A 57,441-nucleotide genomic window follows, 5' to 3' on the forward strand; every position below is an offset into this window, starting at 1 on the left:
CGCTTTAGCATTTACTATGATGTGGCTACCAATGTGGGCTGATTAATATATATACTACAAAGATCAACAGCCCCTAGTTGAGGCTAATTATTATTTTAATAATGCTTAAATACAAAAAAGGCTCGTAAAAACGAGCCTTTAAAAATTATTCCAATCTAAATTGGTTTAATTTGTACTTATACGTTGAACAGGAAGTTCATTACATCGCCATCTTTAACAATGTACTCTTTACCTTCTTGACGCATTTTACCTGCTTCTTTTGCGCCACTCTCACCTTTAAAGGCAACGAAGTCGTCAAAAGCGATAGTTTGCGCACGAATAAAGCCACGCTCGAAGTCTGTATGGATTTTACCTGCGGCTTGCGGTGCTGTTGCACCTACAGGGATTGTCCATGCACGTACTTCTTTTACGCCAGCTGTAAAGTATGTTTGTAATTGCAGTAATTCATAACCACCACGAATAACAAGGTTAAGACCCGGCTCTTCTAAACCAAGATCAGCCATAAATTCAAGCTTGTCTTCTTCATCTAGTTCAGAAAGCTCAGATTCAATAGCGGCACATACGGGTACTACAATAGCATCTTCTGCTGCGGCAATAGCACGTACGCGGTCAAGGTAAGGGTTATTTTCAAAGCCATCTTCTGCAACGTTAGCAATATACATAGTTGGTTTGATAGTTAAGAAGTTAACAGAGCTGATAGCTGCTTTTTCTTCTTTAGTTAAATCTAAAGAACGTAAAGTTAAGCCTTCATCAAGATGCACTTTTACTTTTTCAAGTACGGCATTTTGCTCTTTAGCGTCTTTATCGCCACCTTTTGCTTTTTTCGCGTTACGGAAAAGAGCTTTTTCAGCACTATCCATATCAGAAAGTACTAACTCGGTGTTAATTACGTCAATATCGTCTGCAGGGTCAATTGTACCCGCTACGTGAATGATGTTTTCGTCTTCAAAACAGCGAACTACGTGACCAATAGCATCAGTTTCGCGAATGTTAGCTAAAAACTGATTACCAAGACCTTCACCTTTAGATGCGCCTTTTACTAAACCTGCAATATCCACAAATTCCATACTTGTTGTAAGGATGCGTTGCGGATTTACAATTTTAGCGAGCTCGTCTAAGCGAGGATCTGGCACAGGCACCACACCTGTATTAGGCTCTATGGTACAAAAAGGAAAGTTAGCGGCTTCAATACCCGCTTTGGTTAATGCATTGAAAAGCGTTGATTTACCCACGTTAGGCAAGCCAACGATGCCACATTTAAAACCCATAGTAAGATACCTTAGTTTAGAATTCGTTTAAACGGTGTACTTGGACCCAAGTTACTAGGGTTTAAACGAATGTAGTCTGTTTTGTGCTTTTAACACACCATCTTTTGCAAGTATTTCCATACAACGAACTGCTTCATCAACAGCGGCATCCATTTTTTCTTGATCGTCTTTGGCTGCTTTACCAAGCACCCAACCGGTGACCATTTCACGATGCCCTGGATGACCTACACCTATACGTAAACGCATAAAGTCTTTTTGATTTGCCATTTTTGCAATAATGTCTTTTAAACCATTATGACCGCCATGCCCGCCGCCTTTTTTTAATTTGGCAACGCCTGGGTCTAAATCCAACTCATCATGGGCAACTAAAATGTCTTCCACTGGGATTTTGAAAAAATTAGCTAAACTACTGACCGCTTTACCACTTAAATTCATGTAAGTAGTGGGGATCAATAATTTGAATTCTTGGCCTTGAATGATCACTTTACCTGTAAGGCCGTGATATTTAGGATCGTATTTTAGAGTGCAGTTGTAGCGTGCAGCGATTTGCTCGATGAACCAAGCACCTGCATTGTGGCGTGTGTTTGCGTATTCGGGGCCTGGATTAGCCAGGCCCACAAGCATTTGAATAGAATTCAAGGTTGCGAGACCTTAAATATTATTCTGCAGCGTCTGAAGCGTCGTCTTCAGTTGGAGCTGCTTTGTTTGCTTTGATAGTCAGGATAGACTGATCATGGCCTTCGCCTTTACCTAAATCTACAGAGCTAACGCCTTTAGGGAAAGTAAGGTCAGAAATATGAACCGAATCGCCAACTACAAAGTTAGACACATCAACTTCGATAAATTCTGGAAGTGCTTTTGGAAGACATGAAATTTCAACTTCAGTTAACTGGTGAACAACAGTTGCACCTAGTTTTGTCACGATATCTTCACCGATGAAGTGAAGAGGAACTTTAGTTTGGAATGTATGAGTAGCATCTACACGTTGGAAATCAAGGTGAGTAAGCTTAGGCTTGAATGGGTGACGTTGAATATCTTTTAAGATAGCTTCAACAGACTCGCCGCCTATGTTTAGTGTAATGATGTGAGTGTAAAAACCTTCATCTTCTTGCGCTTTGATCATATCTTTATGAGCAAAAGTAAGAGATAGAGCTTCTTTATCTGCTCCGTAAAGGATTGCAGGTACTTTGTCTTCGCGACGTAGGCGGCGGCTCGCACCAGTACCAGTTTCTACGCGAAGTTCAGCGTTATAAGTGTAAGTTTTGTTAGACATGATGTCTCCAATAATTATAAGTGTAGGGCCTTTGCGACCAAGGACCCCAGCCAAAAGGCGCGCTATCATACCACCGCGTACTTGTAAAATATACATCGCTTACAAAAAAAGCGCCAAAAGGCGCTTTTATATTCAGAAATGTTTGATTTTAGTGTTCGAACATCGCTGAAATAGATTCTTCGTTACTAATACGACGAATAGTCTCTGCTAGCATATCTGCAAGAGTAAGTACTTTAACTATATCAAGCGCTTTAAGTTCTTCAGAAAGAGGTATTGAGTCAGTTACAATCACTTCGTCAATTACTGAATTACGTAAGTTTTCTGCAGCTTTACCAGAAAGAATAGGGTGCGTAGCGTAAGCAAATACACGCTTTGCGCCATGTTCTTTAAGTGCTTCAGCAGCTTTACACAATGTACCACCGGTATCAATCATATCATCTACGATAATACAATCACGACCTTCAACATCACCAATAATATGCATTACTTGAGAAACGTTTGCTTGTGGGCGACGTTTATCAATAATAGCTAAATCGGTATCGTTTAATAGTTTTGCTATAGCACGAGCACGTACAACACCACCAATATCAGGAGATACAACAACAACGTCATCAAAATGACGGGCTTTCATATCTTCAAGTAATACAGGGCTGCCAAATACGTTATCTACTGGTACATCAAAGAAGCCTTGAATTTGCTCAGCGTGTAAATCAACCGTAAGTACACGGTCAACACCTACGCTTGATAGGAAGTCAGCAACAACTTTAGCAGTAATTGGTACACGGGCAGAACGTACACGACGATCTTGACGGGCATAACCGAAATAAGGAATAACGGCAGTAATACGACCTGCAGATGCACGACGTAAAGCATCAACCATAACGATAAGTTCCATTAAGTTATCGTTTGTAGGGGCACAGGTTGATTGCAATATAAAAACATCCGAGCCACGAACATTTTCATTTATTTGAACACTGATCTCACCGTCACTAAAACGGCCTACAACAGCATCGCCTAATTCAATATATAAACGTTTTGCAACTTTTTGAGCTAACTCAGGTGTTGCGTTACCAGCGAAGAGCTTCATGTCAGGCACGGTTGGGTTCCTCAGGCACTGAAATTTTGGACTAACGGGCAATGATAAATACCACTGCGGGTTAACTTATGATTACTTTTACGTTACTTCATTGATCGAATATAGCGGCTAACTCCGTATGAGCAGGGGAGACATTAACGCTTGAGGCGATAAATCCCTGCCAAGTATGGGGGAGGTTAGCAAGTACATCTTGTGCTTGAACTTGACTAGCAAATTCTACAAAACAACATGAACCTGTTCCGGTCATCTTCGACGGGGCGTATTTTAGCAACCACTGGAGGGTTTTTTCAACCTCGGGACAAAGCTTTTTAACTAAAGGCTCACAATCATTAGTCAAAATATGCTGTTTCCAGTCACCTAATATTTTAGGTGTGTCACGTTTTAGCTCAGGATGAGTGAATATTTTAGCGGTACTTACATGTTGATTTGGATGTACTACACAGTACCATTTTTGTTCTAGTTCTACTTGGTGTAATTTTTCGCCAATGCCGTGTGCTATGGCGCTTTGACCATGTATGAACACGGGAACATCTGCTCCTAATTGTAAGCCTAAATGAGCAAGTTCATCCAAACTTAACTGTGTTTTCCAAAGTTTATTGAGCGCTAATAATGTAGTTGCGGCATCTGATGAACCACCTCCAACACCGCCTCCCATTGGTAAGCGTTTAATTAAATTTATTTTTACACCAAGCTCCGTTTTGCTCTTAGTTTGTAATAATAAGGCAGCTTTATAGATGAGGTTGTCTATTAAAGGGATATCTTTAGTATCACCCTCTATTGAAATTGTGGATGTGTGCACTAGTTCAAAACTAAGTTCATCTCCAAAATTCAAAAAAGTAAATAAAGTTTCCAGCTCATGATAGCCATCTTCACGACGCCCGTTAATGTGTAAAAATAAGTTGAGCTTTGCCGGAGCAATTAAAGAAAAAGACGTTTTGGTATTCATATTAATTAAATTGCCAGTCATAGAGTTGAATTTTGATTCTAATGCTTTGGTGTTTGAGCGTTAGTTTGGTTGGAACCCAATAACCTTCAGCTTGCATATATGCACTGTAATCTATTTGCCATTTTTTACCGGTGTTATCAAACCAAAGTACTTGTTTAGCGCGACCGAGTTGATCAACTATTAAGCTTTGATCGTCAATAGTACCTTTTAACCAACTATCGGCATTATTTACAGGTAAAGTAAAACCAGTTAAACGTTTAAGAAGTCGCGCAGCATCAGTATCAAAATACTCTTCACCATCAAATTCTAGCTCAGCACCTTTTTCGGTTTGTTTAAGCGACAAAATGCGCGTACCAATAAAAGTAGTCAGCACTAAATTGTTACTATTTTCCCTTTGTTGCCAATTTAAATTTGCAGATTGGCGCTCATCAGGGCTGATAAAAGCAAGTTTCCCCTCTACTTGCCAAGTTTTTTGAGCCGCAAGGCGAGGTTTCCAATCATCGTAAGTTGTTGTTATTTTGTTTGTTTGTTGCGTGCAACCACCTAAAAATAAAAAAAAGGTAAATAAAATTAAATATTGTCGAATCAAATGTCGTTCCTTACTTTCCATATTCCGCTGATTTTTGGTAAAATTGCCGCCTTTAAAGTAGGGCTCAGCAATATTTGGCAAATATGACCATAATAGCACTTGGTATAAATCACAAAACCGCATCCGTAGACTTACGTGAAAAAGTGGCTTTTTCGCCTGAGCAAATATCAGAGGCGTTGCAACAATTAAGTGGTCACGCTGCGTTTAGTGAAGCGGTGATCGTTTCTACCTGTAATCGAACCGAAATCTATTGTAGCCTTGCTCAGCAAAAATCCCAAACACTGTTGCATTGGTTAGCCAGTTTCCATGGTTTAGATGAACAAGAACTGAGTAGCAATATTTATTGTTACGAAGGTAATGATGCAATAAATCATTTAATGCGTGTTGCCTGTGGTTTGGATTCTTTAGTATTAGGTGAACCACAAATATTAGGGCAAATAAAGCAAGCTTATAATAGTGCTAAAACACATGATGCCATTGGTGTTACGTTTGATCGGTTATTTCAAAAAACTTTTTCGGTTGCAAAAGAAGTCAGAACCGAAACAAACATTGGTGCAAGTGCTGTGTCGGTCGCGTTTGCGGCAGTTAATTTAGCAAAACATATTTATGGCAAGCTTGATCAGACCAATGTGTTATTAATTGGTGCAGGCGAGACGATTGAGCTGGTAGCTAAGCATTTATATCAAAATGAGCCTAAAAAAATAACGGTAGCTAATAGAACAATTGAACGTGCGCGCAGCCTTGCTGATGAAGTGTCGGCAGATGTGATTGCGCTTGCACAGTTGCCAGAGCGTTTACATGAAGCCGATATAGTGATTAGTTCTACAGCCAGTACGCTTCCTATTATAGGTAAGGGTGTGGTTGAACAGGCTCTCAAACAGCGTAGAAATAAACCGATGTTGTTTATAGATATCGCTGTACCACGCGATATAGAAAGCCAAGTAGGCGAGCTCGATGCAGCCTATCTATATTCAGTTGATGACTTACAAACTATTGTAAGCGAAAATATGGCTGCGCGAGAGCAAGCTGCTGAACAAGCACAAATTATTATAATTGAACGCACTAAAGAATTTGCAATGTGGATGCGTTCACTCGATTCGGTAGATTTAATCCGCCATTATCGAAATGATGTACAAACAATAAAGTCTGAATTAGTAGAGAAGGCGGTTAGCCAACTCTCTAGTGGTAAAGATGCAGAAAAAGTAATTTTAGAGTTGGCCAATAAATTAACCAATCGCTTAATGCACGCGCCTACACGTGCTATACAAGATGCAGCGAAAAAAGGTGAAGTGGCGCAGCTAAACCAGTTGAAAAAAATGTTAGGTATTGATCAGGAATAACTGTTAAATGAAAGAGTCTGTTTATAATAAATTAGAAACCTTAGTAGAACGCTACGAAGAAGTACAAGCGCTGCTAAGTGACCCGTCGGTCATTAGTGATCAAAATCGTTTTCGTGGGCTTTCAAAAGAATATTCTGAGCTTGAAGAGATTGTAAAAACGTTTTTAGTTTATAAAGAAACGCAAGATGATTTAGCCAGTGCAGAAGAGATGCTTAAAGATTCGGATCCTGAAATGCGTGAAATGGCGCAAGAAGAATACAAAGAAGCTAAAGCACAAATTCTAGCAATTGAAGATCAAATTCAAGTATTGATGTTGCCAAAAGATCCACGCGATAACAATAACGTGTTTGTTGAAGTACGTGCTGGAACGGGCGGCGATGAAGCGGCGCTTTTTGCCGGCGATTTATTTCGTATGTACAGCCGTTACGCAGAAACTAAAAAATGGAAAGTAGAAGTTGTGAGCACCAATGAAGGTGAGCACGGTGGTTACAAAGAAGTGATTGCGAATATTAGTGGCGAAGGTGTTTACGGGCAATTAAAGTTTGAATCAGGCGTACACCGCGTACAACGTGTGCCAGAAACTGAGTCACAGGGGCGTGTTCATACCTCTGCTTGTACCGTTGCGGTAATGGCAGAAGTACCAGAAGCAGAAGCGATACAAATTAATACTGCAGATTTAAAGGTTGATACATTTCGTGCATCAGGCGCAGGTGGTCAGCACGTTAATAAAACAGACTCTGCTATTCGACTTACACATATACCTACCGGTGTTGTGGTTGAGTGTCAGGATCAACGTTCACAGCATAAAAACCGTGCTAAAGCGATGTCAGTACTTGCAGCTCGACTGCAACAAGCTGAAGATGAAAAACGCCATGAAGCAGAGGCTTCTGAGCGTCGTGATTTAGTAGGTAGTGGTGACCGTTCTGAGCGTATTCGTACTTATAACTATCCTCAAGGTCGTATTACCGATCACCGTATTAACCTGACACTTTATCGTTTAAACGAAGTAGTAGCGGGTGATTTAAGCTGTGTGATCGATCCATTAATGCAAGAGCATCAAGCTGACTTATTAGCGGCTATGGGCGACGAGTAGTCGTGAGCCACACTCTTGAACAAGCAATTGCTGCAGGAGCTAATTTATTAGCTTCAAGCAGCGAAAGTGCTAAATTAGACGCACAAGTTTTGCTTCTACATATTCTTCAAAAACCACGCAGTTACCTTTTTACTTGGCCAGAGCATGAGCTTAACGCTGAGCAGCAACAGCAATTTGAACTGTTTTGTCAAAGGCGTTTAAATGGCGAACCCGTTGCGCATATTACTGGGCAGCGTGAATTTTGGAGTTTATTACTCGAAGTTAATGCAACAACTTTAATACCTCGACCAGATACTGAAACATTGGTAGAGCAAGCACTTGAAATGGCTGTACCTGCTACAGCAAAAGTACTTGATTTAGGCACTGGCACCGGTGCAATTGCCTTAGCGCTTGGAAGTGAAATGCCAAATTGGCAAATTACAGCTGTAGACAGAGTCAGTAATGCAGTAAATTTAGCAATGCGGAATCAACAACGCTTAGGTATTAATAATGTACACGTTAAGCAAAGTGACTGGTTTAGCGCTTTACTAGGCGAAAAATTTAATTTAATTGTAACTAACCCTCCTTATATTAAGCAAGATGATATACACCTTGTTCAGGGGGATGTTAGGTATGAGCCATTATCAGCATTAGTAGCAGACGATGCAGGAATGTCTGATATAAAACAAATAATTACACAATCGCGTGACTATTTGCTATCTAGTGGCTATCTTTTAATAGAACATGGTTTTGAGCAAGGCGAAGCTGTTCGTTATTTTTTTGAAAAAATGGCGTTTGTAAATATTAAAACAGTGAAAGACCTTGGTAACAATGACCGCGTAACACTTGCACAGTGGCCTTAGATAATAACAATTGCCTGCTCGTGCGTTAAATAATGCCATGAAGGAATTTTTATTATGATGGGTGATTTTTTATTTTCAGATGAGCCAGAAGAAGTAGTTAGCGATATAGAACAAGGCACATGGAAAGTATTAATCGTTGATGACGAGCCTGAAGTTCATGCTGTTACAAAGCTAGCATTGAGCGATTTTGAGTTTCAGAATAAGCGTTTAGAGTTTATAAGCGCTTACTCTGGTGCAGAAGCAAAACAGTTAATTGATGAGCATACTGATGCAGCAATTGTACTGCTTGATGTTGTTATGGAAACTGACGATGCAGGCTTGCAAGTTGCTAAATATATTCGTGAAACGGCTCAAAATAATCATATCCGTATTATTTTAAGAACGGGTCAACCAGGACAAGCTCCTGAGCGTCAAGTTATTGTTAATTACGATATTAATGATTATAAATCTAAAACCGAATTGACCGCACAAAAGCTATTTACAGTTATTATGTCGAGCCTTCGTTCATATCGCGATATTATTGCTATTGAACAATCAAGAGAAGGGTTAGAGAAAATAATTAAGGCATCAAGAGATATTTTCTCAGCACATTCAATAGAGAGTTTTATTGAAGGTGTTATGCTGCAGCTATCTTCACTTTTAGGCATTGCTGATCAAGCAATGTATGCAACTACATTAGTTGCTCAAAACCCAGGGATAAATAATAATAAAAAACTAATAGTTTGCTCTGGCACAGGTGATTTTGAACAATGTGAAGGCAAAGAATTAGAAGAAGTACTAAAAGAAGAACAGTTAAGTGCTTGTGAGCAAGCGCTTAACAATAAATCTATTGTGTACAAAGATAATTATCTTTTTGCTTATTGCAGCAGTGAATATAATCATAACTCAATGTTATTTATATCAGGTATTCCAAAAAGCTTAACAGATACGCAGCGTCATTTAATTGAGATTTTTTCACAAAATGTACAACTAGCGTTTGAAAATGTGCAATTACAATCTGAAGTTGAAGCCACGCAGCAGGAGTTAGTTTATAGGTTAAGTGAGGCAGTAGAGCAGCGTTCTACCGAAACGGGTAATCATGTTAAGCGCGTTGCACATATTTGTCATATATTGGCACAAGGGTATGGTTTATCAAAACACGATGCAGATTTAATTCGATTAGCATCACCATTACACGATGTAGGTAAAGTGGGTATTCCTGACGCGGTTTTAAACAAACCAGCAAAGTTAGATGCTCAAGAGTGGGAAATAATGAAGACCCATACTGATAAAGGGTATACTATTTTAAAAGACTCACCGCATGAGATTGTTAGTACGGGTGCAATTATAGCTAAAGAACATCACGAAAAATGGGATGGTTCAGGTTATCCGCAAGGCTTAAAAGGAGAAGATATCAATGTTTTTGGACGAATAGTTGCATTAGCTGATGTATACGATGCACTTCGCCACAAACGCTGTTATAAAGAGCCTTGGACATTACAAAACGTAGTGGATGAAATTAATGAACAGAAAGGCTCTCATTTCGACCCTAAGCTTGTAGAAATATTTAACGATAAGCTTAATGAGTTAGAAGCGGTGCTTACCCGTTTTCCAGATTAATTTTTAAAAACAGAAGTATAGGGGCATATGGATTATTTAGCAGTAAAACACTCACACATGGCAATAGCTTTGTTAAGTGTTATTTTATTTTATGTTCGTGCATTTTCGCGAATGGGTAGTGGCAAAATAGCAAAAAATAAAGCGGTAATGATTGGTAGTCACAGTATAGATACGTTGTTATTAGTGTCTGCACTTACGCTTATATTTATGGCTAAAATAAACCCGTTTGAACAATATTGGCTATTAGAAAAAATAGTATTAGTAGTTATATATATTGGTATTGGGGCTAAAAGCGCCAGACAAACTAAAATGACAGCTAAAGTTGCTTACATTTTAGTTAATACCGCTGTTATTTTGGCTATAGGCTATTTAGCTACGTCTAAATCAGCTTTTTTATTGTAAGTAATATCTGACTATTTGAGTTTTATAATTCTTTTGTAAAGCTCAAATACGACTCCCTCTCAGAAAACATTCAAAAACACCTCTATATTGGTATATAGCTTTAAAGTTAGGTAAACTACGCTTTCGTTTTCTCAAAATGTTGCAGTATTGATGACCACCCTCGGGTTTGATGAACATGATGAATCTTATATTGATGATGCTTATGACGAATTTACGCCGCCGGTTATTTATCGTTGTATAAAAGCAGAGTCTAAATGGGACCCTCAAATAGACTTAACGACAAGTTTTGAAACTTTAACTGACTTTGAGCAGCAAATAGATGCGCTTTGTTTAAAAGCGAGTGATGAGCATGAGTGCCTTGATCAATTGTTAGATACTTTTTACAGTAATTGGTTATTTAGTGCATCTAGCCTAAAAGTACCTGAGCATAAACTAAATAGTTTAAGTTATACGTTAACTATGCGTAGCGGGTCTCCAACTACTTTAGCCATATTACTTTGTCACTTTTTACAACACGCTAAGCTAGATGCCAGTATGAGCCTAAACCAAGGTGAAATTGCTGTGCATGTGGCGATTAGTGATGAGGAAGGGTATGTAATTGAGCCAAGTACTGGTCAACAAAGCTGGTATATCATTCCTGAAAATGCTGATGAAGATGACGGTCAAGAACAAGAGCCATTAGAACTCATTTTTAATGATGAAGTGTATAAACTATTTTTAGCACAACAAAAGTGGTCTTTTATCAGCGAAAGCAAATTTGGTCATGCTTTGACCTGTGTGGAAATGCTTATGGAGTTAATTGGCGACGACCCGTACGAAAGACGCGACAGAGGTTACTTATTAAATCAACTTGATTGTCCTAAAATGGCACGTGATGATTTACAGTTTTTTGTTGATGAATGTCCGGATGATCCCGCTATTGAGATTATTCTGCATCAAATTGAAGAATTAGAAGATAATAATAAAACTCACCATTAAGGTACGTTTACTTTCAAGATTAATTTGAAATGTTGACGTGCCAAAATAATAGGAATAATTATGGTTGAAACCCAAAGTGCATTAATAACTAATGATGCCGTTGTGCTAGGTTTGCTTGCTGTTATTTTAGGATTTATTTTTAAAACCTCAAGCAGTGAACGACCAGCTTTAAAAACATTTTATAAATATGTACCTGCTTTATTGCTGTGTTACTTTTTGCCATCGTTATTGAATACATTTGGGATTGTTGATGGTAACAAATCTAATGTTTATTACGTTGCCTCACGTTATTTATTACCTGCCTGTTTAATACTTCTTACAATTAGTATTGATTTAAGAGCCATTATTAACTTGGGACCCAAAGCACTCATTATGTTTTTAGTAGGCACATTGGGTATTGTTATTGGTGGTCCGTTAGCTATTTTAGTTGTTAGCGCATTTGATCCAAGTATTGTTGGTGGTCATGGTCCTGATGCAGTTTGGCGTGGTATGACCACGGTTGCTGGTAGCTGGATTGGTGGTGGTGCTAATCAAGCATCAATGAAAGAAATGTTTGAAGTGGGTGGCGATATATTCTCGGTAATGATTACTGTTGATGTAATAGTCGCTAATATTTGGATGGCTGTTCTATTATTAATGGCAGCTAATCATAAAAAAATTGATGCAGCTACTGGTGCCGACACCAGCGCAATTGAAGATTTAAAAAAGCGTGTAGAAGCTTATCATGCAGAACATGCGCGAATTCCAACACTTAACGACTACATGATGCTACTTGCAATTGCATTTGGTATTACTGGTTTAGCACACTTTTGTGCTGACTTTTTAGGACCTTACTTTGGCAACACTTATGAGTGGGCAAAAGAATACAGCTTAAACAGTAAATTCTTCTGGCTGATTGTAATATCAACGACAATAGGTATAGGTTTATCGTTTACTAAAGTTAGGCAAATAGAGGCCTTTGGCGCTTCAAAAGTGGCTTCTAGCTTTTTATATATTTTAGTTGCATCGATTGGTTTACACATGAATGTAACCGCTATTTTTAATAACCCTGGGTTATTTTTAGTTGGTGCAATTTGGATGTTAGTTCATGCAAGTATTATGTTAGTAGTGGCGAAACTAATTAAAGCACCATTATTTTATATGGCTGTGGGCTCACAAGCTAATGTAGGTGGTGCTGCATCAGCTCCGGTAGTTGCATCAGCATTTCATCCATCGCTTGCGCCTGTAGGTGTATTACTTGCGGTATTGGGTTATGGCGTAGGTACTTATATGGCCTATATTTGTGGATTAATGATGCAAGCAGTTGCACCATAAGGAATTAAAATGAAAGATCAAATTATTAAGATTAATGAGATTGAGCTGGCAAACAACAAACCATTTGTATTGTTTGGTGGTATTAACGTATTAGAATCTCGTGATTTAGCAATGCGTGTTGCAGAGCATTACGTAGAAGTAACAACTAAATTAAATATTCCTTATGTGTTTAAAGCGTCATTTGATAAAGCAAATCGCTCATCAATTAATTCTTACCGTGGACCAGGAATGGAAGAAGGTTTAAAAATATTTGAAGAGATTAAAAATACTTTTAATATTCCACTTATCACCGATGTACACGAACCATATCAAGCAGCGCCAGTTGCTGAAGTAGTTGATGTAATACAGTTACCTGCTTTTTTAGCACGTCAAACTGATTTAGTTGTAGCAATGGCTAAAACAGGTGCAATTATTAATGTAAAAAAACCACAGTTTTTAGCTCCACGCGAAATGCGCCATATCATTACTAAATTTAATGAAGCGGGTAATAATAATATTGCTTTGTGTGAGCGTGGTTCAAGCTTTGGTTACAACAATCTTGTTGTCGATATGCTAGGTATGGATGACATGAAGGCAATGGCACCTGTTATTTTTGATGCAACACATGCTTTACAACGCCCTGGTGGTCGTACTGATTCAGCAGATGGTCGTCGTGCACAAGCAGCAGAACTTGCTCGAAGTGGTATGGCATTAGGTATTGCAGGTTTATTCATTGAAGCGCACCCTAATCCAAACGAAGCCAAATGTGACGGTCCGTGCGCACTTGCACTTAGTAAATTAGAAGGTTATCTATCGCAAATGAAAGCGGTAGATGATTTAATCAAAAGCTTTGCACCTCTTGATACAAGTGCAAACGACTTATAATTAACTACCTATATACTTAGGTAACAGTAAAAGAGCGACTAAGGTCGCTTTTTTTACGCCTTAAATATACTCTTTCTTAGCATAGGTATATAATTCACCGCATAAGAAAAACTAATTCTAAGCTTGGTTATCATGTCAAGACGAGTACCTCCATTAAACGCACTAAAGGCTTTTGAAGCTGCAGCGCGCCATTTAAGTTTTACAAAAGCTGCCGAAGAGCTTTATGTAACGCAAGCGGCTGTAAGTCATCAAATAAAAACACTTGAAGAGCATTTAGGCTTGAAGCTGTTTTTACGAAAAAACCGCTCGTTATTGTTAACTGAAGAAGGGCAAGGCTACTTTCTCGATATTAAAGAGATTTTTACGCAGTTAATCGATGCGACAGAAAAGCTATTAGCGCGTGGTGCTAAGGGCTCGTTGACTGTAAGCCTAACGCCTAGTTTTGCGATTCAATGGCTTGTGCCACGCTTGAGTTTATTCAATGAATTACATCCAGAGATTGATGTGCGAATAAAAGCACAAGATCAGGATGAAAACTCATTAACTGATGACGTAGATATCGCTATTTATTATGGACGTGGTCATTGGAGTGGTGTGCAAACCTATAAACTGCACACTGAGTATTTAGTGCCATTGTGTAGCCCCATGCTTTTAGGTGGTCCCAAAGCGCTTGATCAGCCAAGTGATTTAATTCATCACACTTTACTGCACGATACCACTCGTAAAAACTGGAAAACATGGATGAAAACAGCTGGTGTGCGTAACGTACAAGTAAACCAAGGACCTATTTTTAGTCACTCATCTATGGTATTGCAAGCTGCAGTTCATGGTCAAGGTGTGGCAATTGGTAATAGTGTTTTAGCTAAACCTGATATAGACGCCGGACGATTAGTTATTCCTTTTAATCACAGTTTAGAAAGTAAAAATGCATATTATTTAGTGCTTCGCGAGTCGCAAACTGAGCTGGGTAAAATAGTGTCGTTTAAAGAATGGATGCTGAGTTTAGTAGAACAAGAGCAAGAGTATTAATATGATTGAATGGTTTAAAAGTAAAACGCAGCCAGCCATAGCCCAGTTTATTTTTGCTCATGGCGCAGGGGCGGGTAGCGACTCCGATTTTATGCAAAACATGGCAACCCTTTTAAGCGAACAAGGTATTGATGTCGGCTTATTTGATTTTGAATACATGCAAATAGCTAAGCAAACTAATAAACGCAGACCACCAGAGCGGGCGCCAAAGTTGTTAAGTTATTATGAGCAAGTACTTAGCCAGGCACAACCAAATTTACCGTTGTTTATTGGCGGTAAATCAATGGGAGGGCGAATGGCGTCAATGCTTGCCTGTTCAACAGAGCATCCTGTTTTAGGCGTACTGGCTTTTGGTTACCCGTTTCATCCTCCGGGCAAACCAGAAAAGCTACGCACAGATCACTTTGCCGATATAGTTTGTCCATTTTTAGTACTGCAAGGTGAGCGAGATACATTTGGTACTCGAGAAGAGCTAGCAACATTGCCTATGCCTAAACAACCTCAATATATATGGTTAACTGATGGTGACCACTCACTTAAGCCTCGTAAAAAAAGCGGTGTTACTGAGCAACAAAACAGAAAAACGGCTGCATTTGGCGCAGTTGAGTTTATTCAAAAGTGTGTGAATTTAAATTTAGAGGGTAACTAATGATTAAATTATTTTTAATGACGGGCAGTATTTTTTGTATGCTTTCGGTCATGCTTGGGGCCTTTGCAGCCCATGGGTTAAAAAGTCGATTATCAGAGTATTCACTAGGCGTTTTTAAAACGGCAGCAGAGTATCAAATGATGCATGGACTTGCGCTTATTGCGGTCGCTGTTTTAATAAAATGGGGCATTAACCTCAGTTGGGCTGGTGGCTTTTTTATAGCAGGCACTGTCCTTTTTAGTGGTAGTTTATATTTGCTCGCGTTAACAGGTATGAAGTGGCTTGGTCCAATAACCCCGTTAGGTGGATTGTGCTTTATAATTGGTTGGATTGTTATTTTAGTGCAAGTTGCACGATTTAAGTTTTAAAGATTTTAAGGGTTAATATGTCTAGTGTTGTGATTTACTGTCGTAGTGGTTTTGAAAACGATGCCGCTGCTGAAATAACGTTTCACGCTGCGGAGCAAGGTTTTGCAGGCTATGTTAAAGCAAAACCAAATACGGGTTACGTTGTTTATGAGTGTTTTGAAGCGCATCACAGCGACGAAATAATCAAAAAAGTTGATTTTAAAGGTATGGTGTTTGCGCGCCAATGGTTTGCCGGTACATTATTAGAAAATATGCCAGTAGAAGACCGAGTTGGCGCAGTTGTAAATGCCGCAAAAGATTTTACATTGTGCTCAGAGCTACGCGTAGAAACCCCTGACACAAACGAAGGTAAAGAGCTTTTAACATTTTGTAAAAAAATCTCAACGCCACTTAAAAAAGCCCTCGAAAAACAAAATACTGTATTGCGAGAACCAAAAGCAAATCGTCCAGTAATGCATGTTATGTTTTTAACAAACAACACCGCGTATGTGGGTTACTCATACAGCTTTAATAACTCTCCATTTTTTATGGGTATTTTACGTCTTCGTATGCCAAGTGACGCACCGAGCCGTTCAACGTTAAAACTAGATGAAGCGTTTAATGTATTTATTCCTGAGCAACAGCGCGAGTCACGTGTTGCAGCTGGTATGCGTAGTGTTGATTTAGGTGCCTGCCCAGGAGGCTGGACTTATCAACTTGTTCGCCGTGGTATGTTTGTAAGTGCGATTGATAATGGGCCTATGAACGACGATTTAATGGAAACAGGGCAGGTTAAACATTTTAGAGCCGATGGCTTTAAATATCGCCCTGAAAAAAGAAATATTACATGGTTAGTGTGCGATATGGTGGAAAAACCAACCAAAGTGACTACGCTAATGATTGATTGGGCGGTAAATGCGTATGCAAAAGAGTTTATATTTAACTTAAAACTCCCTATGAAAAAACGTTTTGATAGTGTTTATGAATGTCTTTCTATGATCAGAAAAGAACTTGAAAAACAAGGTATTAATTACGAGTTGCAAGCTAAGCATTTGTACCATGACCGTGAAGAAATAACCGTTCATTTAAACGTTACCAAAGTACCCCAAAACTTATATAGTTAATAAATAGAAGCTCAAAAGTGGTAAAAAATAATTTGCAAAAATGATTTCGCTTAATTTTTTATCACTCGTATTGAATGGCTGCGGTGGAAGTGGAGAGAGGAAGGTGATTAAGTAGATACTTCAAACTCTCCACAAATAAAGCACCGGATTCAAATAACCCAACCAGAACTACACACCAATAAAAAATAGCATTGCAGCACAAAGTTATACAATTATAACTTTGGATGGTGAAACCTTTTTGGTAATTTATAAATAAGTAGTAATAAGTTATATAACGTAGAAAGCTTGCAAACAATGAGCAATAAACTGATTAGTTACATAAAAGAGAATAAATCAAATACAGCTATAATTGCCGAGCTTAAAATAATTAAAGAGTGGTAATGCCTGAGAGTCAAATTTTGTAAAGTAAGTATTATTTGCAGCCCACTCATTTTGCTTAATGCTTGCGCTGAAAAAGATGCTAATAAGCGGTGGTTAATAGATACGCTTTATTATAATAGGTAAGTAACTAACTGGCTCGGTAAAAATACCATCATGAAAAAACGGTATTATTAAAAATACACTCTGGTTGCTCATGTTATTTATTAAATAAAGCGAATTGGTATAACTAGATTGTATTTAATTATTAACCATAAAAAACCAGCGCAATTTGCGCTGGTTTTTTGTTACTGGGTTAATACTAAGCTTATATTATTAAGCCGCATCTTCCTTTTTAGTTACGCTATTGCGTGCGGCTTTACCTGCTAATAAATCAGCAGGGTCAAAGTCGTCTACGTTAATTACATCTAAACGAGATTGTTCAACTGCAGCTAGTTTATCGGCTTCAGCCTGGCTTAAAATGCCCGCTTCAAGACCCATTTGCGCTACTTTATCAAGCTGGAAGAATGGGAGTTTAAGACCTTTTTCCTTGCATACACGGTCAAATAATGGCTCAACAGCAAGTACGTCTTTAAGCGTTTGCTCTTGACGACCTACAAGGTTGAGTGGCTCATTTGTTAGGTATACGTAGCTTGCTAAACGGTTACGCGTTTCGCTAGGTACTTGTAGTAGCTGTGCAAGTTTATGCTCAAGTTGGTCTGTTGGTTTACGAACCGGGCGACCAAACGGAAATAACAATACTTTTAATACGGCGCGTAGTGGAGCCGAAGGCATGTTATTAATTAAATCAGCAAGTGCACGTTGGCAATGGTAAAGGTGATCTTGGCAACTCCATTTTACTAGAGCAAAATCTTCTTTTTTACGGCCTTCGTCGTTGTAACGCTTAAGCGTTGCAGACACTAAGTACAAGTAACTTAGTAAGTCACCTAAACGCGCTGAAATACGTTCTTTACGTTTTAGTGAACCACCAAATACTGCCATGCTAATATCAGACATAAGAGCAAGTGATGCACTAAAGCGTGACGCTATACGGTAAAACTCAGCTGTTTCATCGTTGTATGGCACACTTGTAAAGCGAGCGCCCGTAAGTGCAAGCCACTTAGTACGTACCAGGTTCGACATGGTAAAACCAATATGACCCATTAGTGCTTTATCAAATACATTAAGCGCTTCTTCGCGGTCTTCAATTTCGCACGCACCAAGCTCGGTAAGTACAAATGGATGACAGCGAATTGCACCTTGACCATAAATAATCATATTACGGGTCAAGATGTTTGCACCTTCAACGGTAATGGCAATAGGTGCACCTTGATAGCCACGACCTAAATAGTTATTTGGCCCAAGCATGATGCCCTTACCGCCAAGTACATCCATTGCATGAATAGTTGCATCACGCATTTGCTCTGTCAGGTGGTATTTAATAATGGCAGAAACAACCGATGGCTTTTCGCCTAAATCAACTGCACCTGTAGACATACTAACCGCCGCATCAGAGCTGTAAGCGTAACCAGCTAATTTAGCTAGTGACTCTTCAACACCTTCCATTTTACCTATAGGTAAGCGGAACTGGCGACGAATTCGGCTATAAGCACCTGTCGCAATAGCAATCATTTTAATGCCACCGGCAGAGTTTGACGGCAATGTAATTGCACGACCAACCGATAAACATTCAACCAGCATACGCCAGCCTTGACCAGCCATATCTGGACCACCAATAATATAATCAAGTGGTACGAAAATGTCTTTACCGCGAGTAGGACCATTTTGAAATGGAACGTTTAGTGGGAAGTGTCTACGACCAATTTCTACTCCAGGAGTATCCGTTGGAATAAGTGCACATGTAATGCCTGGCTCTTTGTTATCGCCAATTAAGCCATCTGGATCTTGTAATTTAAACGCAAGACCAAGTACCGTAGCAACTGGGGCAAGTGTAATGTAACGCTTGTTCCACGTTAAACTAACACCCACAACTTCTTCGCCATTCCATTGCCCTTTACACACCACGCCGTAGTCTGGAATTGAGCTTGCATCAGAGCCCGCTTCTGGCGACGTTAATGCAAAACATGGAATTTCTTGACCGCTCGCTAGGCGCGGTAAGTAATGATCTTTTTGCTCTTTTGTACCATAGTGTTGTAATAATTCACCTGGGCCTAAAGAGTTCGGTACACCAACAATTGACGAAAGTAATGTTGATTTACTTGTTAGTTTTTGAAGTACACATGACTGTGCAAATGCAGAAAACTCTAAACCGCCGTATTCTTTTTTGATGATCATGGCAAAGAATTTATTATCTTTTAGATATTGCCATACATCTTGAGGAAGGTCGGTTAGTTCGTGCGTTGCTTCCCAATCGTCCAACATGCTACAAACTACTTCAACAGGGCCATCAACAAAGGCTTGCTCTTCAATAGTAAGTTTAGGAACTGGGTATTGGTGAAGTTTTTTCCAATCTGGGTTACCGCAAAATAAGTCGGCTTCCCACCACGTTGTACCGGCATCAATAGCTGACTTTTCAGTATCAGACATGCTTGGCGTTACTTTTTTAAACGTAGCAAAAATTGGTTTTATAATATATTGCTGACGAATGCCAGTAACAGAAAGAGGAACCGCGATGATCAAAAAGATCAACCAGCTAATTAAACCAAAAGCACCTGCAAAGGTACCGATTAATAATGTTATAGCTGAAACACCAATTGCTGTGTTCCAACTTGCTCTGTGGTAAACCGCTGTGCAAAGCAGCGCGATTAATACCAGTGTAAATATGAGTGTCATTTTTATTCCTTAATAGAGGTCAGACCACCTCACTTAGAGTAGCGCTAGTAACAGTAATTTTCAAGTACATAAGAGAGTTAAATTGCAGTAGAAAGTAACTTAAATACGATATTTGATTACCTGACAAAGGAACACTTAATAACTACTGTATAGTCAAAGTATTAGGTGCCAGTATTGTTAACGTAAAAATAAATAAATCTAATAGCAAAATGACACTTTTTAAGTAAGTATAACTGTTATAGCGAGCTGCAAATTAGTGTACGCTTAATAAAAAATATAACGCTATTTATTTTAATGTATGGTTTTTAAGGGTTATTTTATTAATGTGTGAATTACTTGGTATGTCAGCGAATGTGCCTACCGATATCTGCTTTAGTTTTTCGGGTCTTTTAGAGCGTGGTGGTAATACAGGTCCTCATAAAGATGGCTGGGGTATTACGTTTTATGAAGGTAAAGGCTGTAGAACGTTTAAAGATCCTGAGCCGAGTTATCAATCTGAAATAGCAAAGCTGGTTAAAGCATACCCAATTAAAAGTGTGTCGGTAATTAGCCATATTCGCCAAGGTAACCGTGGACGAGTGTGCCTTGAAAATACTCACCCTTTTACGCGAGAGTTATGGGGGCGTGAAATCACTTACGCTCATAACGGGCAGCTATCTAATTATCATGATTTAAAACCGCAGTATTATCGACCAGTTGGTAACACCGATAGTGAACTCGCCTTTTGTTGGTTACTTGATAAAATTCGCGAAAAATACCCTAAACGCCCAAGTAATATAGCGTCAGTTTTTAGATACGCCGCTAAGCTTTCGCATACCCTTCGTGAAAAAGGCGTATTTAATATGCTGCTAACCGATGGGGTATTTGTATTAGCGTATTGCACTAATAACCTACATTACATAACTCGCCGCGCACCATTTGGTAAAGCAACGCTTATTGATGCAGATATGGTGGTCGATTTTCAAAAAGAAACCACACCAAACGATGTAGTGACGGTAATAACAACAAGACCTTTGACGAATGATGAGCGTTGGCAAAAAATGGAGCCGGGGGAGTTTGCATTGTTTAAAATGGGTGAGCTGATTTAGCCCACCTATTTTAAATATTAGGACCTGTTTATCTTTCGAGGTTAAATTTGCAGCAGACTGTTTGGTATTTAGGCAAGGCAGAGCCTATGTAGTGTGGTTATTCCCCATAAATAGGCGATAACGTAGCATAAATGTCAAACATGCGCTGTCCGAAGGGTTCTGCCTAGGGGCTATTTACTCTTTGTTGCTCGGTTTTTACTTAGCCCACTAGGTTACAAACCTCGCGCCGCGATTAAATAGCCCCTAGGTTGAACAAATTTCAATCCTGAAAGGTCAACAGGTCCTAGCTTAACTTTGGTTTAATTAAACTTAGTTAGCTTCTTGAGGTTGTTGTGCTGTAGCTGGCGCAACGGCTGTTGGTGATGTAACTGTAAATGAGTTCATTTGAACTTCAAATTGTTCCATTCCTTTTTCGCCTTTCCACATGCGTACAAGCATGTAATCCATTTCGGGTGCAAACCAAGCAAGCGCTTGGCGTTTATCGTTATCGTACAAACGCTTCACTTTAATAGCTTCTACATTACCAATAGGAAGTGAAATCATTTCTTTGCCTACAACTTCAAAGTTGTAGTCGCGGCGATGACCCTTTTTATCAACTAAAGGATACGAAAAGCTCGTTTCACCCTTTTTTAACCCTTCACGGACTTGTACCTGATACGAAATTGCATCTTGAAAATCATCAGTCCATTCGCATTCTAGTGGGTATTCACTATTACTGCTGGTCACTACTTTATTTTCAGAATCAAAATCAATTTTATAATCTTTATCTGGACCAGTACCAGTGCGGATCATACTGTAATGATGCGGAGAAACCTTGCCATCTATAAACGTAAATTTTGATGTTTCTTCACGAGAATCTGAAAAAATCATCCATTCAATATTGCTATGATAAGTAAGCTGGTATGAGTCATCGCTCAACTTTTTGAGTTCGCGTACAGCTTCACCATGATTTTTACCTTTACGCAAAATATCATAGTTGGCTTCATACTGCGTTAGTTCGCCTGCAATAAGGCTTGTAGGAAGTAAAGTGCCTACACATAATAGCAAGGCACTTATTTTTTTATTGTGGGTAGTGCGCGCCGTGTGCAGGAAGTTGTTTTTCGTCAAGAACTGCATAATCTGCTTCCATAGTAAGTCTGTGTTCACTGAACCATTTGACCACCAAAGGATAAATTACATGCTCTTGTTCATGCACGCGCTTTGCTAATGTATCTGCTGTATCGTCCTTGAGTACAGGTATTTGCGCCTGAAGAATAACGGGACCGCCGTCTAGCTCTTCAGTAACGAAATGTACACTTACGCCATGAATGTCATCTTTTGCATCAATTGCTCTTTGGTGGGTATTCAGCCCCTGGTACTTAGGCAACAAAGATGGATGAATGTTCAACATTTTTCCAATATATTTTTGCACTAAGCTAGGAGTAAGAATACGCATAAACCCAGCTAATACAACTAGATTTGGCATAAAAGAGTCGATAACGTTCATTAATTGCGCATCGTACGCTTCGCGCGAGTCAAAATCTTTATGACTCAGCACTTTTGTAGCAATACCTGCTTGTTTTGCACGCTCGAGGCCATAAGCGTCTGCTTTATTACTAATAACAGCCGCTATATGTCCGTTTATCTCGCCACGTTCGCAGGCATCTATGATGGCTTGTAAATTAGAGCCACTACCTGAGATTAAAACTACCAGACGAGTCGGTGCCATTACTTAGCACCACCTACAATTTCAACTTGCTCTTCGCCTGGTGCTGCATCTTGAATTTCACCAAGGTGCCATGCATTTTCGCCCAAGTCTTTTAGCATTGTTAAGCTTTGCTCAAGTTTGTCTGCAGGGACTACTAAAACCATGCCTACACCACAGTTAAATGTACGGTACATTTCGTGTGTAGTAATATTGCCGTTTTCTTGTAACCAATTAAAAATTGGTGGCCACTGCCAGCTATCACCTTTAACTACAGCTTTTGCTGAAGCGGGTAATACGCGTGGAATATTTTCCCAAAAACCGCCGCCAGTAATATGCGAAAGCGCATGTACGTCAACGTTTTTAAATAACTCAAGTAAAGGTTTTACGTAAATACGCGTAGGCTCAAGCAAGGTTTCGCCTAATGTTTTACCTTCAAAGTCAGCGCTTGTATCAGCATTTGACACTTCAAGTACTTTACGAATTAAAGAGAAGCCATTTGAATGAGGACCGCTTGAAGCAAGTGCAATAAGCTGATCGCCTGCCGCTACTTTTGTGCCATCAATAATTTTTGATTTTTCTACAACGCCGGTACAAAAGCCTGCCATGTCGTAGTCTTCACCATCATACATACCTGGCATTTCAGCTGTTTCGCCACCAATTAGGGCACAACCTGAAATTTCACAACCTTTGCCAATACCTGTAACTACGTCAGCTGCTGTGTCTATATCTAGTTTACCAGTTGCATAGTAATCTAGGAAAAACAGGGGTTCAGCACCTTGAACAATTAAGTCGTTTACACACATTGCAACTAAATCAATACCAACAGTATCGTGTTTTTTTAAGTCGATTGCTAAACGTAGTTTAGTACCAACGCCATCTGTGCCTGCAACTAATACTGGTTGCTTGTAGCCTTCAGGAATTTCGCAAAGTGCGCCAAAACCACCAATTCCGCCCATTACTTCAGGACGACGAGTTTTTTTAACTACGCCTTTAATACGCTCAACAAGTGCATTACCAGCGTCGATATCTACGCCCGCGTCTTTATAGCTTAGAGACTGTTTTTGTTCGCTCACAGGTTTTCCTCAAAATAGTTGTTTTGGGTTGCTTAGAAACGCGCGTATTTTACAACAATTGCAAGGTCGCGGCTAGCTCAAATGTAATTTTGAAATAATTAACAAGGACAGTTGTCCGCTGTCTGTTGTTTAAATAAACAAAAAAACGCCAGCAGGCGTTTTTTTAGTAATTAAAGACGTTAAATTAACAGCTATGCTTTTGCGGTTAATATGGCTCGAAGTGGAGCGGGGTAACCTTCAATTGTTTTACTTGTATCGTTTGGATCTAAAAAGTCTATTAACGATTCGTTTTCCATCCAATCGGTTTTGCGTTGTTCTTCAAGCGTGGTAATAGCGCAATCTTTTATTTGCACGTCTTTAAAGCCAACGCGTTCCATCCACAGTTTTAATGCTGCAGTACTTGGAATAAACCAAACGTTGCGCATTTTAGCGTAGCGGTCGGTAGGGACTAATACTGTGTTTTCATCACCTTCAATTACTAGCGTTTCAAGTACGAGTTCGCCGCCGGGGCGAAGCTGGGCTTTTAACTGTGCTAAAAAGTCGATAGGTGAGCGACGATGATAAAGTACGCCCATCGAAAAAACCGTATCAAACGCTTTAAGCTCAGGTAATGCTTCAACGCCTAGTGGTAGTAAATGCACGTTTTCGTCTGGGTTGTAGTGTTTAATTGCTTGAAACTGACATAAAAATAAATCAGACGGATCAATACCCACTACAAACTCTGCGCCTTCACCGCGCATACGCCATAAATGATAACCTGAGCCACAACCAATATCTAATACGGTGCGACCTTTTAATGGCTCAATATGAGGCAGGAGTCTGTCCCACTTCCAATCACTGCGCCACTCTGTGTCTATTTCAATACCGTGCACACTAAATGGACCTTTGCGCCATGGCATCATACGTTTTAATAAATGCATGGTTTGCTTTTGCTCGCCATCACTCATTTCGCCAGCGGCGCCAATTTCTACCTTAGTAGAAATATCAACGTGCGAAGTTGCCACCTCTGGTAAGTTTTTAAGTACTTTTTGCCATTTAGGTAAATCGCCATGGCTTGCCTCTAACTGCCAATGTTTTAACTGGGCTGGCAAGGTTTCTAGCCAATGACTAAGTGGGCTTTGTGCTATTGAGGCGTAAAATTGGTTAAACCATTGAGACATAAGTCACTCTCTTTATTTAATTGCTACCATTGAGCAAAAATTAAAACATTGATACCACACTTGAGTTTGGCTAAAACCAATATCTTGTAGGCGAGTAAAGTGAGCGCTGAGTGTATCTGGGCGCATAACGTTTTCGATGGCGGTACGCTTTTGGCTTATTTCAAGCTCAGAGTAGCCATTGTGACGTTTAAAGTCGTGGTGCAAATCTATTAATAAATTATCGCATAGCTCGTTTTCGGCTTTTACTTTTTCGCTAAGCAGCAATACACCGCCTGGTTTTAAATTAGCGTATATTTTTTCAAGCACGGCTTGGCGCTGAGCATGCGGAATAAACTGTAGTGTAAAGTTCATTGCTACAACTGAGGCGTTTTGAATTTCAAGCTCATTAATGTCACCTAAAGTAACAGTAACGGGGACTTCTGATTTAAAACCCTGTAAATGTACCTTGCAACGCTCAACCATCGCTTGCGAGTTATCTACCGCTATTATATGGCAGTTATCGGTGCGAATATTGCGGCGCATACTTAGCGTTACTGCGCCTAAAGAGCAGCCTAAATCGTAAAGGTTAGAATTACTTTGCGCATATTCACCGGCAAGTTTACCCATTGTACTTACAATGGTTGCATAACCCGGCACCGAGCGCTGGATCATATCGGGGAAAACCTCGACTACATTTTGGTCAAAGCTAAAATCTTTTACTTGTTGCTCAGAGGCATAAATACTGTCTTTTATGGTCACGAAGGCAGTCTCTTTGAAAATAATGGCGCTATTTTAACATTTTATACTAGATAGTCAGTGATAAATTCAGTAGCTTGACTAGAATTATGAATAATAAGTATAAAAGAGAAAATTAAATGAGCAAAAGTAAGGTCATCAGCACAGACGATATATTAGCAACCCTTTGTCATTCAGTGACGGGCGTACTCACATCAGCCAGCGGTAATGGTATTAGTTACTCAGCAATGGTTCAAAAAATAACACGTACATGTATGCGACCAGATATTGGTTGCTTTGTTTTATTCGACGGCGGTTTCACCGGCCTTGTAATAACCAACTTTACTTCGCAAGCGGCGATGGAAATTTACGGCGATTACATGCGCAACATGGGCATGCCAGAGAGTGAAATAGCGCATAGCCATTTATCAGACGACGTATCAAACGTATTAGGCGAGTTGATGAACCAAATTGTGGGCGACTTTACTTCTAAAGTACGCGAGCAATTACATACGTCTATTACACAAAATCAGCCAAAAATGATGGCTATTAACAAGCAAGTGCAAATATCGGTAGATACCACTATGGATCGTCCGCAAGCCCGCCGTGTAACATTCACCACAAGTAAACAAAATATCTTCTATTTAGAATTAGCGATGGATAAAACAGAGTTTATTAAATTACATGACTTTGATATTGCCGAAGCAATAGATCCTGACGACATAATTGCGGATGAGGCTAAAAAGAAAGCTGATAAAGAAAGCGCAAAAGCTAAAGACGTTGAGCAAGATGATACTGATGACGACTTTATGGCAGGCTTAGGGCTGTAACATTTTACGTAGGTTAGGTTGAGTGAAACGAAACCCAACGTTTGCTCAGCTATCAACTCTTCGCTATCAGCTTTTAGCAGGTTGATACGACCTCATAAAAACGCGATTTGATATCGCGTTTTTATTTAATCAATCCTCCAGATATTGCTCTAATGACTATGAAGATTTTACTTCTTTACTTGTATTATTTGTCGTTGAATTACTTTTATTGTTAATAGCAGTTACAGCCTGAATCATTTGAGTAACTTGTTCTACTACTTTAGGCTCGAAATTACTCACCTTAACTTTTGTAAAAGCACTATCGCTATCAAGGTTCCAATTTTCAAAAATAGACTTCATATCATTTTGGCTCACATCATTACCGTAAACTTCTAAATATAGCTTACCGAAGTTAATTGCGTGCATACGGTCACTTCTTTTTAAGGATTCATGCATATATGCGTTACCTACTGTATATGCATGCTTTGCAAATGCGCCAAACAAAGAAACTATTATTAAACCTTTAACCAAAAGAAAGGAGAAAAAGAACCAATCTATGTTCTTTTTTGCAGCAGAATTAAATTCAAAACTACCGTATATTAAAGCCACTAAAGCAGAGACCGTAGCAATTCCTAGAGCAATGCTGCCATGATCGTTCCAAGTCTGTGACTTATCTGCGAAATCTTTTTCTTTTTTTTCTAGAACACTGATTGCAGACTTTACAAATTCAGGCACTTTTATCTCAATTTTATCTTGGACTTGTTTTTGATGTTCTTCTTGTATTTTTCTAATCTTATCTTTGAATTCTTGTTCTTTTTTCAGAAAGTTGTTTTCGATATTTGTATACTTATTTTTTCTTAAGTGAAGCTCTTTTTCAGATTCAGCAATTTGTTGTCTTAAATGTTCTAGTTGAATCGAGTACTGTTCTTCACGAGCCCTTTGTCTAGAATCAAGGTATCTTTCCCTTTCTTCAAGTTCTTTAATCCTATTTAAAGAATCTTCCTCAAGGGAGTTTTCAAATTTTTCGGATAAGTAATATTTATATTCATTACTAAGCAGTTCTTCTTCTTCGGAGAGCTCGAGTAACATACTTCTTTTATCTTCAGGAAGAGTTTTTAAAATCTTATTTCTAACATCCTTGTTTGCGTGCCTAATCGTTTTTAATAGTAAATTTTGGTCAAGGTTAAGTATTATTTTAGATATAGTAATTGGACTTGATAATAAAATTAATTTACTAATTTGTTTAGGCGGTAAATAGTCAAATATTTTAATAATTGCGGCCTGAGGCATCTTTTGGATAGTCTGCGATATACCTTTCTCTTGCATATGCCCAAAAAGAAGGGATAACTCTTTTTTATTGCTTCTATATATAAGCTGCTCAAACTCTTTATCAGAGATATTCATCCATAAATCAACTAATGATTCTCTAGGTATGTTACTAATTCTAATGTTATTTATGTCCATATAAACCGCCTTGTAATTAATTTTTTATTCGTACTATTATGCTTCTTTTTAAAATACCATATCATCATATTTAACTAAAAAAATAAGAGTAAATTACATTTCAAATTTTTCTCATCAAAGCTTTCATAGTTGGAACTAGAAAACTTAATAAAATTTTTTTCGATAAAAAAGAACTACAATCTTAATTCACTTACTTAAAATAATTAAAAGTTATAATACACTTATTTTAAATAAGGATTCTCCCCCATCGCTACTACCACACAAAATATCCTTAAATCTAATTCCAATAGGTGATACTGCGGCTCCATGTGGCAGCAAAGTTGGTAAAAGCCTTTATTATGGTCTTTCTCTTTAAAATGCGCGAGCTCGTGTACCACTAACGCTTTTAGTAGTGGCTCGGGTGCGCGTAGCAAGTCGCTGTTTATCGCTAAATCGTGCTTACGGGTTTTACCTTGCATACGGTAAGTATGTGTACCTAATGCATTGGTGACCATGTCGCCTTGTTTTTTAAATGCAGCGCGACCAAACGGCGGGGCGTTTTTTAAATATTGTTTTTTAAGCTCGGTGGCGTAGTTATAAAGCAGTTTATCGCTGGTAATGGTGTGGGCTCGCGGGTACTTTTTAAGTAAGTAGTCGCATACCTTTTTGTTGTTGATTAGGCTTAATACCTGCTCAACAATGTTTGCAGGGTAGCCGGTAAAGTAACGTGCGTATTCACTCATTTATATTCTCTAATCTTATTATTTAAAAAAGCGCTTGCTGGTGGGCTTCTTTTTCGCCCGTAAAGGGGTTTAATGCTTTGTGATTATAACTTAGGTCCTTACAAAACTGGCGAGCTAATAACGGCGCTTCTCGGTTATCGGCGGTATGAAAGAACACGTAGGGTGTTTTACCTTCATCAAGCCATTGTTTTACTTTGCTCAGCCACGGCTTATAAAAGGGTTTATAGTCGTTTTGCAAATCGGCTATTACAAAGCGCGCCATAGGCTGCGAGCCTGTGGCAATTGCGTGTACTGGTAAATGAGGCTTTTTTTGCTGTGCATCTATTAGCGCCTCAGTTGTTGGTTTAACGGCAAATAGGGCACGCGTATCCATTGATATGCGATTTATATTGTTCGCCATTAATAACTGATTAAGCGCTATTTCCGCTTCACCTTTTTGAAAAAACGCAATATGGCGTACCTCTACACCGTAATTAATCTCTTTTGGTAACAGGCTAATAAATTGGGTGAGTTTTGGTAAATCGTTTGGACCAAAGGCTTTGGGCAATTGCAGCATGATTTGCCCCGTTTTTTCTAAAATAGGGGAGAACAAGTTAAGCCAATCAGTAAGCTCGGTTTGTATATTAGTTAGGTGGAGTTCGTGGCTAAAGCGACGATTAAACTTAAAAGTAAATTTAAAATCGTCGGGTACGCTATTTGCCCAGCGCAATACGGTACTTGGCGAAGGATCAGCGTAAAAGCTGGTATTGCCTTCAACAGAATTAAAATGCTGTGCGTATTGGCTAAGCATATCGGCGTTTTTACATTGGCTTGAAAATAAATTTCCTTTCCACGCGTTGCTCGACCACTGCGGGCATCCAATATATAACATACAAACTAGCGCCTTATTATAAAGTGGCGATAGTGTAGCAAATAACAAAACGAGCTGCTGTAAATTCAGGGGTAAAAGCCTTACACGCCCTAGCATCTTGATACTACTTGGGTATAATGCAGAGCTTAATTTGATTATTTTTAGATTGCTAACGGCTTTATTTGTATTGTGGTGACCTGTTTTTTAAATCACACGCCTTAAAACAAATAACTTTAACCGTTTAAGCCTTTTATCTGACAGGAAAACTATGCGCTCTATATATTGCGGACAGCTAAATAAAACTCACGTAGATCAAGAAGTAGAACTATGTGGCTGGATCAACAAACGACGTGACCTTGGTGGACTTATCTTTGTCGATTTACGCGATAGAGAAGGATTAGTACAAGTTGTATTCGATTCTGACATTGAAGAATTAATGAGTTCAGCTAATACACTTCGCCAAGAATTTTGTGTTCAGTTAAAAGGTGTTGTTCGCGCACGCCCAGATAGCCAAGTAAATAAAGACATGGCAACAGGGGAGATCGAAATTTTAGGTAAAGAGCTTAATATTATTAACCGCTCTGAACCGCTTCCACTTGATTTTAACCAAGTAAACTCAGAAGAGCGTCGTTTAAAGTACCGTTACTTAGATTTACGTCGTTTAGAAATGAGTGATCGTATTAAATTACGTGCTAAAGCAAGCAGCTTTGTTCGTCGCTTTTTAGATGAAAACGGCTTTTTAGACATCGAAACACCTGTGCTTACTAAAGCAACGCCAGAAGGCGCACGCGATTACTTAGTACCGAGCCGTGTTCATAAAGGTAGCTTTTACGCATTACCACAGTCGCCGCAGTTGTTTAAGCAATTGTTGATGATGTCGGGTTTTGACCGTTACTACCAAATTGTTAAATGTTTCCGTGATGAAGATTTACGTGCCGATCGCCAACCAGAATTTACCCAAATAGATATAGAAACCTCGTTCATGAGTTCTGATCAAGTACGTGGTATGACTGAAAAAATGATCCGCGAGATGTGGCAAACACTGCTAAACGTTGATTTAGGCGATTTCCCAATCATGCCTTACAGCGAGGCAATGAGCCTTTACGGTTCTGATAAGCCTGATTTACGTAACCCGATGAAATTAGTTGATATTGCTGATTTAGTGAAAGACGTAGAGTTTAATGTTTTCTCTGGTCCGGCTAACGACGAAAAAGGTCGCGTTGCTGTGTTAACTGTACCGGGTGGCGCTAAGCTTTCTCGTAAACAGCTTGACGATTACACTAAGTTTATTGGTATTTACGGCGCTAAAGGCATGGCGTGGATGAAAGTAAACGACCACACTGCGGGCGCTGAAGGCGTTCAATCACCAGTAGCTAAGTTTTTAAGCGAAGACGTAATTACTAAATTACTTGAGCGTACTAATGCACAGTCTGGCGATATCATTTTATTTGGTGCCGATAAGCGCAACACAGTAAATGAAGCAATGGGCGCACTGCGCGTTAAGATTGGTGTTGATTTAGAAATCACTAACCTTAATAGCTGGGCACCACTTTGGGTTGTAGACTTCCCAATGTTTGAAGAAGATGACGAAGGCACATTACATGCTGTACATCATCCATTCACTGCACCAAAAGACATTAACGCCAGTGAGCTTGAAGCAAACCCAGCAGCTGCTATTTCAGATGCCTACGACATGGTATTAAACGGCTACGAAGTGGGTGGCGGTTCGGTACGTATTCATAATGCAGATATGCAAGAAACTGCATTTAGAATTTTAGGTATTAACGAGCAAGAGCAACAAGATAAGTTTGGCTTTTTACTTGATGCACTTAAATACGGCACACCACCACATGCTGGTTTAGCATTTGGTCTTGACCGTTTAGCAATGCTTTTATGTGGCACCGATAACATTCGTGACGTTATTGCTTTCCCTAAAACAACACAAGCGTCGTGTTTATTAACCAATGCGCCAAGCAAACCTAACCTTGATTCGTTAGCTGAGCTTGCAATTAGTGTTGTAGAAAAAGAAGTATCAAGCGAAGAGTAATTTTTGCTTATCTTTTAAGCTAAATTTAAAAACCCTTAAGTTATATGCTTGAGGGTTTTTTTGTGGTTAAATTTAAAATAGAGTGTATTTTAACCGAACAGATGAAAAGGAATTATTATGTCGATCAATGCAACTTTATTTGGTGAGTTTTTAGTTTTTATTATTTTGCTGTGTATTCCTATTTTTGCTGTAATTAGCTACAAAATAGGTAAGCGTAAAAGTACTATGCCGAGTGTTTTAGCTTTTGTGGGTGGCTGTTTAGCGCTATTTCCACTATTTGCTTTGATTTTTATTGCAGTGCTTGCGCTTAAAAAAGATTTACCTAAAAGTAATGGCTACACGGGTTAAATTTAATAGGTGAATTGTGTTGTTAAGTAATAATAACCAGTATTTTGATGAGCAATTTAATGCTTTGCAGTACGCAGAGCAAACAACTGAAAATACTGAGTTTGAAGAGTGTATGTTTACCGATTGCGACTTTTCGGGTGGGCAGTTTAAAAATTGTCGATTTATAGAATGTAGTTTTAAAAACTGTAACCTGTCGTCACTTAAATGGAATTACAGCTCGCTTGAAAGTGTAAGTTTTAGCCATTGTAAGTTAAACAGTTTGCAGTGGGGCGATGTAAATTGGCCAGCGCTTAGTATTAACGCACCGGTGAGTTTTAATTATTGCGAGCTCAGTAATAGTTCTTTTTTTGAATTAACCCTCAAAGCCCTCAAACTAACACACTGCTTTGCCAAAAATGTTGATTTTAGACACGCTGATTTAAGCGGTAGTGAATTTACAGGAACAGATTTTCGCGATAGTGAGTTTTTTCAAACTAACTTAACAAAATGTGATTTTGTAAGTGCTACAGCGTTTAATATAGATTTGAATAATAATATTTTAGCGAATGCTAAGTTTGATCGCTTCGAAGCACTTAATTTGCTTACCAGCCTTAATATAGAGCTATGTGATTAATTTAGTTTAATATGATTACATATCTAGAAGCGACAGCTTGGCTGGGCTTCTAGATACTGCGTGACTGTGTAATTAACGGCTTGGACCATTTTTATTACGTGCACTGGCAAGCTGTCTTGCGATTTCTAATAACGCAGGTGAAATATCTTCAGCGCCATCTTTAATTAGTTTTGTAATGTCACCTGACGAAAACAAACCGTCACGTGGTGACTTAATACCTAACTCACGAACAAAATCCTTCGTTTTACCTGTGCTGCCTGTTTCAATAAACTTAAAAATAATACGTTCATTGTTGTTTTTAGCAGGTGCTTTTAAGGTTTCGATTTCGTCATGTATCTCGGTTAGTTTGTCTTCTAAAATTTCTATACGTTCTTGAATGCTATTGTATGATTTCATTTATTGGATCTTTTACTAAATATATTTAAACAATGGCGGCTATTATCGCATAGTTTGACAATAGAGAACGCAAACCTATAAAGTAAAAGTTATTTTTAATTAAAAACAATAATTTATATAAGTTTAAATATGCAAAAAACACTTAAAAAGCTTTTTATATTAAGCGCACTAGCTCTAAGTACATCAGTTATAAGCACATCAGCAATAAGCGCAACAAGCTATGCAAAGGACGATGTTATAACCGATAAAAGCCGTAGCCGCGCTATTCCTATCAATATTACATTACCAAGTAATAATGCTAAGTGTACTGAACAAGTAAAATGCCCTGTAGCGTTTATTAATGCGGGCTACGGTATTAGCCATAACGAATATACGTTTGCTAGTAATGTGTTTAATCAGCGTGGATACTTAACAATAGCCGTTGCACATGAACTAAAAAGCGACCCTGATCTTAATCGTGAGCAGCCTTACTTAACAACGCGTATGGAAAACTGGCACCGTGGCGTAGTCACGCTTAAGTTTTTAGTTAATGAGCTATCGAGTAAATACCCAGCGTATGATTTTACAAAGCTCGCCTTATTTGGGCACTCTAATGGCGGGGATATTTCCGCATTATATGGCTCTATTTATCCAAACGAAATTAGCACTATTATTACGCTCGATCATCGCCGCATGTTGATCCCGCGCAATAAAAACATTCGCGTACTTACACTTCGCGGTAGTGATTACCCAGCTGATGCGAATGTATTACTAACGCCAGACGAGCGGGGTGTTTATCCTGTTAAGCAAATACTCATAGAAAAATCGCGCCATAACGATATGTACGATGGTGGACCAAAATGGCTGGTGGATAGAATGAGTAAAAATATTGAGATATTTTTAGATAATAAGTAGTTAAGGTATACTTTATTATCAAAGTATACCTTAGCTTTGCAGGGCTTGTAGCCTTAAACTGTGTAAATGCCAATGGACGGTATAATAATGTTAAAAAATAAATTCAACTTCTCATATCGTCATCTTTCCTACCTCTTTGGTTTTGTAGTATTACTTTTTTTATGTGTTTATTATTTGGAGAATCAAGCAATGTTTGGATTTTTTAAGCGGTATGATGTTGAGCTATCGCCTGAGGTAAAGGGGCGCGTAACGGATAAAGGTAAAATATTGTCGGGAACTGAGGTAATGAGAAAGCTCTATTATGAAGGGTACGATAAAAGCCCTGTTACTGATTATGCATTAACTAACACTCATGGTGAATTTTCTTTTGATCAGTTAATAATTAAATCTAAAGCACCAGGGAATATCTTTGGACAGGATTACTTAATTAGACAAGAAATTACTATAAAAAATAACTTAAAAGATAATACTAATAATGATGGATATTATTGGCTTTGGGTGATGAGTAAAGGGTGGAAAAGCGTGCCTCCAGTAAATGATTTACTATTGAACCTAAATGCAGATTTACAGAATGAAGAAATTCAGTACGATTTAGATATTAGCCATTATGGCGGTTCTATATACCAGCCTTTAATTACTATTTGTAATTTAGATGAAAATGCTATAAAAAATTTATTATCCCCAGACTAAGTATATTTAGAGTTAGCTTAATTAAAATGATAGTGATGGCGTTCAATAATTTATCGACGCGTAAAATTATTGAACGCCAATGGATGGTATAATAATGTTAAAAAATAAAAGTATTTTCTCATTTCTTCATTTTTCTTACTTGTTGGGTTTCATTGTATTATTTTTTTTATGTGTTTATTCTTCGGAGAATCAAGCAATGTTTGGATTATCTAAAAGTTATGATGTTGAGCTGTCGCCGAAGGTCAAGGGGAGAGTAATGGACAAAGGTAAAGTATTATCGGGAACTGAGGTAATGAGAAAGCTCTATTATAAAGGGTACGATAAAAGCCCTGTTACTGATTATGCATTAACTGACACTCATGGTGAATTTTCTTTTGATGAGTTAATAATTAAATCTAAAGCACCTGGAAATATCTTTGGGCAGGATTATATAGTTACTCAAGAGATCTCTATTAAGAAGGACTCAAAAGATATAAAAGATGAAGCCGATGATGGGTATTATTGGCTTTGGGCGATGAGTAAAGGGTGGAGAAGCGTTCCACCAGTTAGTAATATACTATTGACCTTAGATGCTGATTTACAGAACGAAGAGGCTCAATATGATTTAGATATTGGTCAGTATGGTGGGCCTACGAATGAGCCGTTGATTTCCATTTGCAACTTTGATGAAGATGCAATAAACAATTTGTTATCAACGGGATTTTAAGTAATTATAATTAATTTTAACGAAGATAATTCTTTTTAATATATCAGTATGTTAGTTAATTTTTTAATAAAGGTTTTGGTAAGGTAACAGTAGTTAAATATTATGGGTTTAATGGTTGTCTCGCATATTGATCACTGCCAAAATTTGCATTTTACTTTATCTTGGTAAGCAAAGCCTTTGATGTGGATTATTACTACTGATCACCCCTGTGGCGTAGCGAACTGTTTTATTGGTCGTTCTTTTATTTCCATATCTTCAGTAGGAATAGCTAAAAGTGAATATCTGGTTCTTATGGTAATGATATCAGCAAATTTACCGTTAATGTACAAGTTGACGAACGGTGTAATCGTACTTACTAAGTATTTTTTCAGGGTTTAAAGCAAACCTTTCTTCCGTGCCTTTTAGCTCAATAAACTTTACTTCAAGCGGTTCGAACTCTATAGAGGGTAATTACTTGTGGGCACGCCACCGTCCTTGTATAGGTTGTTCAGGGACTTTTACACCTGGATTTTCCGCTCTTAATGAGAAGTATGCATCCACTTCACATATAAACATTGAGTTTAAGTCGATTCCCTGCTTATCGAAAGCGAGAGAGCTTAGCTTAACTTGATAAGGCATAGTATTCGCCAATCTTATACTAGTGATACATTTAGTATCTAGATGACAAAATGTATAAGAGGATGCAGCAATAGGACCTTCGATAATTTCTTCAGAGTGGGCAAAAGTAGAGTAACTAATTAAAAGAAATATAATATTTACTAAAATTTTCATTGGGCTGCTCTCACTGCATTTTCAAAAATATATGATGAATGTAGCGAGATTTTTCTGCCTTTATCAGTTTTGTCTTTTCGTACGTAGTAAGTATTTTTATTCATACCTATCCTTGGTAATGTTGTTTTAAACTACTAATAGTGTACCTATTATTCAATCTCTATATTTCAGTTTAGAGTTTAAGTTTGCTTTATTAACAACTTAATATAACGCAGTAAAAACTGCGCTATATTTACCGGATGTAGTTACTCTACCAGTTCACTTACAATAACAGGGTTGTTATGCAGTGTTTTATGTACTGGGCATTTGTCGGCTATTTCGAGTAAACGTTGGCGTTGTGGCTCAGTTAAATCGCCACGCAAAGTGATTTTACGGGTAATAGCTTCAAGGTTACCTGTTTGCTCACAATCGTCGCAATCTTTATTGTAATCGCGAGTGTGATTAAGCTCTACTTTTACATGCTCTAGCGGTAAGTTTTTGCGTGTAGCATACATGCGTAGTGTCATTGCTGTACAGGCACCAAGCCCGGCTAATAGGTGATGATACGGATCGGGACCTAAATTTTTACCACCTACCTTTATGGGTTCATCTGCAAGCCAAGTATGATCTTTGGTGCTTACATGTTGTGTAAATACGTGATCTTTTTCTTCGACTAGTACGTTACCATCACTTAATTTTGCACTGTATTTTGTTTGATCATATTTAACGTAGCGATTTGCCCACGTAGCAATAATTTGTGCAGCGTAGTCGGCATCGTTTTTATTTGTAAGTAAGTGATCGGCGTTATCTAGGCTAATAAAGCTTTTAGGGTGTTTAGCTGACGCATAAATTTTTTCGGCTTCACTAATATTTACAGTTGCATCAATAGGGGAGTGCATTACTAATAATGCGCGCTTAAGTTTACTGATGTGGCTTTTACCGTACTTGGCTATATCATCTATAAATTGTTTTTTGATGGTAAATTCGCGACCCGCTAAACTTACTTTAGCTTCGCCGGCTTCGTTAATTTCATCAAGATGAGCTGCAAAGTTATGGGCTACGTGCTGCGCGTCAGATGGTGCACCAATTGTAGTTATAGCTGAAACCTCTGGTATGTGCTCAGCAGCAGCTAATACAGCAGCGCCACCTAAACTATGACCAATAAGTAGTTGCGGTGCTTCAAAATGATCACGCAGGTGATTGGCTGCTGAGACTAGATCTTGAATATTTGACGAAAAATTACTGTTGGCAAAGTCGCCATCGCTATTACCTAAACCAGTAAAGTCAAAACGCAGTACGGCAATCCCTTGTTGTGTTAATGCACGGCTTATACGTGTTGCAGCAGCAACATCTTTACCACAGGTAAAACAATGAGCAAATAACGCATAAAATTTTACGTCACCAGAGGGAAGTTCGAGTTGACCAGCAAGTTCTAAGTCGCCGCTTTTAAAAGATACTTTTTGTCGCATGGGTAGCCTTATTTATACTAATAAAATACATTACAATACTAGACCAGATATAAGTGCGAAACCTTACAAATACAACATTTTTTTATAAATTGATCTTGATCAAGCATAAAGCTGCTGGTGGCTCTTTGAGGACATATGTCCTTATGTTTTTGAGGTCATTTGTCTATCCTCACATAGCGCTATAATGAAGGCTTTGCTACTTTATATAATTAATATTAATTATATAAAAAAGATGATCATTCTATCGCATTAAATAGCTCATTCACTGCGTTAAAAATTATTTATATAGAACAGCTATATAAATAATTCGCCTTGATATCGCGCTATTTTCTTAGCGCTATAATAGATCACTAATTTTATGCAATTGATATAATTTAGCACGATTAAAAGCAATTCACTTCACACAACCTATTCACTGGAACGTACAATGCAATTACCTACTGTTGATTATAAAGCTCCCGATGCGGCTGCACAATTTGTTGAATCGTTAAGAAATACTGGTTTTGGCGTTTTAAAAAACCACCCAATCCCACAGTCTTTAGTTGAGTCTATTTACAAAAACTGGCAAGACTTTTTTAACTCAGAGCAGAAGCAAGACTTTTTATTCTCTAAAGACACTCAAGATGGTTACTTTCCGCCTTCAGTATCTGAAGTAGCGAAAGGCTTTACAATAAAAGACATTAAAGAGTACTTTCATGTGTACCCTAAAGGACGTGTTCCTGCAGAGCTTGAGGCTGATGTGCGTGAATACTACCGTTTAGCGAGTGAGTTTGCTGGCACCTTATTAAATTGGGTTCAGGCTGAATCTCCAGCTGATGTACGCGCTAAATTTTCGATTGATTTAAAAGACATGATTGCGGGTTCGGAACAAACATTGTTACGTATTTTGCATTATCCGCCAATGACAGGTGATGAAGAGCCTGGTGCTATTCGCGCAGCTGCTCATGGTGATATTAATTTATTAACTGTGTTACCTGCATCTAACGAACCTGGTTTACAAGTTCAAAAAACAGATGGTGGTTGGTTAGATGTTCCATGTGATTTTGGCAGCTTAATTATTAATATTGGTGACATGCTACAAGAAGCGTCGGGCGGGTATTTCCCATCTACAATTCACCGCGTGATTAACCCAACGGGTAAAGCATCGACTAAATCGCGAATCTCGTTACCGCTATTTTTACACCCTCATCCAGAGGTTGTGCTTTCAGAGCGCTACACCGCAGATAGCTACTTGCAAGAGCGTTTGCGTGAGTTAGGTGTTAAGTAACTATTATACTTAGAATTATTAAGTATAAACAAAAAGCGGCTTTAAGCCGTTTTTTGCATTTTTAAGCAACTTGATTGCACGTTTGATTTTATTGAACGGTGCTCAATTGCTTGCAACGTAAATAATGGCATGCATTCTTAGCTACTACAGGTATAATGCGCGCAACTGGCCACTTTGGCCTTATTTAAAAGAGAGTTTATATGAGTTTTGATGGTTTAGGTTTATCACAGTCTTTAGTTAATGCGGTTTTAGAAAAGGGCTATGAAACGCCAACACCAATTCAGGCTCAAGCTATTCCGGCAATTATTGAAGGCCGTGATGTTATGGCTGCAGCACAAACGGGTACTGGTAAAACAGCTGGTTTTACATTACCACTTATCGAACGTTTGTCTTCAGGTCCTAAAGCTAAAAGCAATCATGTACGTGCGTTAATTTTAACACCAACACGTGAACTTGCTTTGCAAGTGAGTGAAAATGTTGAAGAGTACGCAAAGCATTCTGATGTAAGCTCGTTTGTAGTTTACGGTGGCGTTAAAATTAACCCACAAATGCAGCGTCTTCGTAAGGGTGTTGATATTTTAGTTGCAACACCGGGTCGTTTAATTGACTTACATAACCAAAACGCAGTTAAATTTGATAGCGTAGAAGTACTTGTATTAGATGAAGCTGACCGTATGCTAGACATGGGCTTTATTCATGACATTAAACGTCTTATAGCTAAAATGCCTGCAAAACGTCAAAACTTAATGTTTTCGGCAACATTTTCAGATGACATTCGTGCATTAGCAAAAGGGTTAATAAACGACCCTGTCGAAATTTCTGTTGCGGCAAAAAATACGACAGCAAAAAGCGTTACTCAGTGTGTTTATGCAGTAGATAAGCCACGTAAAACCGCTTTATTAAGTCATTTGATTCGTAGTAACGATTGGCAGCAAGTTTTAGTATTTAGCCGTACAAAACATGGTGCTAACCGCTTAGTTAAGCAACTAGAACGTGATGATATTACGGGTGCTGCTATACATGGTAATAAGTCACAAGGTGCACGAGTTAAAGCACTTGAAGGTTTTAAAAATGGTGATGTTCGAGTATTAGTAGCAACTGATATTGTTGCACGTGGTTTAGACATTGTTGAATTACCACATGTAGTTAACTACGACTTACCAAATGTATACGAAGATTATGTTCACCGTATTGGTCGTACTGGTCGTGCTGGTGCATCGGGTCATGCTATTTCGTTTGTAACCACTGAAGATGCTGTCGATTTATATGGTATTGAGCGTTTTATTGGTGAGCTTATTCCGCGTGCTGAAGAAGATGGTTTCGATCCGGTTAACCCTGTACCTGAGCGCGCATTAGATGCTCGCCCTATTGCACCTAAAAAACCTAAGAAAAAGCAGCCTTTTAATAAGCCTAAGTCTGATAGCAGCAAGCCTAACAGTAAAAAGCCAAACAATGGCGGCAATGGTACAGGTCCGCGACGTGGTGGTTCTAAAAAGCCAGCAGCTAAAACAGATGATAGCGCGCAAAACCCATGGGCAAAGCGTGAGTCTGTTGGTGGTAATGGTCAACGCCGTCGCCGCACAACTAATAACGATTAGTCATTATTAATGAGTGTATTGGCGTTTAGTTAGTTTAATTAAACATTGATACAAAAAACGTGCTACCTTCTTAAATAGAAGTAGCGCGTTTTTTATTGTCTATAATTTGTTATTTTAATAATACCAATTACATTTAATTAGCCTAACTAATTAAATAGTTAACACCTAAGCCTACAAATAAAGTAACACTCACACTAAGTAGTGTGCCAAGCATAACGTACTCGGTAAGCTTTTTATCTTTACTCGCACTTAAATCTCCAAACCTAAATACCGATTTAGCTGCTAATAAAAACCCAACGCCAGCAAATTGATCAAGCAATATAAAGCTCAACATAAGTATGCGTTCCAACATGCCAATACTTTGCCCTGCAAGTGGGAGGCTTCCATCGCTTGAAAAGTTACTCGTTAAACGCTCTAGCATCATTCTTATAAATACAGCGCTTGGATTCAAAATTATTAAATAACCACACACAATCCACAATACATTAGGGGTGGTAAGCATGGTATATATGTTAGCCATAAAGCTATTGTTATTAGTTAGCCAAATACTTAGGGCTATTAGCACAGCAATATGGGCTATTTGGTCGAGTAAAAATGGCACAACGCCTTTATTGGAATATGATTTAGCAATATCAATAAAGTAATGACTTATTACAATAGCGACAGTTGCTATTAGTGCATTACTTGCTTGTTGCCATCCAAAAGTATATTCCCATAAAGTTATAATTATAGCGCTGGTTATACCGTGCACTAGTACATGTAAGTAAAGTTTAGTGGCTTTAAAGTGTCGTGTGTTTCTGTCGTTTACCCAACTCATAGGTTGCCAGAAAAAATCAGCCAATATATGACCAATAATAAGCGCGGCTAGTAAAAGAGAAAAAGCCATTATTCACCTCCTTTTGTTATATTTTTTATTATATGTTGAGTGTGTTTTATAAAACGCTCTATTAATTGGTAATGGGCTAAATTGAGTAGTTTAGTGACATTTTCACGGCTCGTTTTAAGCTCTTTTGCTAAAGCTGCATGGCTATTATCTGTTGAGGTTAAATATACATATAAAGCATTAGCTTGTTTTGCAGTGACTTTAGTTAATAGTACATCTACAAAAGCAAGATTAAGCAATAAGCTCTCATCAACGTGTTGTTCTGCAATATTAATAACAAAGCGTTGATTCGTTATTTTATCAAGCCCTTGACCTGATAGTGTGAATGCAGAGCCTGTGGCTGTTTTAATATCACTGCGTGGGTTATCTATTTGCCCAAGCGCCATACTTTGGCGTAATTCGTAACCCGACGATTTTAAGTGTAGGTATATTAATATAGCGGTTTCAAATAACATTTCTGGATTATTTAACTGTAATTGAAAGGCATCGCCTCTGTATATATTCCACAGTGTTTGTTTTTTAGAAATGCCACGCAAGCTTTGCTCTAATTGATAAAGCATGGCATCGTACTGTTGCTTAGGAATAGTTTGCGATTTAATGATATCGCCGCTGATCACACCAATCATATGAGTCTCTATTTATACCAATTGCTTGATGGAATTGATATTAGTTACTTTTTTAAATGTAACCATAAACGGTTACATAGTTATAAGTAACCAATTTAGGTTACTTGAATAACAATTGCAAGGTTCACTCATTTTATAACGTTACTTTGATAAGTAATGCTATTGCTATTAATCCTCATTAGGAGATTGAATGACTTCACAAAACGAATTGCAAAGTACTAAACCACGCGTAGGTATTTTTGTTGATGTACAAAATATTTACTATACATGTAGAGAAAGCTACCGTAAAAACTTTGACTACAATGCCTTTTGGCGACAAATGCAGGAGCAATACACGATTGAGTGCGCTTTTGCTTACGCTATTTATCGAGGCGATGAAAAACAGAATCAGTTTCAAAATATTTTGCGAGCGATTGGCTTTGATGTGAAGTTAAAACCATTTATACAGCGCCGTGATGGAAGTGCAAAAGGTGATTGGGATGTGGGGATAACAATTGATATGCTAGAACAAGGTAAAAACCTTGATAAGGTTATTTTGCTTTCTGGCGATGGCGATTTTGCCTTATTGCTTGGGCATTTAAAAAATCAATACAATGTGCCATGCGATGTTTATGGCGCTGATAGGTTAACAGCAGAGGCATTAAAACAAAGCGCTGAGCAATTTCATTTAATCGATGATACCTTTTTATTATAAGTGGCTATACGCTAACTAAAACTCTCTAAAAGCGAAAGCTGAGTACTTGCAACATGAGAGATTTTAATACAAGAAGGTAATTGATTAATTTAGGCTTTTTTATTGCTGTAATAAATTGGGTTTGGTAAATGATTATGGTAATTTTAAAGTATAACGAATTACCAAGGACTTACATGCTTCATTACAGCAACATGCCACTAGACAGAGGCTCAAATTTTCGTAAAGACCCATCGTGGCTTAAAGCGCAAATGTCGGCGCAAAGTAAATGGGTTTTAGTTAATAATAATCAAACACTATTTATTAAAGATACGCCAAAAGTTAGCTATTTAACTTATCAACAGGTGGCGCATTTAGATTTAACGAATGCTATTTTTGTTGGTTTAAATAACGCCAAAAATGGTGTGTTTGCACTTGATGTAACTGAACTCGATGAAAGCATATTAACGCCTTTGATAGATGGCGCACAGTTTTTTGACATTCGCCAGTATGGTCCACAAGTAACAATTAAATACGGTTCAATTGCGGCACTAGCACGAGGTTTATGTTATTGGCATGCAACACATCGATTTTGTGGTCGTTGTGGTAGCAAAAATAGCTCAGTGGAAGCTGGGCACTCTCGAGTGTGTGACAACGAAAGCTGTAAACATCCTACATTTCCGCGCACTGATCCTGCGGTGATTATGGTTGTAACTAAAATGTTTGATGATGGAATAGAGCGTTGTTTATTAGGCCGCCAAGCTTCGTGGCGTATTGGTATGTATTCTTCTTTGGCTGGATTTGTCGATCCAGGCGAAACACTTGAGCAAGCTGTTACGCGTGAAGTAAAAGAAGAAGCTGGTATTGATGTAGCAAATGTACGTTATGTTGTTTCTCAGCCGTGGCCGTTTCCTTCTTCAATTATGCTTGGTTTTTTTGCTGAAGCAGTAACCGACACCATTGATGTTGATAATGACGAGCTTGATGATGCAAAGTGGTTTAGCCGTGAAGAACTTGCACAGTTTGGTAATTGGGATGAAGAGGGCGATCATTTAAAACTACCTAGAACTGATTCTATCTCTCGTTATTTAATTGAACATTGGCGTACAAACGCTTAAGGATTAACAATGTCGAGTAAAAGTAATAAAAATACTCAGTTGGTGTCATCAGGGCGAAAAAAAGCGTACACACATGGAGTAGTTAATCCCGTTGTACAGCGTGCATCGACTATTGTATTTGATACCGTAGCAGATTTAAAAGAAGCGGCTAAAACCCGTGGCGATAAAACTTTATTTTATGGGCGCCGTGGTACAACTACACACTTTGCGTTGCAAGAAGCAATTACAGAGCTTGAAGGCGGTGAAGGCTGTGCATTATATCCATGCGGCGCAGCTGCGATTAGCCAAGTGCTGTTATCATTTTTAAAAACAGGTGACCATATTTTAATGGTCGATAACGTGTACGAACCAACCCGTGATTTTTGCGATAAAATTTTAGTGGGATTAGGTATTTCTACAACGTATTATCCGCCAACAATTGGTGCGGGAATTAAAGATTATATTAAGCCAAACACTAAGGTATTGTTTTTAGAGTCACCAGGCTCTATTACTATGGAAGTTCAAGATGTGCCAGCTATGGTAAAAGTAGCAAATGAGCATAACGTAATGACAATACTTGATAACACCTACGGTAATGGTTTGCACTATAGACCACTTGAGCACGGCGTAGATATTAGTATTCAAGCTGCAACTAAATACATTGTTGGTCATTCAGATGTAATGATGGGGGTTGCTGTTGCGAATAAAAAATACTGGCTTACGCTTCGCGAAAACTCATATTTACTGGGCCAGTGTACAAGTGCAGACGATGCTTACTTAGCACTTAGAGGTTTGCGCACTATGGGTGTACGTTTAAACCAGCACGAAAAAGCAGCCATAACAGTTGCTAAATGGCTTGAGCAGCACGAGCTTGTGGATCATATTAGACACCCTGCTTTTGAAACATGCCCTGGGCATGAATTTTTTAAGCGAGATTTTGATGGCAGTAATGGTTTATTTTCATTTGTAATGAAAACCGGTAACCAAAAAGCAATTGATGCATTTTTAGATAGCCTTGAGCATATTAAAATGGGGTTTTCGTGGGGCGGTTTTGAAAGTTTAGTAACTGCTAATTTAACCATGAAAGGTTTGCGTTCTGATACTGGGTGGGATTTAGGACCCGTTATTCGTTTGCATATTGGTCTTGAAGATGTTGAAGATTTAATTAGCGATTTAAGCCAAGCGCTAGAGGTTTATAAGCAGCATTTATAATTTTTAATGCAATTTATGCTGTTACATTCAAATATATTGTTACAAAGCTCGCCATTGGTGAGCTTTTTTTTGCTGGTAATTCAAGGTGTTTACACTTAGTGTTGCTAGATAGTGCTTTATTTTAAAGCGAGTTTAACGTCATTAAGGATAGACAATGGCAACACCATTACCAATAAACGTAGGGCGATTAACGCAAATAGCGGGATTTGAGCTTGTACGGATGTTTTTAACTAAACGTGGGCTAATAGCTTTGGCTGCATTTGCGCTTGTTTGGATAATAATTTTACGTTACCCAATAGGGCAAGCTGTTAGCATAGTAAGCGCCCCCGACTTTGAACAAATCGCGCGAGATATTTCTGGCTCTATTGGGTTGAGTAAGCTACTTGATTGGCCTGAAGCTGAGTTTGCTATGTATTGGCTTATAGCCCTTTATAGCTTTCCTATTTTTAGTTTATTTATTTGCAGCGACCAAACTGTAGGTGACAGAGAGCGCGGCACACTTCGATTTTTATCACTGCGTTCAACCCGTTTTGAAATACTCTTTGGTCGTTTTTTAGGACAATTAGCAGTATTGGCTTGTTTAGTTGGTATTACGCTTGTAGCAACATTCGCTGTGCTCGCTTTTAGAGATCCTAGCTTACTTGCTGGTGGGCTTGTTCGTGCTGTGTCTATATTTTTAATATTGGTTGTTACTTTATGCCCATTTGTAGCACTAATGACGTTAATTAATACCTTTGCTCGCTCATCACGTTTATCTATTGTGTTAGCAATTTTATACTTTGCTGCAGGCGGTATTGTTGTTGGTATATTGCAATGGCAAATATCGGCGTTAAACATCCTCGATTATTTATTTCCAGGTGTGCAAATTGAGCAACTAGCAGGACAAAATTTGTCTTTGTTAAGCGCATTGGCTATTCCACTTGTACAAACTGTAGTGTTGCTAGGCGTTGCTCAACGTATTTTTGCAAGGAGTTCATTATGAGACCATTAATTACAGGCAGTGGTTTGAGTAAATCGTATGGTACTAAACTTGCGCTTAATGATGTGAACTTTGAAATTCAAAAAGGCGCGCCAGTGGCGCTTGTTGGACCAAACGGTGCAGGTAAAACAACATTATTTAGTTTGCTATGTGGTTATATAGCACCAAGTAAAGGAAGCCTTGAAATATTAGGGCATAAGCCAGGGAGCGCTGCTTTATTTAATAAGGTAAGTGCATTGCCACAAGATGCGCAACTTGATCCTCGTTTTAATATAGATAAGCAACTAGCCTTTTATGCAAAGCTACAAGGTATGGGTGCTAAGCAAAGCCAAACAGAAGCATTGCGTGTGCTTGATTTAGTCGGTCTTAAAGAGATTGCAAAGCAGCGCGCAGGTGATTTATCTCACGGTATGCGTAAACGCGTCACTATAGCGCAAGCGCTTATTGGCTCGCCGCAAATTGTAATGCTTGATGAAGCAACCGCAGGGCTCGATCCAATTCATGCCAGAGAAGTACGTGAACTAGTATCATCACTTAGCGAGCAAGCTACTTTTATTTTAAGCTCCCATGATTTAACAGAGCTTGAACGACTATGCTCACAGGTACTTCATTTAGATAAAGGTGTACTAAGCGAACATCAAACTAAAACAAATAATACGGATAAACACTTTTACACGCTAATGCTTAGCGAGGCTTATCAAAATGTTGAGCAGCAGCTTCAAGCAGTTGCAGGGGTGAGCCATGTGTATATGAGTCAACATAAAGAATATGTTGTTGAGTATCAACCAACGAGCGACCCACTTGATATAGCACTACTGAACTTTTGTCATCAACAAAACTGGCAGTACAGGCAGTTAGTTAATGGTCATACGTTAGAAAATCAAATATTCAAACAGGAGAAAGTATAATGGGTTTATTAAGCGGGCTAATGGGTAACGCAAGTGAAGTTGATGATTCAGATTTAGAAAAAGTTCTCAGCAATACATTGATTGACGGTGAGCAAGTAGAAAAAGCATACAAAGTAGTACGCGATATGTTTATTTTTACTAATAAACGCTTAATTTTAATTGATAAGCAAGGTATGACCGGCTCTAAAATGGAGATGGTGAGCATTGCTTACTCTAAAATAACCAAGTTTAGTAAAGAAAGTGCAGGTCATTTTGATTTAGACGCAGAGCTAAAAATATGGGTGGGTTCAGATCCTACTCCAATTAGTAAAGAGTTTAAGTCTGGTGACAATATTAACGACGTATATCGTATAATTAGTCAGCATGCACTTTAATATTTAGTACATATATTAAGTAGTTGTTGACTAGATGTTGCAACTACTTTAACTTTACGGTTTGTTACACTTTATTACAGTTATTCTAACAAATACAGGAAGTTAGTTAAGTTTTCATTCAGTTTCTTCACGTTAGCATGTGCCCCGACTTTAGCTACACAGCTATAGCATAAAAAGCAATGTTCATAGGGAAGTATCATAATGAAAAAATTAGCAATTATTATTTCAAGCATTTTGTTATCAGGCGCTGCAACCACTGCAATGGCAGCAGACAGCTATAATTCAATAAGTAATTTAGGTTACCAATTTACAGACAGTAATAATGATGACCAGTTTAGTATCGATTCTACTTATTATTTCTCTCCTAAAAAGACATTAGGTCCTTACGACCAGTTTGAGTACATCAATAAGCAAACTAATGTTTTTGGTTCGTACACAGATAACGACGCAAGCGATGTAACATCGGTTGGCGGCGAATATTTTTATAAAGATGTTGTTTTTGGTGCTTCTTACGAAAACAGTGACTTTGGTTCAAATGATGAATCTTACGCGTTTACAGCTGGTTACTTTTTCAACCCAGATTTACTTGCAAAAGCAAAATTTGTTGAAAATGATGACGGCGAAGACTACGCGTTATTCTCTTTAGCATATAATTACATGCTTAATGGCACTGACTATGTTGGTGTAACTGTTGAGTCTGATGATGATTTTGATTACCGCTCAGTAGCAGCTAAGTACTTTGTTGATTTACAAGAAGGTAACTTTTTAACTGTTGAAGGTACATTCGAAAGCATCTCTGAAGCTGACGATCAGTGGAACTTAGAAACAAATTACTACTTCAGCAAAGCAACATCAGTATTTGCTTCTTACAATAAAGAAGATGCTTATACTTTTGGTGCTCAACACTTCTTTAACCAAAACCTTGGTTTAAAAGTAGGTTACGGCAACAATGCTGATGACTCTGACAACGATGCTTACTTTGCTAACATGCGTTATCAGTTTTAATTAGAGAATATACATTCTCTAATTAATACAAAAATATAGTTTAAAGCCCGCTTATTTAAGCGGGCTTTTTTTTGTTTGATGCAAAATGAATAATGAATAATGAATAATGAAAATGGGCTATGAGCAAAGCTGCATCTTATCTTTGATAATGCATATTTATGTAATTTTGATGCCGAAGCTAAGTTTTTATTAGCTCGAAAAATAGTAAAGCTAGGTGATTAACAGTACCTAATTTAAAAATAAAATATTGAGGCGTTTTAGTCATCTTGCAATGATTGTATTTAAGTTAAGATGGGTCATAATTAAGGTACTATTTTCATTCAATGTATAAGGAATGTGCACATGTCAGTATTTATTATATTACTGGTTGTGGTTGTTGTTATTTTTGTAGTTAAGGACATACGCCTTAACTTAATTAGCCGACCTACTTTCAAAATGTTTAAGAAGGTGTTGCCACCATTATCGCAAACAGAACGCGAAGCAATGGAAGCGGGTGACGTTTGGTGGGATGGAGAGTTATTTAGCGGTAATCCTGATTGGAAAAAATTACATAGCTTTCCAAAACCAGAACTCAGTGATAAAGAAAATGCTTTTATGGCTGAGCAGGTAGAAACTTTATTGGCAATGCTTGATGATTATCAGATTGTACAAAAAGATAAAGACCTACCAAAAGAAGTGTGGGATTACTTAAAAACTGAAGGTTTTTTTGCGCTGATCATTCCTGAAAAATTTGGCGGTCGTGAGTTTTCAGCAATAGCTAATTCAACGATAGTGTCAAAAATTTCGACTAAAAGCTTAACAGCAGCAGTAACTGTTATGGTCCCTAATAGCTTGGGACCAGGTGAACTACTCCTTCATTACGGCACAAAAGAGCAACAAGACCGTTGGTTACCAAGTTTAGCAAATGGTACAGATGTACCTTGCTTTGCGCTAACAGGACCAGAAGCGGGGTCTGATGCTGGCAGCATTCCTGATTCAGGCGTGGTGTGTATGGGGGAGCATAATGGTGAACAAGTAATGGGACTGCGTTTAAACTGGTCAAAGCGTTACATTACACTTGCACCAGTGGCAACCGTACTCGGTCTAGCATTTAAAATGTATGACCCTGATGCTTTATTAGGTGATAAGAAAGAGTTAGGTATAACGTGTGCGCTTATTCCGACAGACCACCCTGGTGTTAAAACAGGTGAGCGTCATTATCCGCTTAATATGGCGTTTATGAATGGTACAACTTACGGTAAAGATGTATTTATACCACTTGACTGGATAATTGGTGGGCAACAGGGCGCAGGTAGAGGTTGGCGCATGTTGGTAGAATGTTTAAGCGCAGGACGTGGCATATCGCTACCTGCACTCAGTGCGGCAACGGGACACTTAGCTTCTAAAATGACCTCTGCTTATGCAATGGTCCGCCAACAGTTTGGTGTGTCTATAGGGCAGTTTGAAGGCGTGCAAGAAGCCCTTGCTCGTATTGGTGGTTTAACGTATGCCCTTGAGTCGTGCAGATTAATGACTGCTGGAGCAATTGATTTAAAACTTAGCCCTTCTGTTGTGACCGCCATTGCTAAATATCATATGACCGAAATGGGTCGTACAGTTATGAATGATGCCATGGACATTCATTCTGGCAAAGGGATTCAAGTTGGTCCAAATAACTATTTAGCGCATGGTTATATGGGTATTCCTGTATCAATTACCGTAGAAGGCGCTAATATTTTAACGCGTAATTTAATGATATTTGGTCAAGGTGCAACACGCTGCCATCCGTTTGTTTTAAAAGAAATGGAAGCCGCTGCAATGGAAGATGACGATGCAGCACTTGAGCAGTTTGATGGTTTATTAATGAACCATATTATGTTTGCAACAAGTAATGCAGGCATGGCATTTGTACATGGGTTAACACGAAGCTACTTTGTTAAAGCACCTGTAGGCGGTGAAACGGCTGTCTATTATAAACAATTGAGCAGAATGAGCAGAGGTTTAGCTATTTGCACAGATGTGGCAATGTTAATGCTAGGCGGAGAGCTTAAACGTAAAGAAATGATATCTGCACGGTTAGGTGATGTACTAAGCCATTTGTATTTAGCATCAACCGTTTTAAAACGTTATGAAGATGAAGGGCGCCAACAAGCAGATTTACCATTTGTTAAATATGCAATTGAGAACTCCTTATTCGAAATCGGTCAAGCATTTGATGGTTTCTTTAAAAACTTTTCTAACCCGGCAGTTAATTTTACACTTAAACGCATTGTGTTCCCGCTTGGGAATCATTATCACAGACCAAGTGATGAAATAGCGCAAAGCATTTGTGTACACATGACTCAGCCAGGTGTGTTTAGAAACCGCTTAACTCACTTATGCTATGTGGATGAAAATGCAGGCACAGGAATAATGGAAAATGCATTTTTAGCTATGCACGATATGCAAGCGCAGTTTAAAGACTTAAAACAATGGCAACGCAAGGGCAGTGTGCCAGCAACGCTTGATATTGAAGGCGCTATAAACTATGCACTTGAAAATAAGTTACTTGAGCAAGCAGACGCAGATGCAATGCACCATGCTAATAAGTTAAGAAAGCAGGCTATTGCGGTTGATAACTTTCAACCAGGTGAATTGTAATCAGCTTGATGGAATAACTAAAATAAAAAAGGCCTTACAAATGTAAGGCCTTTTACTTTAAATTTAGTTTACTTATCTGGCATAAGGGTCAGCAAGTATTTTATCTACATACCATCTGCCTTTTTTACGCAACATACTTACGCTACGCATTTCATCAATTTTTCCACCGTTCAAATAACCAGTAAAAATAAGATTTATTTTAGCGCTGTCGCCATATTGCTCACGCAAACTCATATTTGACATGTCAACTTCAATTACAACTTCATCGTATTGCATATTGACTAAGTTACGTGAAAATTGTTTTGCTGTACCGTAAGATTTCATTATACGAGTGAGGTTTGGCGTTGCTAAAGTAGAAGCTTTTTGAAGATCCTGCTGATTATATAATGCATCAAAGTAAGCGGCTGCTGTTTCGCCTGGAGTGTCGTTAAGTGATTTTACATTATCACCACAGGCTGCTAAAAAGAGACAAATAATTAGGCTTAATAAACTACTGATTTTTTTCATACTGATTATTATTAATTAATTTTTTAAAGTGTGTGATTAATCAGTGAGGATGTAAAGCTGGGATGAGTAATAAATATAAAATTAGACAATAAATAATAAAAAAGGATGCCTAAAGCATCCTTTTAAAGGTTACCAAAAATAATTATTGTACTAGTTCTTGATCGCTAAACTCTTCATCAAACATAGGGCTTGATAAGTAACGTTCAGTTGCACTAGGTAAAATAACAACAATATTTTTATCAGCATTTTCTGGTTTTTCAGCAATTCGCTTAGCTGCAACAACCGCTGCACCTGACGAAATACCCACTAAAATACCTTCTTTTTTCATTAACTGATGTGACATTGCAATTGCGTCTTCGTTAGAAACAAGTTCTGCGCCATCAATTAAATCCATATCTAGGTTGCCAGGAATAAAGCCTGCACCAATACCTTGGATTTTATGAGGACCTGGTTTAATTTCTTCACCAGCAAGCGTTTGACTAATAACTGGAGAGTTAGTTGGCTCAACAGCTATCGATTTAACGTTTAGACCTTTTTCTGTTTTAAGGTAACGACTAACACCTGTAATAGTACCACCAGTACCTACACCTGCTACAAAAAAGTCTACTTTGCCATCAAGCGCATCGTAAATTTCAGGACCCGTCGTTTCAAAGTGAATTTTAGGGTTTGCAGGGTTTTCGAATTGTTGTAATAAAATATATTTATCAGGTGCTGTTGCTTGAATCTCTTTTGCTTTTTCAATTGCACCATTCATACCTTTAGCACCGTCGGTAAGTACTAGATTCGCACCTAGCGCTTTTAATAGCTTGCGACGTTCTAAGCTCATGGTATTTGGCATTGTAAGTGTTAATTTATAACCACGTGCTGCAGCAACAAAGGCTAAAGCAATACCAGTATTACCTGAAGTTGGCTCGATAAGTTCTTTACCTTCAACAAGCTGACCTGATTTTTCAGCTTCCCAGATCATTGATGCACCAATACGGCATTTGATGCTAAAGCTAGGATTACGAGATTCAACTTTAGCGTATACATTCCCACCTGTAACACTGTTAAGTTTTACCAGCGGTGTATTACCGATGCTTAGTGAGTTATCTTCAAAAATAGTAGACATAATGTTCCTTTGGATACAATCGGATCAACGTGTTAATAGCTTTTGCTACTAACTATATAGTCACACTTTACTGAGAGTTTAAAAAAACTAAAGTAAAGTTTGGCTATAACATATATCTATTGAGCTTATAACTAAGTGAAATAAAAATCCACAATAGCCGGGGCTTTAGTTATTGAAGGAGTGCGATTAATTAAAAGTTAATTCGATCAAACTTTGTTTGAGTAAAGTCCTGTATTTATTTAATACATTTTATATACAAAAACGTTAAGGATTGTTGGTTATTTGTCCGAATGAACCACTGTTGAACAGTTTTATGACACAAGCTAAGTAAAACATGATAAAAACACGTATCTAAATTCAATTAAGCAATCACAATGAAGTTAATCTTAAAATTAATTGCCGGTATTGTGGCCGGTATTTTGGTCGGTCTTTACGTACCTTTAATTGGTGTTGAACTTTTATTTACCGTAAAAGAGTTTATCGGTCAAATTATCTCCTTTACCATTCCCCTTATTATTTTATTTTTTATTGCGTCGGGTATTGCCGGTTTACCAAAGGGATCTGGGCACTTATTAGGAAAAACAGTTGGTTTTGCTTATAGCTCTACGATTATTGCCGGAACACTCGCTTTTTTATTAGTAAGCGCTGTTATACCGTTTTTAAGTGGCGGCATTACATTTGAAGCTGAAGTGGCTACTGAGATTGGTAGCTTTATTGATTTAGAAATTCCACCATTAATGGGTGTAATGACGGCATTGGTAACTGCTTTTGTGTTTGGTATTGGCATGAGCCAACTAGAACTTGATACGCTTAAAAAAGTATCTGATCAAGGTCGTGATGTAGTTGATGGTTTACTTTCGAAAGTAATTATTCCAGCTTTACCATTTTATATTGCTGGCGTATTTGCCGAAATGACGGTGGCAGGCACTGTGGTAGATACATTGCAAACATTTGGTGTTGTATTAATAGCGGCACTTGTTATGCATTGGTTATGGCTAAGTGTTTTATATATAGCTACTGGGGTGTTACTTAAACGCAACCCAATAGAACTAGTTAAAAATATGCTACCTGCTTACTTTACTGCTTTAGGTACTATGTCGAGTGCGGCGACTATTCCGGTGTCATTACAATCAAGTAAAGCAAATAACGTTAAAGAAGACGTTGCTAACTTTACAGTGCCTCTTTGCGCGACTATTCATTTATCTGGCTCTACTATAACAATAGTTACGTGTGCAATGGCTGTTATGTTTTTGTCACCAAGTATGGAAGTACCTTCATTAATGGGGATGCTACCGTTTATTATGATGTTAGGTGTAGTAATGATTGCTGCACCAGGTGCTCCAGGTGGTGCAGTAATGTCTGCTCTTGGATTATTAACGAGTATGCTTGGTTTTAATGAAGGGGCGGTTGCACTGATGATTGCACTTTATTTAGCACAAGATAGTTTTGGTACTGCGTGTAATGTAACGGGTGATGGTATCATTGCATTATGGGTTGACCGATTTAGTGAAAAATCGTCAGCTTAAAAGGTTATATTAAGCTGTCAGAGCGAAACAATAATATTAGTTATTGTTTCGCTCTATGTATGTTACTGTGGCAAATTAATTTTATTAAATTGCATGTTGTTAGGTAAGTGAGGATGTTCCATTGATTAATGTACTTTTAGTTGATGACCATGAACTTGTACGAACAGGTATCAAGCGTATTCTTGATGACGTACGAGGGTTTAAAGTAATTGGCGAAGCTAAAACTGGTGAAGAGGCGGTGCAGTTTTGTCGTCAGCACGCGCCAAACATAGTATTAATGGATATGAATATGCCAGGTATGGGCGGATTAGAGGCGACTAAAAAAATCTGTCGCTATTGCCCTGATGTGAAAATCATTGTGCTTACTGTTAATTGCGAAGACCCGTTTCCGAGCAAAGTAATGCAGATTGGCGCGCATGGCTTTTTAACCAAAGGTGCGGGTTCTGACGAAATGGTACGTGCTATTCGCTGCGTTCATGCCGGTCAACGTTATATAGCGCCAGAAATTGCACAACAAATTGCATTAGCACAAGTAACGGGTCGCACAGATGAAAACCCATTTCAGAGTTTATCTGAGCGAGAGCTACAAATTATGCTTATGATCACTAAAGGTGAAAAAGCACAAGATATAGCTGAGCGTTTGAATCTAAGTTCTAAAACAGTAAATAGCTATCGCTACCGTATGTTTGAAAAGTTAAATGTAGGTGGTGATGTTGAGCTTACTCATTTAGCTATTCGCCATAAAATGATTGATATAGACGTTTCGTACTAACTATAATTTATGTCTGAATTTGATCACGTACATTTCCTTAAAACACTATCAAGCGAGCCGGGTGTTTACCGTATGCTTGATAGTAAAGACCAAGTTATTTATGTTGGTAAAGCCAAGCACCTAAAAAAACGGGTGAGTAGTTACTTTAGAAGTAACATTACCGACAGTAAAACGCGTGTTTTAGTGAGTAATATTTGTGATATTGAAGTCACGCTTACGAATACTGAAACCGAAGCGCTGTTGCTTGAAAATAATCTTATAAAAAAATACCAACCTCGTTACAACATATTATTACGCGATGACAAGTCGTACCCTTATATTTTACTCACCAGCCATAAACACCCACGTTTAGCGTTTCATCGTGGCAGTCGTAAAGTAAAAGGTGAGTACTTTGGACCATTTCCAAGCGCTGGAGCTGTCTCAGAAAGCTTGCGTTTAATGCAAAAAATATTCCCGGTCCGCCAATGTGAAGATGCATATTATCGCGCAAGAAGTCGTCCATGTTTACAATATCAGCTTAAACGCTGCTCAGCTCCATGTGTAAATAAAGTAACGGATGATGACTATAGTGAGCAAGTTGATTACGTTCGCAAATTTTTAACTGGAAAATCGCACGAAGTAATTGCCGACTTAATAAAAAAAATGGAAGGGGCGAGCAAGCAGTTAAACTTTGAATTAGCTGCAAAAGTACGCGACCAAATAATGCTACTTCGTAAAATGCAGGAGCAACAATCTATTTCAGGTAATTTTGCTGAAATGGATGTAGTGGGTTTTGCTCATTTGAATGGTTTAAACGGCATTCATTTATTAATGATCCGAGATCATAAAGTATTAGGCAGTAAAACATATTTCCCAAAAGTGCCTAAAGATTCTGGCGAACAAGAAATACTTACTTCATTTTTAGGTCAGTATTACTTAGCTCCCGGAGCGACAGGGCGTATTGCAAAAGAAATCATACTGCCATTCGAAATAGAAGAAAGCCAAGTATTGGGTGAAGCACTCACGCAAATAAGCGAACGTAAAGTAACACTTAAAGTTGTTACTCGAGGTGAACGTGCTCAATACTTACAACTCGCAAATAAAAATGCATTAAATAGCATAGCAGTTAAACAAAGTACCCAAGACTCTATTAATAAACGTTATGCACAATTAAAAGCAACATTACGTCTTGATGATATAACCCGAATGGAATGTTTTGACATAAGTCACACCATGGGGGAGAACACAGTTGCAAGTTGTGTTGTATTTGATTCGCAAGGACCAAATACAAAAGAATACAGACGATATAACGTAACGGGAATTACAGGTGGTGATGATTATGCTGCAATGGAGTTTGCACTTAACAAACGCTATAACAAATTAGTAGATGAAGATAAGATTCCTGATGTTATCTTTATTGATGGTGGTAAAGGGCAATTAGGGCGTGCTGAACAATATTTTTCTAATTGGCCGCATGCAAAAATGCCTTTATTAGTCGGTGTTGCAAAAGGGACCAGCCGTAAACCGGGTCTTGAAACACTATTAATTGACGGTGGTCGAAAAACTATCCCAATGGATTCGGATGCACCTGCGCTACATTTAATACAGCATATACGCGATGAATCTCATCGATTTGCTATTGCTGGGCATCGAAATAAGCGCCAAAAACAACGAACACAATCATTGTTAGAAGAAATAAATGGAGTAGGTTCTACACGCCGCCAAACATTATTAAAATATTTAGGGGGCATGCAGGGAGTAAAAGCTGCTAATATAGAACAGTTAAAGAAAGTTCCTGGGATCAGCCCTGACATGGCTGAGAAGATATTTAACCATTTGCATGACAAGGGCTAGCCCTACATGCGAATATAGCAAAAAAGACATATCCAAGTAGTTATGTGGAATATTCCAAACACACTCACAACATTTAGACTTTTTCTTATCCCCGTATTTTTGGTGATATTTTACTTGCCTTATAGCTGGTCGCTTTTCGCTGCTGCTTTTATTTTTTGGCTTGCGTCAATTACAGATATACTTGATGGTTATTTAGCTCGTAAACTTGAGCAATCAACTCCATTTGGTGCCTTTTTAGATCCCGTTGCTGATAAAGTAATGGTGTGCGCTGCGTTAGTTGCACTATCGGATCATTATCAATCTATGTATATGACTATTCCTGCACTTATTATTATAAGTCGTGAGATAATTATATCAGCACTTCGTGAATGGATGGCTGAACAAGGTAAGCGCGGTAATGTGGCCGTGTCCAATATGGGTAAAATAAAAACAGCTGCACAAATGCTAGCCATTATAGGTCTAATTTGGCAATACGATACTTGGATGAACTATCTAAGTTTTGGCTTATTGTATATAGCGACGTTTTTAACCTTGAGTTCTATGGTGCAATATTTGCGTGCAGCATGGGGTGAATTGACTAAAAATTAACTGTAAACGTATAATAACGCACCATTTTAGATAAAAAACAAGCAAACAGTTCAAAACTATCATTTTTTGTATTGACGCGTTTAATAATCTCTGTAGAATGCGTCCGTGTTGAGAGGGCATAGCCCCCGAGATAAACAAAACGGTAATTAATCAGTTACCTGAATGTTCACATAAATCATCATGTGTTAATTCAACTAACTGATAAATAAAATGCGGTACTAGCTCAGTTGGTAGAGCGCGACCTTGCCAAGGTCGAGGTCACGAGTTCGAGCCTCGTGTACCGCTCCAATTTATCTGGATACACTGGGGCGGAATGGCAGAGTGGCCATGCACCGGATTGCAAATCCGTTTACCTCGGTTCGACTCCGGGTTCCGCCTCCATATAATTTACTCCACACGCTTTAATTAGCAAACTCGATGCCCGAGTGGTGGAATTGGTAGACACAAGGGATTTAAAATCCCTCGACTAACAAGTCGTGCCGG

56 protein-coding genes and 2 tRNA genes are annotated in these 57,441 nt (G+C 38.4%); 36 read left to right on the plus strand and 22 right to left on the minus strand.

The window, feature by feature from the left end:
- Window positions 1-176: 176 nt before the first annotated feature.
- From ychF to lolB, 6 genes are all read right to left on the minus strand, one after another.
- Entirely contained in the window at window positions 177-1,268 is a 1,092-nt protein-coding gene (gene ychF, locus I6F65_RS14950) for a redox-regulated ATPase YchF (protein ID WP_166113103.1), read from the minus strand.
- A gap of 54 nt (window positions 1,269-1,322) precedes the next feature.
- Window positions 1,323-1,907 carry an aminoacyl-tRNA hydrolase gene (gene pth, locus I6F65_RS14955; RefSeq protein WP_024609885.1) on the minus strand — a complete coding sequence of 195 codons (585 nt, stop codon included), beginning with the start codon at window positions 1,905-1,907 and terminating at the stop codon, window positions 1,323-1,325.
- Between the two features lie 19 nt (window positions 1,908-1,926).
- Window positions 1,927-2,541: a 50S ribosomal protein L25/general stress protein Ctc gene (locus tag I6F65_RS14960; protein ID WP_024609884.1), complete on the minus strand. Its 615-nt coding sequence runs from the start codon at window positions 2,539-2,541 to the stop codon at window positions 1,927-1,929.
- A gap of 148 nt (window positions 2,542-2,689) precedes the next feature.
- Window positions 2,690-3,637: a ribose-phosphate pyrophosphokinase gene (locus I6F65_RS14965; protein WP_024609883.1), complete on the minus strand. Its 948-nt coding sequence runs from the start codon at window positions 3,635-3,637 to the stop codon at window positions 2,690-2,692.
- Between the two features lie 88 nt (window positions 3,638-3,725).
- Complete coding sequence (ispE, locus tag I6F65_RS14970; RefSeq protein WP_197113648.1) at window positions 3,726-4,583, minus strand: 4-(cytidine 5'-diphospho)-2-C-methyl-D-erythritol kinase; 858 nt, start codon at window positions 4,581-4,583, stop codon at window positions 3,726-3,728.
- A 1-nt stretch (window position 4,584) separates the two neighbouring features.
- Window positions 4,585-5,172, minus strand: a complete 588-nt coding sequence (gene lolB / locus I6F65_RS14975; protein WP_197113651.1) for a lipoprotein insertase outer membrane protein LolB — start codon at window positions 5,170-5,172, stop codon at window positions 4,585-4,587.
- A gap of 83 nt (window positions 5,173-5,255) precedes the next feature.
- Here lolB and hemA point away from each other — a divergent pair, with 83 nt between their 5' ends.
- The 12 genes from hemA to rlmM all read left to right on the plus strand — a co-directional run bounded on the left by hemA (window position 5,256) and on the right by rlmM (window position 16,753).
- Entirely contained in the window at window positions 5,256-6,512 is a 1,257-nt protein-coding gene (hemA, locus tag I6F65_RS14980) for a glutamyl-tRNA reductase (protein ID WP_024609880.1), read from the plus strand.
- A 7-nt stretch (window positions 6,513-6,519) separates the two neighbouring features.
- Window positions 6,520-7,605, plus strand: a complete 1,086-nt coding sequence (prfA, locus tag I6F65_RS14985; RefSeq protein WP_197113654.1) for a peptide chain release factor 1 — start codon at window positions 6,520-6,522, stop codon at window positions 7,603-7,605.
- A 2-nt stretch (window positions 7,606-7,607) separates the two neighbouring features.
- Window positions 7,608-8,447 (plus strand): peptide chain release factor N(5)-glutamine methyltransferase, encoded by an 840-nt coding sequence (gene prmC, locus I6F65_RS14990; RefSeq protein WP_166113107.1) that lies wholly within the window; start codon window positions 7,608-7,610, stop codon window positions 8,445-8,447.
- 54 nt (window positions 8,448-8,501) lie between these two features.
- On the plus strand, window positions 8,502-10,046 hold the full coding sequence (locus tag I6F65_RS14995; protein ID WP_197113657.1) for a response regulator: 1,545 nt from the start codon (window positions 8,502-8,504) through the stop codon (window positions 10,044-10,046).
- Between the two features lie 27 nt (window positions 10,047-10,073).
- Complete coding sequence (locus I6F65_RS15000) at window positions 10,074-10,448, plus strand: SirB2 family protein (protein WP_024609876.1); 375 nt, start codon at window positions 10,074-10,076, stop codon at window positions 10,446-10,448.
- Between the two features lie 150 nt (window positions 10,449-10,598).
- The gene (locus I6F65_RS15005) at window positions 10,599-11,426 is read left to right on the plus strand and encodes a tetratricopeptide repeat protein (RefSeq protein WP_166113109.1); all 828 of its coding nucleotides are present in this window, start codon (window positions 10,599-10,601) and stop codon (window positions 11,424-11,426) included.
- Window positions 11,427-11,486: 60 nt separating this feature from the next.
- Window positions 11,487-12,740, plus strand: coding sequence for a DUF819 domain-containing protein (locus I6F65_RS15010; RefSeq protein WP_166113111.1), 1,254 nt, complete (start codon window positions 11,487-11,489; stop codon window positions 12,738-12,740).
- Between the two features lie 9 nt (window positions 12,741-12,749).
- Window positions 12,750-13,604 carry a 3-deoxy-8-phosphooctulonate synthase gene (gene kdsA, locus I6F65_RS15015; RefSeq protein ID WP_197113660.1) on the plus strand — a complete coding sequence of 285 codons (855 nt, stop codon included), beginning with the start codon at window positions 12,750-12,752 and terminating at the stop codon, window positions 13,602-13,604.
- Between the two features lie 132 nt (window positions 13,605-13,736).
- Window positions 13,737-14,633: a transcriptional regulator GcvA gene (locus I6F65_RS15020; RefSeq protein WP_197113663.1), complete on the plus strand. Its 897-nt coding sequence runs from the start codon at window positions 13,737-13,739 to the stop codon at window positions 14,631-14,633.
- Between the two features lies 1 nt (window position 14,634).
- A complete protein-coding gene (locus tag I6F65_RS15025; protein ID WP_197113666.1) occupies window positions 14,635-15,282 on the plus strand; it encodes an alpha/beta family hydrolase in 648 nt (215 codons plus the stop codon).
- Window positions 15,282-15,650, plus strand: coding sequence for a DUF423 domain-containing protein (locus tag I6F65_RS15030; protein WP_024609870.1), 369 nt, complete (start codon window positions 15,282-15,284; stop codon window positions 15,648-15,650). The genes I6F65_RS15025 and I6F65_RS15030 overlap by 1 nt, the downstream gene beginning before the upstream one ends.
- A gap of 17 nt (window positions 15,651-15,667) precedes the next feature.
- Window positions 15,668-16,753 carry a 23S rRNA (cytidine(2498)-2'-O)-methyltransferase RlmM gene (gene rlmM / locus I6F65_RS15035; protein ID WP_024609869.1) on the plus strand — a complete coding sequence of 362 codons (1,086 nt, stop codon included), beginning with the start codon at window positions 15,668-15,670 and terminating at the stop codon, window positions 16,751-16,753.
- 693 nt (window positions 16,754-17,446) lie between these two features.
- Here the strand turns inward: rlmM and fadE are convergent.
- Window positions 17,447-19,903, minus strand: coding sequence for an acyl-CoA dehydrogenase FadE (gene fadE / locus I6F65_RS15040; RefSeq protein WP_166113122.1), 2,457 nt, complete (start codon window positions 19,901-19,903; stop codon window positions 17,447-17,449).
- 323 nt (window positions 19,904-20,226) lie between these two features.
- Between fadE and I6F65_RS15045 the strand changes: the two genes are divergently transcribed.
- Complete coding sequence (locus I6F65_RS15045; RefSeq protein ID WP_166113125.1) at window positions 20,227-20,991, plus strand: class II glutamine amidotransferase; 765 nt, start codon at window positions 20,227-20,229, stop codon at window positions 20,989-20,991.
- Between the two features lie 309 nt (window positions 20,992-21,300).
- Here I6F65_RS15045 and I6F65_RS15050 read toward each other — a convergent pair whose 3' ends face one another.
- The 5 genes from I6F65_RS15050 to cmoA all read right to left on the minus strand — a co-directional run bounded on the left by I6F65_RS15050 (window position 21,301) and on the right by cmoA (window position 25,649).
- Window positions 21,301-22,107: a DUF3108 domain-containing protein gene (locus I6F65_RS15050; protein ID WP_231613208.1), complete on the minus strand. Its 807-nt coding sequence runs from the start codon at window positions 22,105-22,107 to the stop codon at window positions 21,301-21,303.
- Complete coding sequence (purN, locus tag I6F65_RS15055; protein WP_166113128.1) at window positions 22,052-22,699, minus strand: phosphoribosylglycinamide formyltransferase; 648 nt, start codon at window positions 22,697-22,699, stop codon at window positions 22,052-22,054. The genes I6F65_RS15050 and purN overlap by 56 nt, the downstream gene beginning before the upstream one ends.
- On the minus strand, window positions 22,699-23,751 hold the full coding sequence (gene purM / locus I6F65_RS15060; protein WP_024609408.1) for a phosphoribosylformylglycinamidine cyclo-ligase: 1,053 nt from the start codon (window positions 23,749-23,751) through the stop codon (window positions 22,699-22,701). The genes purN and purM overlap by 1 nt, the downstream gene beginning before the upstream one ends.
- A gap of 191 nt (window positions 23,752-23,942) precedes the next feature.
- Window positions 23,943-24,911: a tRNA 5-methoxyuridine(34)/uridine 5-oxyacetic acid(34) synthase CmoB gene (cmoB, locus tag I6F65_RS15065; RefSeq protein WP_166113131.1), complete on the minus strand. Its 969-nt coding sequence runs from the start codon at window positions 24,909-24,911 to the stop codon at window positions 23,943-23,945.
- Window positions 24,912-24,923: 12 nt separating this feature from the next.
- Window positions 24,924-25,649, minus strand: a complete 726-nt coding sequence (gene cmoA / locus I6F65_RS15070; protein ID WP_165741406.1) for a carboxy-S-adenosyl-L-methionine synthase CmoA — start codon at window positions 25,647-25,649, stop codon at window positions 24,924-24,926.
- A gap of 116 nt (window positions 25,650-25,765) precedes the next feature.
- Here cmoA and I6F65_RS15075 point away from each other — a divergent pair, with 116 nt between their 5' ends.
- Entirely contained in the window at window positions 25,766-26,455 is a 690-nt protein-coding gene (locus I6F65_RS15075; protein WP_197113669.1) for a DUF3334 family protein, read from the plus strand.
- Window positions 26,456-26,611: 156 nt separating this feature from the next.
- On the opposite strand, the gene I6F65_RS15080 is transcribed toward I6F65_RS15075, so the two are convergent.
- The 3 genes from I6F65_RS15080 to I6F65_RS15090 form a co-directional block, all read right to left on the minus strand.
- On the minus strand, window positions 26,612-27,898 hold the full coding sequence (locus tag I6F65_RS15080) for a hypothetical protein (RefSeq protein WP_197113671.1): 1,287 nt from the start codon (window positions 27,896-27,898) through the stop codon (window positions 26,612-26,614).
- Window positions 27,899-28,119: 221 nt separating this feature from the next.
- The gene (locus tag I6F65_RS15085) at window positions 28,120-28,620 is read right to left on the minus strand and encodes a M48 family metallopeptidase (protein WP_197113673.1); all 501 of its coding nucleotides are present in this window, start codon (window positions 28,618-28,620) and stop codon (window positions 28,120-28,122) included.
- A gap of 22 nt (window positions 28,621-28,642) precedes the next feature.
- Window positions 28,643-29,491 carry a DUF72 domain-containing protein gene (locus tag I6F65_RS15090; RefSeq protein WP_197113675.1) on the minus strand — a complete coding sequence of 283 codons (849 nt, stop codon included), beginning with the start codon at window positions 29,489-29,491 and terminating at the stop codon, window positions 28,643-28,645.
- A gap of 247 nt (window positions 29,492-29,738) precedes the next feature.
- Here I6F65_RS15090 and aspS point away from each other — a divergent pair, with 247 nt between their 5' ends.
- The 3 genes from aspS to I6F65_RS15105 all read left to right on the plus strand — a co-directional run bounded on the left by aspS (window position 29,739) and on the right by I6F65_RS15105 (window position 32,478).
- Window positions 29,739-31,517 (plus strand): aspartate--tRNA ligase, encoded by a 1,779-nt coding sequence (aspS, locus tag I6F65_RS15095; protein WP_166421514.1) that lies wholly within the window; start codon window positions 29,739-29,741, stop codon window positions 31,515-31,517.
- Window positions 31,518-31,634: 117 nt separating this feature from the next.
- Entirely contained in the window at window positions 31,635-31,865 is a 231-nt protein-coding gene (locus I6F65_RS15100) for a hypothetical protein (RefSeq protein ID WP_197113677.1), read from the plus strand.
- Between the two features lie 16 nt (window positions 31,866-31,881).
- Window positions 31,882-32,478 (plus strand): pentapeptide repeat-containing protein, encoded by a 597-nt coding sequence (locus tag I6F65_RS15105; RefSeq protein WP_197113679.1) that lies wholly within the window; start codon window positions 31,882-31,884, stop codon window positions 32,476-32,478.
- 72 nt (window positions 32,479-32,550) lie between these two features.
- On the opposite strand, the gene I6F65_RS15110 is transcribed toward I6F65_RS15105, so the two are convergent.
- Complete coding sequence (locus I6F65_RS15110) at window positions 32,551-32,874, minus strand: hypothetical protein (protein ID WP_197113681.1); 324 nt, start codon at window positions 32,872-32,874, stop codon at window positions 32,551-32,553.
- Window positions 32,875-33,003: 129 nt separating this feature from the next.
- Between I6F65_RS15110 and I6F65_RS15115 the strand changes: the two genes are divergently transcribed.
- The 3 genes from I6F65_RS15115 (at window position 33,004) to I6F65_RS15125 (ending at window position 35,164) form a co-directional block, all read left to right on the plus strand.
- Window positions 33,004-33,768, plus strand: a complete 765-nt coding sequence (locus I6F65_RS15115) for an alpha/beta hydrolase (protein WP_197113683.1) — start codon at window positions 33,004-33,006, stop codon at window positions 33,766-33,768.
- A gap of 87 nt (window positions 33,769-33,855) precedes the next feature.
- Window positions 33,856-34,458, plus strand: coding sequence for a DUF6795 domain-containing protein (locus tag I6F65_RS15120; protein WP_197113685.1), 603 nt, complete (start codon window positions 33,856-33,858; stop codon window positions 34,456-34,458).
- 94 nt (window positions 34,459-34,552) lie between these two features.
- Entirely contained in the window at window positions 34,553-35,164 is a 612-nt protein-coding gene (locus tag I6F65_RS15125) for a DUF6795 domain-containing protein (protein WP_197113688.1), read from the plus strand.
- A 450-nt stretch (window positions 35,165-35,614) separates the two neighbouring features.
- On the opposite strand, the gene I6F65_RS21835 is transcribed toward I6F65_RS15125, so the two are convergent.
- Window positions 35,615-35,935, minus strand: a complete 321-nt coding sequence (locus I6F65_RS21835; protein ID WP_231613209.1) for a hypothetical protein — start codon at window positions 35,933-35,935, stop codon at window positions 35,615-35,617.
- 245 nt (window positions 35,936-36,180) lie between these two features.
- Window positions 36,181-37,383 (minus strand): bifunctional alpha/beta hydrolase/OsmC family protein, encoded by a 1,203-nt coding sequence (locus I6F65_RS15135; protein ID WP_197113691.1) that lies wholly within the window; start codon window positions 37,381-37,383, stop codon window positions 36,181-36,183.
- Between the two features lie 427 nt (window positions 37,384-37,810).
- Between I6F65_RS15135 and I6F65_RS15140 the strand changes: the two genes are divergently transcribed.
- Complete coding sequence (locus tag I6F65_RS15140) at window positions 37,811-38,650, plus strand: isopenicillin N synthase family oxygenase (RefSeq protein ID WP_166113164.1); 840 nt, start codon at window positions 37,811-37,813, stop codon at window positions 38,648-38,650.
- A 200-nt stretch (window positions 38,651-38,850) separates the two neighbouring features.
- Window positions 38,851-40,248 (plus strand): DEAD/DEAH box helicase, encoded by a 1,398-nt coding sequence (locus I6F65_RS15145; protein WP_024609892.1) that lies wholly within the window; start codon window positions 38,851-38,853, stop codon window positions 40,246-40,248.
- Between the two features lie 142 nt (window positions 40,249-40,390).
- Here I6F65_RS15145 and I6F65_RS15150 read toward each other — a convergent pair whose 3' ends face one another.
- Together I6F65_RS15150 and I6F65_RS15155 are read right to left on the minus strand one after the other, a co-directional pair.
- Window positions 40,391-41,134, minus strand: coding sequence for a DUF3307 domain-containing protein (locus I6F65_RS15150; protein WP_197113694.1), 744 nt, complete (start codon window positions 41,132-41,134; stop codon window positions 40,391-40,393).
- Complete coding sequence (locus I6F65_RS15155; protein WP_197113697.1) at window positions 41,134-41,757, minus strand: hypothetical protein; 624 nt, start codon at window positions 41,755-41,757, stop codon at window positions 41,134-41,136. Before I6F65_RS15155 ends, I6F65_RS15150 begins: the two co-directional genes overlap by 1 nt.
- A 190-nt stretch (window positions 41,758-41,947) precedes the next feature.
- Between I6F65_RS15155 and I6F65_RS15160 the strand changes: the two genes are divergently transcribed.
- The 8 genes from I6F65_RS15160 (at window position 41,948) to I6F65_RS15195 (ending at window position 50,621) form a co-directional block, all read left to right on the plus strand.
- Window positions 41,948-42,451, plus strand: a complete 504-nt coding sequence (locus I6F65_RS15160; protein ID WP_024609889.1) for an NYN domain-containing protein — start codon at window positions 41,948-41,950, stop codon at window positions 42,449-42,451.
- 173 nt (window positions 42,452-42,624) lie between these two features.
- Window positions 42,625-43,545, plus strand: coding sequence for an NAD(+) diphosphatase (gene nudC, locus I6F65_RS15165; protein WP_024609888.1), 921 nt, complete (start codon window positions 42,625-42,627; stop codon window positions 43,543-43,545).
- A 9-nt stretch (window positions 43,546-43,554) separates the two neighbouring features.
- A complete protein-coding gene (locus I6F65_RS15170; RefSeq protein ID WP_197113700.1) occupies window positions 43,555-44,736 on the plus strand; it encodes a cystathionine beta-lyase in 1,182 nt (393 codons plus the stop codon).
- Window positions 44,737-44,890: 154 nt separating this feature from the next.
- Window positions 44,891-45,718 carry an ABC transporter permease subunit gene (locus tag I6F65_RS15175; RefSeq protein ID WP_024611311.1) on the plus strand — a complete coding sequence of 276 codons (828 nt, stop codon included), beginning with the start codon at window positions 44,891-44,893 and terminating at the stop codon, window positions 45,716-45,718.
- Window positions 45,715-46,623, plus strand: a complete 909-nt coding sequence (locus tag I6F65_RS15180; protein ID WP_197113703.1) for an ABC transporter ATP-binding protein — start codon at window positions 45,715-45,717, stop codon at window positions 46,621-46,623. Before I6F65_RS15175 ends, I6F65_RS15180 begins: the two co-directional genes overlap by 4 nt.
- Window positions 46,623-46,997 (plus strand): PH domain-containing protein, encoded by a 375-nt coding sequence (locus I6F65_RS15185; RefSeq protein WP_166113182.1) that lies wholly within the window; start codon window positions 46,623-46,625, stop codon window positions 46,995-46,997. Before I6F65_RS15180 ends, I6F65_RS15185 begins: the two co-directional genes overlap by 1 nt.
- Before the next feature lie 201 nt (window positions 46,998-47,198).
- Window positions 47,199-48,002: a putative porin gene (locus tag I6F65_RS15190; protein WP_024611314.1), complete on the plus strand. Its 804-nt coding sequence runs from the start codon at window positions 47,199-47,201 to the stop codon at window positions 48,000-48,002.
- A gap of 342 nt (window positions 48,003-48,344) precedes the next feature.
- Window positions 48,345-50,621 carry an acyl-CoA dehydrogenase gene (locus I6F65_RS15195; protein WP_197113706.1) on the plus strand — a complete coding sequence of 759 codons (2,277 nt, stop codon included), beginning with the start codon at window positions 48,345-48,347 and terminating at the stop codon, window positions 50,619-50,621.
- A gap of 72 nt (window positions 50,622-50,693) precedes the next feature.
- On the opposite strand, the gene I6F65_RS15200 is transcribed toward I6F65_RS15195, so the two are convergent.
- Window positions 50,694-51,128, minus strand: coding sequence for a hypothetical protein (locus I6F65_RS15200; protein ID WP_024611316.1), 435 nt, complete (start codon window positions 51,126-51,128; stop codon window positions 50,694-50,696).
- Window positions 51,129-51,270: 142 nt separating this feature from the next.
- On the minus strand, window positions 51,271-52,239 hold the full coding sequence (gene cysK, locus I6F65_RS15205; protein WP_197113708.1) for a cysteine synthase A: 969 nt from the start codon (window positions 52,237-52,239) through the stop codon (window positions 51,271-51,273).
- Window positions 52,240-52,613: 374 nt separating this feature from the next.
- Between cysK and I6F65_RS15210 the strand changes: the two genes are divergently transcribed.
- From I6F65_RS15210 to I6F65_RS15235, 6 genes are all read left to right on the plus strand, one after another.
- A complete protein-coding gene (locus tag I6F65_RS15210; RefSeq protein WP_024611318.1) occupies window positions 52,614-53,765 on the plus strand; it encodes a dicarboxylate/amino acid:cation symporter in 1,152 nt (383 codons plus the stop codon).
- Window positions 53,766-53,886: 121 nt separating this feature from the next.
- The gene (uvrY, locus tag I6F65_RS15215) at window positions 53,887-54,537 is read left to right on the plus strand and encodes a UvrY/SirA/GacA family response regulator transcription factor (protein ID WP_007377972.1); all 651 of its coding nucleotides are present in this window, start codon (window positions 53,887-53,889) and stop codon (window positions 54,535-54,537) included.
- 9 nt (window positions 54,538-54,546) lie between these two features.
- A complete protein-coding gene (gene uvrC, locus I6F65_RS15220; protein WP_024611319.1) occupies window positions 54,547-56,370 on the plus strand; it encodes an excinuclease ABC subunit UvrC in 1,824 nt (607 codons plus the stop codon).
- 42 nt (window positions 56,371-56,412) lie between these two features.
- Window positions 56,413-56,958 (plus strand): CDP-diacylglycerol--glycerol-3-phosphate 3-phosphatidyltransferase, encoded by a 546-nt coding sequence (gene pgsA, locus I6F65_RS15225; RefSeq protein ID WP_033024409.1) that lies wholly within the window; start codon window positions 56,413-56,415, stop codon window positions 56,956-56,958.
- A 212-nt stretch (window positions 56,959-57,170) separates the two neighbouring features.
- Window positions 57,171-57,246, plus strand: a tRNA-Gly gene (locus I6F65_RS15230).
- A gap of 19 nt (window positions 57,247-57,265) precedes the next feature.
- Window positions 57,266-57,339 (plus strand) — tRNA-Cys (locus I6F65_RS15235).
- Window positions 57,340-57,441 lie beyond the last annotated feature (102 nt).

Origin of the sequence: Pseudoalteromonas sp. SWXJZ94C (assembly GCF_015864385.1) — a bacterium.
Classification (GTDB): domain Bacteria; phylum Pseudomonadota; class Gammaproteobacteria; order Enterobacterales; family Alteromonadaceae; genus Pseudoalteromonas.

What these genes read in the sequence shown, in the direction of transcription:
- ychF (WP_166113103.1), bottom strand. Translation starts at nt 1,268, where the DNA reads ATGGGTTTTAAATGTGGCATCGTTGGCTTGCCTAACGTGGGTAAATCA.
- I6F65_RS14960 (WP_024609884.1), bottom strand. Translation starts at nt 2,541, where the DNA reads ATGTCTAACAAAACTTACACTTATAACGCTGAACTTCGCGTAGAAACT.
- ispE (WP_197113648.1), bottom strand. Translation starts at nt 4,583, where the DNA reads ATGAATACCAAAACGTCTTTTTCTTTAATTGCTCCGGCAAAGCTCAAC.
- hemA (WP_024609880.1), top strand. Translation starts at nt 5,256, where the DNA reads ATGACCATAATAGCACTTGGTATAAATCACAAAACCGCATCCGTAGAC.
- prfA (WP_197113654.1), top strand. Translation starts at nt 6,520, where the DNA reads ATGAAAGAGTCTGTTTATAATAAATTAGAAACCTTAGTAGAACGCTAC.
- I6F65_RS14995 (WP_197113657.1), top strand. Translation starts at nt 8,502, where the DNA reads ATGATGGGTGATTTTTTATTTTCAGATGAGCCAGAAGAAGTAGTTAGC.
- I6F65_RS15000 (WP_024609876.1), top strand. Translation starts at nt 10,074, where the DNA reads ATGGATTATTTAGCAGTAAAACACTCACACATGGCAATAGCTTTGTTA.
- I6F65_RS15005 (WP_166113109.1), top strand. Translation starts at nt 10,599, where the DNA reads ATGACCACCCTCGGGTTTGATGAACATGATGAATCTTATATTGATGAT.
- I6F65_RS15010 (WP_166113111.1), top strand. Translation starts at nt 11,487, where the DNA reads ATGGTTGAAACCCAAAGTGCATTAATAACTAATGATGCCGTTGTGCTA.
- kdsA (WP_197113660.1), top strand. Translation starts at nt 12,750, where the DNA reads ATGAAAGATCAAATTATTAAGATTAATGAGATTGAGCTGGCAAACAAC.
- I6F65_RS15020 (WP_197113663.1), top strand. Translation starts at nt 13,737, where the DNA reads ATGTCAAGACGAGTACCTCCATTAAACGCACTAAAGGCTTTTGAAGCT.
- I6F65_RS15025 (WP_197113666.1), top strand. Translation starts at nt 14,635, where the DNA reads ATGATTGAATGGTTTAAAAGTAAAACGCAGCCAGCCATAGCCCAGTTT.
- I6F65_RS15030 (WP_024609870.1), top strand. Translation starts at nt 15,282, where the DNA reads ATGATTAAATTATTTTTAATGACGGGCAGTATTTTTTGTATGCTTTCG.
- rlmM (WP_024609869.1), top strand. Translation starts at nt 15,668, where the DNA reads ATGTCTAGTGTTGTGATTTACTGTCGTAGTGGTTTTGAAAACGATGCC.
- fadE (WP_166113122.1), bottom strand. Translation starts at nt 19,903, where the DNA reads ATGACACTCATATTTACACTGGTATTAATCGCGCTGCTTTGCACAGCG.
- I6F65_RS15045 (WP_166113125.1), top strand. Translation starts at nt 20,227, where the DNA reads ATGTGTGAATTACTTGGTATGTCAGCGAATGTGCCTACCGATATCTGC.
- I6F65_RS15050 (WP_231613208.1), bottom strand. Translation starts at nt 22,107, where the DNA reads ATGCAGTTCTTGACGAAAAACAACTTCCTGCACACGGCGCGCACTACC.
- purN (WP_166113128.1), bottom strand. Translation starts at nt 22,699, where the DNA reads ATGGCACCGACTCGTCTGGTAGTTTTAATCTCAGGTAGTGGCTCTAAT.
- cmoB (WP_166113131.1), bottom strand. Translation starts at nt 24,911, where the DNA reads ATGTCTCAATGGTTTAACCAATTTTACGCCTCAATAGCACAAAGCCCA.
- I6F65_RS15075 (WP_197113669.1), top strand. Translation starts at nt 25,766, where the DNA reads ATGAGCAAAAGTAAGGTCATCAGCACAGACGATATATTAGCAACCCTT.
- I6F65_RS15080 (WP_197113671.1), bottom strand. Translation starts at nt 27,898, where the DNA reads ATGGACATAAATAACATTAGAATTAGTAACATACCTAGAGAATCATTA.
- I6F65_RS15085 (WP_197113673.1), bottom strand. Translation starts at nt 28,620, where the DNA reads ATGAGTGAATACGCACGTTACTTTACCGGCTACCCTGCAAACATTGTT.
- I6F65_RS15090 (WP_197113675.1), bottom strand. Translation starts at nt 29,491, where the DNA reads ATGTTATATATTGGATGCCCGCAGTGGTCGAGCAACGCGTGGAAAGGA.
- aspS (WP_166421514.1), top strand. Translation starts at nt 29,739, where the DNA reads ATGCGCTCTATATATTGCGGACAGCTAAATAAAACTCACGTAGATCAA.
- I6F65_RS15100 (WP_197113677.1), top strand. Translation starts at nt 31,635, where the DNA reads ATGTCGATCAATGCAACTTTATTTGGTGAGTTTTTAGTTTTTATTATT.
- I6F65_RS15110 (WP_197113681.1), bottom strand. Translation starts at nt 32,874, where the DNA reads ATGAAATCATACAATAGCATTCAAGAACGTATAGAAATTTTAGAAGAC.
- I6F65_RS15115 (WP_197113683.1), top strand. Translation starts at nt 33,004, where the DNA reads ATGCAAAAAACACTTAAAAAGCTTTTTATATTAAGCGCACTAGCTCTA.
- I6F65_RS15120 (WP_197113685.1), top strand. Translation starts at nt 33,856, where the DNA reads ATGTTAAAAAATAAATTCAACTTCTCATATCGTCATCTTTCCTACCTC.
- I6F65_RS15125 (WP_197113688.1), top strand. Translation starts at nt 34,553, where the DNA reads ATGTTAAAAAATAAAAGTATTTTCTCATTTCTTCATTTTTCTTACTTG.
- I6F65_RS21835 (WP_231613209.1), bottom strand. Translation starts at nt 35,935, where the DNA reads ATGAAAATTTTAGTAAATATTATATTTCTTTTAATTAGTTACTCTACT.
- I6F65_RS15135 (WP_197113691.1), bottom strand. Translation starts at nt 37,383, where the DNA reads ATGCGACAAAAAGTATCTTTTAAAAGCGGCGACTTAGAACTTGCTGGT.
- I6F65_RS15140 (WP_166113164.1), top strand. Translation starts at nt 37,811, where the DNA reads ATGCAATTACCTACTGTTGATTATAAAGCTCCCGATGCGGCTGCACAA.
- I6F65_RS15145 (WP_024609892.1), top strand. Translation starts at nt 38,851, where the DNA reads ATGAGTTTTGATGGTTTAGGTTTATCACAGTCTTTAGTTAATGCGGTT.
- I6F65_RS15150 (WP_197113694.1), bottom strand. Translation starts at nt 41,134, where the DNA reads ATGGCTTTTTCTCTTTTACTAGCCGCGCTTATTATTGGTCATATATTG.
- I6F65_RS15155 (WP_197113697.1), bottom strand. Translation starts at nt 41,757, where the DNA reads ATGATTGGTGTGATCAGCGGCGATATCATTAAATCGCAAACTATTCCT.
- I6F65_RS15160 (WP_024609889.1), top strand. Translation starts at nt 41,948, where the DNA reads ATGACTTCACAAAACGAATTGCAAAGTACTAAACCACGCGTAGGTATT.
- nudC (WP_024609888.1), top strand. Translation starts at nt 42,625, where the DNA reads ATGCTTCATTACAGCAACATGCCACTAGACAGAGGCTCAAATTTTCGT.
- I6F65_RS15170 (WP_197113700.1), top strand. Translation starts at nt 43,555, where the DNA reads ATGTCGAGTAAAAGTAATAAAAATACTCAGTTGGTGTCATCAGGGCGA.
- I6F65_RS15175 (WP_024611311.1), top strand. Translation starts at nt 44,891, where the DNA reads ATGGCAACACCATTACCAATAAACGTAGGGCGATTAACGCAAATAGCG.
- I6F65_RS15180 (WP_197113703.1), top strand. Translation starts at nt 45,715, where the DNA reads ATGAGACCATTAATTACAGGCAGTGGTTTGAGTAAATCGTATGGTACT.
- I6F65_RS15185 (WP_166113182.1), top strand. Translation starts at nt 46,623, where the DNA reads ATGGGTTTATTAAGCGGGCTAATGGGTAACGCAAGTGAAGTTGATGAT.
- I6F65_RS15190 (WP_024611314.1), top strand. Translation starts at nt 47,199, where the DNA reads ATGAAAAAATTAGCAATTATTATTTCAAGCATTTTGTTATCAGGCGCT.
- I6F65_RS15195 (WP_197113706.1), top strand. Translation starts at nt 48,345, where the DNA reads ATGTCAGTATTTATTATATTACTGGTTGTGGTTGTTGTTATTTTTGTA.
- I6F65_RS15200 (WP_024611316.1), bottom strand. Translation starts at nt 51,128, where the DNA reads ATGAAAAAAATCAGTAGTTTATTAAGCCTAATTATTTGTCTCTTTTTA.
- cysK (WP_197113708.1), bottom strand. Translation starts at nt 52,239, where the DNA reads ATGTCTACTATTTTTGAAGATAACTCACTAAGCATCGGTAATACACCG.
- I6F65_RS15210 (WP_024611318.1), top strand. Translation starts at nt 52,614, where the DNA reads ATGAAGTTAATCTTAAAATTAATTGCCGGTATTGTGGCCGGTATTTTG.
- uvrC (WP_024611319.1), top strand. Translation starts at nt 54,547, where the DNA reads ATGTCTGAATTTGATCACGTACATTTCCTTAAAACACTATCAAGCGAG.
- pgsA (WP_033024409.1), top strand. Translation starts at nt 56,413, where the DNA reads ATGTGGAATATTCCAAACACACTCACAACATTTAGACTTTTTCTTATC.